The sequence below is a fragment of the Pectobacterium atrosepticum genome (assembly GCF_000740965.1).
In the GTDB taxonomy this organism is placed as follows: domain Bacteria; phylum Pseudomonadota; class Gammaproteobacteria; order Enterobacterales; family Enterobacteriaceae; genus Pectobacterium; species Pectobacterium atrosepticum.
Genome location: NZ_CP009125.1, coordinates 3,861,837 through 3,919,507 on the forward strand (window position 1 = coordinate 3,861,837; position 57,671 = coordinate 3,919,507).

The window sequence follows — 57,671 nt, forward strand, 5'->3', positions numbered from 1 at the left end:
GATGGCCTGTTCGTTGAAGAGAAAGATTCTCCGTATGTAAACCTGCTGGTTTCACGCGAAGACAACAAAGACGCTGAAAACGTGAAGAAATTCGTTCAGGCCTACCAGTCTGATGAAGTGAACGACGCAGCAAATAAAATCTTTAACGGCGGCGCGGTGAAAGGCTGGTAATCCTGCCCTAACGCATTTATCTGCAAGACGGGCTAATGCCCGTCTTGTTATTTGTGCAATTGCTTGCTTCAATACTCGCTCTTTGAGAAAAAGCAGAGGAATCCTTAATGCGTGCTGTTCCCTTTATATTGTTGGCAATGTCGCTGACAGGCTGTTCTTTATTTCAGAAGCCACCGGCACCTGCTCCTCAACCTGTTATTGAAACCAAAACCGCAGAACCGGCTCCAAAACCGAAGCCACCGGCTCGCCCAACGCCAGCCGTGTTGTATAAAAGTGCAGAAGAGTTAGTCGGTAAACCGTTCCGTGATATGGGCGAAGTTTCAGGTTCCTCATGTCAGGTCAGCGCTCAGGATGCTCCCCCCAACGCAGCAAATGCGCGTAAAAGAATGCAAAACCGCGCAACCGTAATGAAAGCCAATGCGGTTTTACTGCATGAATGCCAAACCGTCAGTGGCGTAGCGGGTTGCTACAGCCAAGTCGTTTGCCAGGGCACTGCGCTGAAAGTCTCTGCACAATGAGTCAATTTGTTTTCAATCAGATCGGGATTATCCGTTCACCGTATAAAGAAAAATTTGCCATTCCACGGCAACCGGGTCTGATTGAAGATGGAGGCGGGGAACTTCAGCTATTACCGCCGTACAATCAGGCGGAGTGTGTCCGGGGGCTGGAGGATTTCAGCCATATTTGGGTATTGTTCATCTTTCATCAAACGATGGAGGGCGGCTGGCGTCCGACAGTTCGGCCACCGCGTCTGGGAGGAAACACACGCACGGGCGTTTTCGCTACGCGTTCCACCTTCCGTCCCAACCCTATTGGCATGTCATTGGTTGAATTAAAAGGGATCCGTGCAAAAGGCGATACGATTACGCTCGAACTAGGCAGCCTTGATCTAGTTGATGGCACACCGGTAGTCGATATCAAGCCTTATCTACCCTTTGCAGAAAGCCATCCTCAGGCGCAAGCGGGTTTTGCCCAAATGGCACCCGATGCCGCGATGCCGGTATTTTTTTCGCCGAATGCAGAAAATCAGATCGCAGAACACCAAAAGAAATATCCTCAGTTAAAACGCTTTATCTCACAGGTATTGGCACAAGATCCGCGCCCAGCTTACCGCAAAGGGGAAAGTGCCACGCGGGAATATGCCGTTTTACTATTGGAATTCAATGTGCGCTGGCGCGTATGCGGGGAACAAACTGAAGTATTAAGCCTTGACCCGTCCCACACGTGTTAATACACGAACCACAGCAATATATTCTAAAATTGTCCCTGCTCTCTTTTGACACGCCTCCCACGCTGGTAAACTAAGCCACTTTTTATGTGCCTTCGGCTGCGCGGCAGCCCTATGCTATTTCTCGTTCTAACGGAACTAAAACCCCATGCGTACTAGCCAATACATGCTCTCCACTCTCAAGGAGACGCCAGCCGATGCCGAAGTCATCAGCCATCAGTTGATGCTCCGAGCAGGAATGATTCGTAAACTGGCCTCCGGCCTTTACACCTGGTTGCCGACCGGTTTACGTGTTTTGAGAAAAGTTGAAAACATCGTGCGCGAAGAGATGAACAACGCGGGCGCTATTGAAGTGTCCATGCCGGTTGTTCAGCCTGCCGATTTATGGGTGGAAAGTGGCCGTTGGGATCAGTATGGCCCTGAACTACTGCGCTTTGTCGATCGTGGTGAACGCCCATTCGTACTCGGTCCAACACACGAAGAAGTCATTACTGACCTGATTCGTAATGAAGTCAGCTCTTATAAGCAGCTGCCACTAAATTTCTTCCAGATTCAAACCAAATTCCGCGATGAAGTTCGCCCGCGCTTTGGCGTCATGCGCTCGCGTGAGTTTCTGATGAAAGACGCCTACTCTTTCCATACTTCGCAGGAATCGTTGCAGGCCACCTACGACACCATGTACGCCGCTTACAGCAAGATTTTCAGCCGTATGGATCTGGATTTCAGAGCCGTTCAGGCAGATACCGGTTCTATCGGTGGTAATGCATCCCATGAGTTTCAGGTACTGGCGAGCAGCGGTGAAGACGATATCGTTTTCTCAACGGAATCCGACTACGCGGCAAATATTGAATTGGCAGAAGCTGTCGCGCCGAAGCTAGGCCGTGCGGAAGCGAAGGAAGAGCTGCGTCTGATTGATACGCCAAACGCCAAGACCATCGCCGAGCTGGTTGAGCAGTTTAAACTGCCAGTAGAAAAAACGGTGAAGACGCTGCTGGTTAAGGCAACAGAAGAAAGCGGCCATCAACTGGTTGCGTTGCTGGTTCGTGGCGATCACGAACTGAATGAAATCAAGGCGGAGAAAATTGCTCAGGTAGCCAGCCCGCTGACTTTTGCAACGGAAGAAGAAATCCGCGCAATCATTGGTGCAGGCCCAGGTTCACTCGGCCCAGTCAAGTTGGATATTCCCGTCGTTGTTGACCGCACCGTTGCGGCCATGAGCGACTTCAGCGCTGGCGCGAACATTGATGGCAAACACTATTTTGGCATCAACTGGGTGCGTGACGTTGCGCTGCCGCAGGTGGCAGATATCCGTAATGTGGTTGAAGGCGATATCAGTCCAGACGGTAAAGGCACGCTGCAAATTAAACGCGGTATCGAAGTAGGTCATATTTTCCAACTGGGCAGCAAATATTCTGAAGCGCTGAAAGCGACCGTTCAAGGTGAAGACGGACGTAACCAGACGCTGACGATGGGCTGTTACGGTATTGGTGTGACGCGCGTTGTCGCAGCAGCGATTGAGCAAAATAATGACGAACGCGGCATCATCTGGCCAGACGCGATTGCACCTTTCCACGTTGCCATTCTGCCAATGAATATGCACAAATCTTTCCGCGTAAAAGAAGTGGCTGAGGATATCTACCAGCAACTGCGCGCTAAAGGCATTGAAGTTCTGCTTGATGACCGTAAAGAACGCCCGGGCGTGATGTTCGCCGATATGGAATTGATTGGCGTACCGCACACCATCGTTATTGGCGATCGCAATCTGGATAGCGAAGAGATTGAATACAAGAATCGCCGCGTCGGTGAAAAGCAAATGATTAAAACCAGCGAAATCATCGATTTCCTGCTGGCGAATATCATACGCTAATCGCCGTCAGACCGCCTTTTCATACGAAAGGGCAAACGCGAGCATAAAAAAATGGTGGGTTTCCCCACCATTTTTTATTTCAAGACATCAGTAACTCGTTACGAATTATTCACGAAACAGTTCTTCAATGCTCAAACCCTGAACCTGCAAAATTTCCCGCAGGCGGCGTAAGCCTTCAACCTGAATCTGACGAACACGTTCACGCGTTAAGCCGATTTCACGACCCACATCTTCCAGCGTAGCCGCCTCATACCCTAACAGGCCGAAACGACGCGCCAACACTTCACGCTGCTTGGCGTTAAGCTCAAACAACCATTTAACGATATTCTGTTTCATATCGTTATCCTGCGTGGTGTCTTCAGGTCCGTTGTCTTTTTCGTCTGCCAGAATATCCAGCAGCGCTTTCTCCGAATCACCACCCAGCGGGGTATCGACGGAAGTAATACGTTCATTCAAGCGCAGCATGCGGTTGACGTCATCAACAGGTTTATCAAGCTGTTCGGCAATTTCTTCCGCACTCGGCTCGTGGTCCAGTTTATGAGACAACTCGCGCGCGGTGCGCAGGTAAACGTTGAGTTCTTTGACAATGTGAATAGGTAAACGGATGGTGCGGGTTTGATTCATGATCGCCCGCTCTATCGTCTGTCGAATCCACCAGGTAGCGTAGGTTGAAAAACGGAATCCTCTTTCTGGATCGAATTTTTCAACCGCACGGATCAGACCAAGGTTACCTTCTTCAATCAGGTCCAGCAGCGCCAGACCACGATTGTTGTAACGGCGGGCAATTTTCACCACCAGCCGCAGGTTACTCTCGATCATCCGTCGGCGCGATGGGACATCGCCACGCAACGCGCGTCGGGCAAAATAAACTTCTTCTTCTGCGGTTAAAAGCGGCGAATAGCCAATCTCTCCCAAATAGAGCTGTGTTGCGTCCAGGACACGCTGTGGGACCCCTTGCGATAATAGCTCGTCTTCCGCCGAGTCATTATCATTGGTATCTTCCTCTGCCAGCGCTTTATCGTCAAAAACGTCAAGTCCATTTTCTTCGAAATCGGTATCTTCATGTAACTCGTTAACTTTCAGCGTACTTTGGCTCATAAGTGGCTCCTACCCGTGATCCCTTGGCAGAATACCTAAATACTCTGCCCGATTTATCGCTGCGGCAGAAAACGCAGCGGGTTTACGGATTTCCCCTTGTAACGAATTTCAAAGTGCAAGCGAACTGAGCTGGTGCCTGTACTGCCCATCGTAGCGATTTTTTGTCCTGCCGTGACATCTTGTTGCTCACGGACTAGCATCGTATCGTTATGGGCATAGGCACTGAGGTAGTCATCATTATGCTTGATGATTATCAGATTTCCGTAACCACGTAGCGCATTGCCCGCATACACCACACGCCCATTGGCAGTTGCGGTGATCGGTTGCCCACGTGAGCCGGCGATATCAATCCCTTTATTTCCCCCTTCGGAATCGGAGAAACTATCTATGACTTTCCCATCGGTAGGCCAACGCCAACTGCTGACAGCAGCCGTATTGCTGCTAGCAACAGCCGCTGGTGCGGAAACAGGAGCGGTAGTTGTTGCCCCTGCCGTAGGTAACATCTTACCTACATTCTGTTTACCCTGATTACCAGAATACGCATTAGTTGACTGAGAATCAACCGATGTAGTTTGTATTTGAGCACTTGATGGCGGCGTTGGTACTCCACCTCGGGTCGCATCCGTTGTTGCCAACATTCCACCACCGCTCATCATGCCACCGCCAGAAGCGTTGTTGCCAGAGCCGCTGCCTAAACTCAGTGATTGCCCGACATTCAGGCTATACGGCTCAGGAATATTATTGCGCTGCGCCAGATCCCGGTAGTCATTGCCGGTAATCCAGGCGATATAAAACAGGGTATCGCCCCGTTTAACGGTATAGGCATTGCCGCCGCTGTAGCTGCCTTTCGGAATATTACCGTAGCTGCGATTGTAAACAATTCGGCCTTCGGACGTAGCTGCAACACTTTCACCCGCCGTTGAAATGCGTGATGGTGGCGCAGATAACATTCCCCCTCGGCTGCCCGTATTTCCGTCAACGCTGCTGATCGGCGCGGACTTGGAATTATTGTTGGAGCATCCAGCCACCCCTAAGACAATCACCATACACGCAGCAATGTGACGCAAATTCATCATTCGGCTTCCCATGCGCCTTACTCCCCTATACCTATAGCGTTCAAAAAAGTAACTATACCCGCCAGACTTCTAGGCCGCATTATGTTGGCTTTCCTTCACCACCTGCCTGCAACTCGAATTATTTAGGGTATATAACATTCAAAAAACAGTCGTATCCAGAACTCAATCCGGACATGTGTGCCTTGCATCCGCTGTAACTTAACTAATCGTAGCCTAACTGACCGTAGCGTAAATGATTGTAGCGTAAACGATATCCGGTATTTTTTTCGTTAGCTGGAACGAGAAAGATCGCTACTTCACCATCGCTGGCGCATAAGCAAAACGGGAGAGGCACCACGATGATTAGATGCTAACAATATCAACACGTTCGCACCATAAAACAGTTGTATTGAAATTTTAAAGACTTAACAACACATGCATATCGCTGCCAACGGTATCAGGCTAATTCCCCTTTGACCAGAGGAACAAACCGAACTGCTTCAACCGTTTTAATAATAAATTCACCAGCATGGCGCTGAACGACCTGCAGTATTTGCGACTGTTCCCCGACGGGCAACACCATCACTCCGCCCTCATCAAGCTGTTCCAGCAGCGCCTGAGGAATTTCCGGCGGTGCCGCCGTAACGATAATGGCATCAAATGGCCCACGCGACGCCCAGCCCTGCCACCCATCGCCATGGCGGGTAGAAACATTGTGCAAATCAAGCTGCTTTAAGCGACGTTTAGCCTGCCATTGCAGCCCTTTGATGCGTTCAACCGAGCAAACGTGCTGCACCAAATGCGCTAAAATCGCCGTTTGATAACCTGAACCGGTACCAATCTCCAACACGCGGGATTCGGGTGTCAAGTTAAGCAGTTCCGTCATCTTCGCGACCATATAGGGTTGCGAGATAGTCTGACCGGAACCGATAGGCAGAGCGGTGTTTTCATACGCTTTATGCTCGAAAGCTTCGTCAACAAAACGTTCTCTGGGTACGGCTTCTATCGCCGTAAGCAGACGTTCGTCCTCAATGCCCTGCTGGCGCAACTGCGCCAACAACGTTTCTATACGTTTGTTTACCATTCCCCGCCGACCTCAGCTCTGGTTAACCTCGTCACCAATACAGCAATTTTCCCGCACAGGGATAAGCCAGCCACCGCGATTGCACGATTGCCAGCATTAATTCTCTTCTATTCTATTCTCTTCAAAAAAGCGTTGCTGCACATCAGGCGCCGATATCGATATCCTGCTGTGAATGCAGCACTTCACGCACCACGCTGGTTGCAAAACTGCCAGCAGGTAGCCAGAACTTCACTGCCACCGTCACGTCATCCTGCCATTCCCATTGCATCTGCTGCGGATATAGCAGCACAGCACGCCGGGCAGGTTCGACCCGCTCACGCTTGACCAAAGACCACAGCGTTTCTTGCCCGGTCAACGCCTGTTCTTCAAATGCAAGTGCGTCATCCTGCGTGCCCAGTTCATCATCTCCGGGCAGCGGCGCGGTAATCTGGAGCTCGCCAGCGTCAAGGCGCACCTGCAAGGTTTCCAGTTCATCCGCTTTAGCAACAAACCAACTGCCGCGTCCTGTCAGCTGCAATGCATCACCACACAAAACGGTTTTCGCTTGCTGTCCCGCCAGTCGTGCGCTGGCAACCTGATTAAACATCGCACTGCGGCTAGCAGAAAGATAAAAGCTACGCTTACTGCGTTCTTTTACCCGAATATCGTTATTGGCCCAAAGGCGAGCCTGCTCAAGATTATTTCCGTTTCGTCCGAAACGCTGGCTACCGAAATAATTAGGAACACCGCTCGCAGCGATCTGCGCTAAACGGGCGTCGACCTCGTTCCGGTCACTCACCTGACGTAACACCAGAGCAAAATGGTTACCCCGCAGCGTACCGATCCGCAGCTTGCGACGGTGGCGGATAACCTCAAGCACGTCACAACCCTCCAGTTCCAGCGAGGAGAAATCTGGCGTCTCTTTTCCCGGCATGTGCAGGCAAAACCACTGTTCTGTGACGGCATGGCGATCTTTCAGGCCTGCGTAGCTGACGGCACGTAGCGGTAGACGAGCAAATTTCGCCAGCATCTCGGACACAAATTGCGTATTGCAGCCGCGCTTACGTACGCGTACCAAGACCTGCTCACCATCACCATCTGGTTGAAACCCCAGATCTTCCACCACCAGAAAGTCTTCCGCAGTGGATTTTAATGAGCCAGTAGCCTGTGGTTCACCGTGCAGCCAGACGAGTTGTTCGCTATTTTCCATCATTATCCTACAAGGTACATGACCGGATGACGCGCGATCATGACATTGTTTCTTATACTGTTAATTTTCTATTATCGATAAGGTATTGTTGATAATACATTACTTATAAAAAACGGCTTACCACGCGACAATTTCGCCTGTTTCTTTTTTCACGAGTAAGGCAACGGCTTCGCAGGCAATACCTTCACCACGGCCGGTAAAACCCAGCTGTTCTGTCGTGGTCGCTTTCACATTGACGTCGTCCATATGGCACTGCAAATCTTCTGCCAGATTCACACGCATTTGCGGGATATGCGGTGCCATTTTCGGTGCCTGCGCAATAATCGTGACATCCAGATTGCCTAGCTGATAGCCTTTGTCATTGATACGCCGCCAGGCTTCACGCAACAGGCCACGGCTGTCCGCACCTTTAAAAGCAGGATCGGTATCGGGGAACAACTTACCAATATCGCCCAGCGCAGCAGCTCCCAACAGGGCATCGGTCACCGCATGCAGCACCACATCCCCATCGGAATGCGCCAGCAAACCTTGAGTATAAGGAATTCGCACGCCACCGATCACCAGCGGACCTTCTCCACCGAACTTATGGACATCAAAACCGTGACCGATACGCATCGCGCATTCTCCTTATGTATTTAGCGAATAAAATGAGGTTACTGCAAACGGGTTAAATAGAATTCAGCTAATGCCAAATCCTCTGGACGCGTGACTTTTATATTATCTGAACGTCCGCTGATAATTTGCGGGCGATAGCCACAATATTCCAGTGCGGAGGCTTCATCTGTGACGGCAACACCATCCTGAAGCGCACGTTGCAGACACTGTTTCAGCAGTGCCGCAGGAAAAAGCTGCGGCGTCAGCGCATGCCACAAATCGTTACGTTCTACCGTGCGATCGATAAACCCGTCCGTACTGCGCTTCATGGTATCACGAACCGGCGCGGCCAGAATTCCGCCGACATCACTCTGTTCGACAATCGCCAGCAAGCGCGTCAGATCGTCCTGATGCAGGCACGGACGCGCCGCGTCATGCACCAACGCCCACGCGCTATCGGCAACGACAGCCAACCCAGCCAGCACGGAATCCGCACGCAGTTTCCCGCCCGTTACGGCACAAATACGGGGATCGTTGGCAATCGCCAGAGTATGAAAGAATGTGTCATCTGGACTGATAACAACGACGACACGCTGTACTCGTGAATGGCGTAAAAGCGCGTCGATGGTATGTTCAAGAATGGTTTTATGGCCGGTTGCATCATTGCCAATCGTCAGATATTGCTTAGGACGATCGTTTTGCATCCGGCTGCCGTTACCCGCGGCGGGCAAAACAGCAACAATTTCAGGCGGGGAAAGGCTCGATATCTGCATACGTCAACGTTGTGTATTGTTGGATGAAGTATTAGTAGATGAAGGCGTATTCGCGTTACGGTGGTTCGATTCTGGCACCAAACGATAGAAACTTTCGCCGGGTTTGATCATGCCCAGCTCATTGCGTGCGCGCTCTTCAATCGCTTCCTGTCCGCCATTGAGGTCATCAATTTCGGCAAACAGTTGTTCGTTACGGTCTTTTAATTTGGCATTGTTCCCCTGCTGGACAACAACATCATCCTTCACCCGAACATAATCATGAATGCCATTCTTGCCCAGCCACAGTGAGTACTGAAGCCAGCCAAGCAATATCAATAATAACAGCGTAAGCTTTCCCATCCGGCCCCCTGAAAAACCGCCTAATCATCCCATAACTTTTGTTTTGACTCCACTGTGTCCGGCAGTGGGAGGCAATATTCACCCTGCCGCATGCTCAAATGGGGATATTTCGGGCAGAAAACCACACCAAACGCGCTCCCGAGCAGCACTCGCGTCATCTATTCATCCCCTCTTACTTGCTACGACCGCCACCGTTCTTAGAGGACGAAAGCGAGCAGGAGCCCGCAGGGTAAAATCGACATAGGAAAAACGTCAGTTGAACCATTAATGCTATCTGTGTATTTTTATGCATACAAAGTGCATAAAAAAAGAAAATTTTACATTTAAACCAGGAGAAAACCATGTTCAAAAAACTGTTATGCGTTGGTGCGCTCTTCGCAACCGCACTATCCACCACCGTACTATCAATGAGCACCTTCGCCGCTGAACCTACTTACGTTGTCGGCTCTGGCGGAACCTATCGCCCATTTGAGTTTGAAAATGCGCAGAAACAGTTGGAAGGCTTTGATATTGATATTATTAAAGCGATCGCCAAAGCGGAGAATTTTAATATCAAGCTGATCAATACACCGTGGGAAGGCATCTTCGCGACCCTGAACTCCGGTGACCGCGACATTATTATCTCCGGTATCACGATTACCGACAAACGTAAGCAAATGGTCGATTTCTCCGCGCCTTATTTCCCTGCCGAACAGTCCATCGTGATTCCTAAAGGGTCGACGATCGACTCAATTGCCGCGCTGAAAGATCACAAAGTGGGTGTCGTAAACTCCAGTACCGCCGATATCGTGGTCTCCGACGTATTAGGCAAAAACAGTACATCGATTAAGCGCTTTGATAACACCCCGTTAATGTTACAAGAGCTGTATGAAGATGGTGTGGGTGCCGCAGTTGGCGATGTGGGCGTGGTGAAGTTTTACATTAAGACTCACCCTGAAAAACAGTTCAACCTGGTTTCTGATGCCAAATTCGAACGTCAGTATTTCGGGATCGCCGTAGCGAAAGGCAACGATAAACTGCGCGAGAAGATTAACGCCGGTCTGAAAAAAATCGTTGCTGATGGCACCTACGCCAAGATCTATCAAACCTGGTTTGATAACAATGTGCCGACTTTACCCGCAGAATAACGCCTGCAATACGCCGCGTACCTCTCTTGGTCTCAATCGCCTCATGTGAGACGTCGCATCAACCGGACAGCTAGCCTGTCCGGTTTAATTTATAAAAACCATTACGTTAGCCGATTCAAAAAAGGAAACGATCTTGACGGGATTTCGTTGGGAGATCATTCAGGAGTACGCCCCGCTATTTATGGAAGGCACCTGGATGACCATCAAATGCACCATTATTTGTGTCATTCTTGGCACCTGCTGGGGATTAACGCTCGGATTAGGCCGCTTAGCGCAGGCGCCGCACGGGCCGTGGAAATATATACTGCACTACGGCATTCAATGGCCGGTGCGGATCTATATCAGCGCCTTTCGGGGTACGCCACTATTTGTGCAAATCATGGTGGTGCACTTCGCTCTGGTGCCGCTGTTAATCAACCCGCGTGACGGGTTGCTGGTGACCAGCAATATTATGTCGGTCGATTTTGCCCGCACATTACGCTCAGATTACGGCGCGTTCCTCTCTTGCGTAGTGGCCATTACGCTGAATGCGGGTGCCTATGTCTCCGAGATATTCCGCGCCGGTATTCAATCTATCGATCGCGGTCAGATGGAGGCTTCACGCTCTCTCGGCATGAGCTATGGCCGCACCATGCGGAAAGTGATCCTGCCACAGGCTTTTCGCCGTATGCTGCCGCCTCTGGGTAATAACGCCATCGCCATTGTGAAAGATTCATCGCTGGCTTCGGCAATCGGATTGGCGGATCTCGCCTATGCCGCTCGTACGGTATCAGGGGCTTACGCCACGTACTGGGAACCCTACCTGGCGATCTCTATCGTCTACTGGGTTATTACTTTCCTGCTCTCGCTGCTGGTGCGGCACATGGAAATGAGGTTTGGCAAAAGTGATTCACGTTAATAACCTGCAAAAACAGTTTGGTGATACCCATGTCCTGCGTGGTATTTCCTGTGATATCGCGCCTCAGGAAGTACTCTGTCTGATTGGCCCATCCGGCTCAGGAAAAAGTACCTTTCTGCGTTGTATCAACGCACTGGAAACGCTGTCGGCGGGTGAGATTACGGTCAACGGCTTTGCCATTCACGATCAGAAAACCGATATCAACCGTATGCGTGAAAGCGTCGGGATGGTGTTTCAGCGCTTCAATCTGTTCCCACACATGACGGTGTTGGAAAATGTGATTATGGCCCCGATGGGAGTGAAGAAATTATCCCGCACACAAGCCGTTGAACGCGCTAAAGCGTTGCTCAGCAAGGTCGGGTTGCTGGATAAAATCGATGCCTGGCCGAACAGCCTGTCCGGTGGTCAGCAGCAGCGTGTTGCCATTGCCCGCGCGTTAGCAATGGAACCGGCGATCATGCTGTTCGATGAACCCACATCAGCATTAGACCCAGAGCTGGTTGGCGAAGTCCTGGCCGTCATGAAAACGCTGGCGAACGAAGGCATGACGATGGTCATCGTGACCCATGAAATGGCATTTGCCAGAGAAGTGGCGGATAGAGTGATCTTTATCGATCAGGGAATTATTCAGGAACAGGGAACGCCAGAGGCGATCTTTACTCACCCGAGTAACCCCCGCACGCAGGCTTTCTTGAGCAAGATCCTGTAAATAGTTTGAATGCTGTAAAATAACGGGCTGTCAGCCTCTTCCGCGCTGGCAGCCTTTCCCCTTACCGCCTTTCTTTTACCACCCGGTCAGAAAAGAAAACACCATCCAGAATAAACACACCACCGTCAGCCCCGTCGCAAAGAGCGTATAAAAAAGATAGCCTCTCAGCAGAAAGCTAAATCCGACGCCAACCAGCACCGAAAACGGCATCAGCGCCAGAAAGAACGGCCACGTGTAAAGCATGAAGAAAAACGTGGTATTAGAGCCATATACCAGAAAGGGGATACTAAAGGCCAACCAATAAAAGGAGAACCCCGTTACCGCCCCCATAAACAGGTAGGAAACGCCGTCATCCTCTTCTTGCGCTGGCCGAGTCTTGCTAATCGTTAACTGCGTGGCATTTTGCATATTCTTTCCCATTATTCCCCTGCATCACCCAACAGCGCGGTGAAAAAAGCGGGGACATCAGAGCTTGATAATAGCTCGCTTGCCAAGCAGATCTAACAATTGGTCTGTCAAATTTGTTACGAATTGTTCGCCATCCAGATGAGTATCCGGCGCTTCCGGCGCTTCATACGCCGAGTCGATCCCCGTGAAATTACGCAGTTCCCCCGCACGGGCTTTTTTGTACAACCCTTTAGGGTCGCGCGCTTCACAGGTCGCTAACGGCGTATCCACGAAGACTTCGATAAACTGCCCTTCGCCCAGTAAATCCTGCACCATTTTACGCTCGGCACGATGCGGCGAGATAAACGCAGTCAGAACCACCAGACCAGCATCGACCATCAGCTTGGCAACTTCACCCACGCGGCGGATGTTCTCGCGCCGATCGTCGTCGGTGAAGCCCAGATCCCGGCACAGCCCGTGCCGGACGTTGTCGCCATCCAGCAGGTAGGTGCTGACGCCACGCTGGTGCAGCGCTTGCTCCAGCGCCCCCGCCAGCGTGGATTTACCGGATCCAGATAACCCGGTAAACCAGATAACGACGCCCTGATGGCCACGCAGTTTTTCGCGCGACTCACGGGTGACATTGTGCGTATGCCAGACGACGTTATCGTCAGTTGGCGAGTGACGTAAAGACACGTTATTTGCCTCCCAGCAGATCGCGCGCACCCCAATGCGGGAAGTGGCGACGAACCAGTGCATTCAGTTCCAACTCAAACGCGCCATACGCACCCGGCTCTTGATACACCTGTTCGATAGGTTCCCGTACCAGACCAGCGCCTACCGTGACGTTGCTCAGACGATCGATAAAGATCATTCCCCCCGTCACCGCATTATGCTGGTAATTGTCCAGTACCAGCGGTTCATCAAAAACCAGCTCAATCGAACCGATGCCATTCAGAGGCAAGTTTTCCGCTACGCGCTGCGTCAGCGTATTGATCTCAACCTGATACTGAATGTTCTCGACCCGAGCACGCGTTTTCTTACCGCCAATCTTGATGTCGTAGCTTTGTCCCGGCACCAACGGCTGTTCTGCCATCCAGACGACATCCACTAACGCATGCTGCACCGCTTTCAGCGATTCGCTGCTGTCGACCAGCAGGTCACCGCGGCTGATATCAACCTCGTCCGCCAGCACCAGCGTAATCGCTTCACCCGCCTGCGCCTGCGGCAAATCGCCGTCAAAGGTCACAATACGGCTGATGGTAGATTCGACGCCGGACGGCAGCACTTTAACCCGTTGCCCGACGCGGATCATGCCGGATGCCAGCGTGCCAGCGTAGCCGCGGAAATCCAGATTCGGGCGGTTGACGTATTGCACCGAAAAGCGCATTGGCTGTTCCAGCGTGCGCTGCGCCACATTGACCGTTTCCAGCACATCCAGCAACGTTGGTCCGGTATACCAGCCCATCGTCGTGCTTGGCGTCGCGACATTGTCGCCATCCAATGCGGAAATCGGCACAAAGGTAATATTCAGGTCAGCAGGCAGTTGTTGGGCAAAATCCAGATAATCCTGCTTAAACTGCTCAAATACCGTTTGCTGATAATCAACCAAATCCATTTTGTTCACCGCCACCACCAGATCGCGAATGCCCAGCAGGGTCGCAATAAAGCTGTGACGACGGGTTTGATCCAATACGCCTTTACGCGCATCAATCAGCAGAATCGCAAGCTCACACGTCGATGCGCCGGTTGCCATGTTGCGGGTGTATTGCTCGTGTCCCGGCGTATCGGCGATGATGAATTTGCGTTTTTCCGTCGAGAAATAGCGGTAAGCGACGTCAATCGTGATGCCCTGCTCGCGTTCGGCCTGAAGCCCATCGACCAGCAGCGCCAGATCCAGCTTTTCGCCCTGCGTCCCGATACGCTTGCTGTCATTGTGCAGCGTACTGAGCTGATCTTCATAAATCTGGCGCGTATCGTGCAACAAACGGCCGATCAGCGTACTTTTTCCGTCGTCGACGCTGCCACAGGTCAGGAAACGCAACAGCGTTTTATCCTGCTGCGCGTGTAAATACGCTTCTACACCGCCTTGCTCGGCGATCTGCCGTGCAATCGCATCGTTGATGACGACGGCATCTTTCTCAGCCGCATTTTCTGCAACTGTGTCTTTTAAAGAAATTTGGCTCATTCGACGATTCCTCAGAAATACCCTTGACGCTTTTTCAGCTCCATTGAACCGGACTGATCGCGGTCAATTACCCTTCCCTGACGCTCACTGGTCGTGGAAACCAGCATCTCTTCGATGATTTCCGGTAGCGTCTGCGCATGCGATGCCACCGCACCGGTCAGCGGCCAACAGCCCAGCGTACGGAAGCGCACCATACGTTGTTCGATCACTTCGCCCGGTTGCAGATCGATGCGATCGTCATCCACCATCAGCAGCATGCCATCGCGCTCCACCACCGGGCGCGGCGCGGCCAGATACAGCGGGACAATATCGATGTTTTCCAGGTAGATATATTGCCAGATATCCAGCTCGGTCCAGTTGGAGAGCGGGAAAACGCGAATGCTCTCGCCTTTGTTAATCTGACCGTTGTAGTTGTGCCATAGTTCCGGGCGCTGGTTCTTTGGATCCCAACGGTGGAAACGGTCACGGAAAGAGTAAATACGCTCTTTGGCACGCGACTTCTCTTCATCGCGACGCGCCCCGCCAAACGCGGCATCAAAACCGTATTTATCCAGCGCCTGCTTCAGCCCTTCGGTTTTCATGATATCGGTATGCTTGGCGCTACCATGCACGAAGGGGTTAATCCCCAACGCTTCACCCTGTGGGTTGCGGTGCACCAGCAGTTCACAGCCGTAGGCTTTCGCCGTATGGTCACGGAATTCGTACATTTCACGAAATTTCCAACCGGTATCAACATGCAGCAACGGGAAAGGCAGCGATCCTGGATAGAATGCTTTGCGCGCCAGATGCAGCATCACCGAAGAGTCTTTGCCGATGGAGTACATCATCACCGGGTTACCGAACTCGGCCGCCACTTCGCGGATGATGTGAATGCTTTCGGCTTCAAGCTGCCGTAAATGCGTGAGTCGTTTCTCGTCCATACCCTTTCCTTAAGCCAAGTTTACTACCGCTGGGCGGCTGTCTTGCGGCACCGTCGGCGTTGTCTGACCAAACCAGGCAATCTGGTGATGCAAATCCACCACCTCGCCAATCACCAGCAGCGCCGGTGTCGGCGCTTGCCGTGCCAAATGTTCTAACTCTTGCAGCGTACCGATTTGTACCTGCTGATCGTGTCGAGTGCCGCGGCTGATCACCGCGACAGGCGTCAGCGCTGAGCGGCCATGTGCGATAAGCTGCTGTGAAATCTCCGCAGCCTTCATCGTTCCCATATAAATCGCCAGCGTCTGACGTCCACGCGCCAGCGTTGACCAGTCCAGCGAATCTCCATCAGGGCGACAGTGTCCGGTAATAAAAATCACGCTCTGTGCATAGTCACGGTGCGTCAATGGGATCCCTGCATACGCTGTGACGCCCGCTGCGGCCGTCACGCCGGGCACCACCTGAAACGTGATCCCTGCCTGTGCCACCGCCTGCAACTCTTCGCCGCCGCGGCCAAAAATGAAAGGATCGCCGCCTTTCAGACGCACGACCCGTTTGCCTTCCTGCGCCAGCTTCACCAATAGCTGATTAATCTCATCCTGCGGCAGCGAGTGTGTGCTGGCGCGTTTCCCGACGCAGATGCGTTCGGCATCGCGGCGCACCAAATCCAGCACGTCGGCGCTAACCAGATGGTCATACAGCACCACATCCGCCTGCTGCATCACCTGCAATCCGCGCAGCGTAAGCAGCCCAGCATCACCGGGGCCTGCACCAACCAGTGCCACTTCGCCTCGTGCTGCCGCGGGCAGTTGTTGTTCATCTTGCTGATTAACCAGCTGCTGTTGCAGTTCTACTTCGGCCTGCGCCAATTGTCCGGCAGAAACCAGCGACGCAAAGCGTCCGACAAACAGCCGTTCCCAAAAACGGCGGCGTGCTGGCATCGAATGCAACCGGGTTTTAATTCTGTCGCGCCAGCTTCCGGCGATTTGCGCCATCGTCCCCAAGCTGGCAGGCAGTAGTGATTCCAGTTTTTCACGCAGTAACCGTGCTAACACCGGTGCCTGTCCCCCTGAGGAAATCGCTACTACCAGCGGAGAGCGATCCACAATCGAGGGAAAAATAAACGTACACTTCGGCTGATCGTCCACCACGTTGACCAGCAAATGGCGCTGATTCGCCGCCTCAAACACCGCCGCATTCAGCTCGGCGTCATCCGTTGCGGCAATCACCAGAAACACGCCAGATAACAGTTCCGGTGTAAAAGATTGCGCCAGCCATTCAACCTGCCCGGCCTGATGCTGTGCAGCCAACGGTTCCGCCAGCGCTAACGCGACAATTTTCACCTCCGCACCCGCGCGTTGCAGCAGATCGATTTTGCGCGTAGCAACTTCACCACCGCCAACGACCAGTACTGGACGCTGACGAAGATCGGCAAATATAGGGAGATAGTTCACAATCGCCTTAACTAAGCAAAAAAGTAGATAATGCGACTATACGGTGTGGACAGAACACTTATGAAATGCCGAATTGGAATGACAAGTTCCGTAATGGAATAACACCACGTTTACAACTGTGATTGGGGCGAGGCTCTCCCCTAAAAAAGACTATTTCTTATACACAAATCCACAGGCTTCGCAGATTTTGCTATTCCCCGGCGTAAAAAATTATGCTGAGGAGGTAGCTGGCTTAGGATGAGCCGCAGGACGCGGCGAAAGCTTGCGCCACGTCGGGAACGTGTCGCAAGCGGTCCGTTAAGCCAGATATCGACGAAGGCATCGCGTTAGCGGCATAATTTACGCCGAAAGCCTAGGGGTCACGGGGCGAGTGGCGTTTGAGCCGCCCCGTGTCGGGCGTGTGCGACGAAGTAGCATGGAATGGCAATATTGTGGCGCACGAAACCGTCTCCTCATCTGCATAAAAATATGGCTAAGAGACAAACGACAATGTGTCAGATGCCTTTACCCTTCGTGCAACCCGCACTCGCGCTTTAAGCCGAAGAAGCGGGTTTCTTCTTCGCTCATGCCCGGTTCCCATTTGCGGGTGGTGTGCGTATCGCCGACTGACAAATAGCCCTGATCCCACAGCGGATGGTAGCTCAGGCCGTTTTCTTTCAGATATTGATACACCGTCCGGTTATCCCAATCGATAATCGGCAGGAATTTGAAGACGCCGCGCTGAATCGCCAGCACTGGCAATTCCCCCCGACTGCCGGACTGTTCACGGCGCAGGCCAGCAAACCACGTCCCAGCGTTTAGCTCGCTCAACGCCCGATTCATCGGCTCGACTTTATTCAGCAGGTTGTAGCGCTCAATACCTTCCACGCCCTGATCCCACAGCTTGCCATAACGAGACTCTTGCCATGCTGGAGACTCTGCGGCGCGATACACGTGCAGATTCAGATTCAGCTGTTCCGTCAGTGCATCAATAAACTGATAGGTTTCAGGAAACAGATAGCCGGTATCCGTAAGGATGACCGGAATATCCGGCCGCTGTTGCGTCACCAGATGTAGCGATATCGCAGCCTGAATGCCGAAACTGGACGACAAAACGAAATCGCCCGGTAAATTCTCCAGCGCCCAGCTCACCCTTTCCTGCGCGGACAGCTGTTCAAGCTGGCCATTCACAGCCGCCAGCGCGGCCACCTGTTCCTCTTTCGGTAACGCGTTGAGCGCCTTAAGGTTAAATTCGGCCATCAGGATCTCCTATCAGTCATAAAAATCGCGGGCGGGATCCAGCACCGGTCTAATGATTTTGGTACGAATAACGAAATCGCCGAAGCCTTCATTCTGAAGACGATCTTGCGCCCATAGCCCGACAAGCCTGTCGATTTCGGCGAGGATCTCGGTTTCATTAATGTTTTCGCGATACATACGGGGAATGCGAGTCCCCTCGCGATTCCCGCCAAGGTGCAGGTTATAGCGTCCCATCGCTTTGCCCACCAGACCGATTTCCGCCAGCATCGAGCGGCCACAGCCGTTTGGACAGCCCGTAACGCGCAGGACAATGTGCTCATCACCGACGCCGTGCTGCTGCATAATACCTTCCACCTTCGTGACAAATTCCGGCAGGAAACGCTCAGCTTCTGCCATTGCCAACGGGCAGGTCGGGAACGATACGCAGGCCATCGAATTCTTGCGTTGCTCACTGACGCTGTCATCAATCAGTCCATGTTCACGCGCCAGCGCATCAATCTTCGCTTTGCTCCGTGCAGGAACACCCGCCACGATCAAATTCTGATTCGCCGTTAAGCGGAAATCCCCTTTATGGATCTTGGCGATTTCCGCCAGACCGGTTTTCAGCGGACGACCCGGATAATCCAGAATACGACCGTTTTCGATAAACAACGTCAGGTGCCATTTATTGTCGATGCCTTTTACCCAGCCGATGCGATCGCCACGTTCGGTGAATTCATACGGGCGTACCGCTTCAAATTTCACACCGGCGCGAGCTTCCACTTCCTGCTTGAAGTTGTCTACACCCACACGCTCCAGCGTGTATTTGGTTTTGGCATTTTTACGATTGGTACGGTTGCCCCAGTCACGCTGCGTGGTCACCACCGCTTCCGCGATGGCCAGCGTATGCTCAATAGAAATATAGCCCAGCTCACTGGCAGTACGCGGATAGGTTTCTTTGTCGCCGTGCGCGATAGAAAGCCCACCGCCCACCAGCACGTTAAAGCCCACCAGACGGCCATTATCGGCAATCGCCACGAAGTTAAGATCGTTCGCATGCAGATCCACATCATTCTGCGGCGGAACCACGACGGTAGTTTTAAACTTACGCGGCAGATACGTTGAACCCAGAATCGGCTCTTCATCCGTCGTCGCCACTTTTTCCTGATCCATCCAGATCTCAGCATAGGCACGCGTGCGCGGCAGCAGATGCTCAGAGATCGTCTTCGCCCACTCATACGCCTGCTGATGCAGTTCGGACTCTCTCGGGTTAGACGTACACAGCACATTACGGTTCATGTCGTTCGCCGTCGCCAGCGCATCCAGACCGATGCTATTCAGCATCTGGTGTACCGGTTTCACGTTCGATTTGAGAATACCGTGGTACTGGAACGTCTGACGGTTGGTGATACGAATGCTGCCATAAATCGTGTTCTCGCCAGCAAATTTGTCGATCCGTAACCACTGCTGCGGCGTCATCACCCCACCAGGCAAACGGCAACGCAGCAGCATCGCATGGCGCGGTTCCAGCTTCTGTTCGGCACGCTCGGCACGAATATCGCGATCATCCTGCTGATACATGCCGTGGAAACGGATCAGCAGAAAGTTATCGCCCTTAAAGCCGCCGGTCAGACCATCGTTCAGGTCTTCAGCAATCGTGCCACGCAGAAAGTTACTTTCTGTCTTCATGCGCTCTGCATCAGTGAGTTTCCCTTCTACCACCAAGGGGCCAGGGTGTTTTTCACTGAAAACGTATTTTTCGCTCATTAGTACACATCTCGCTGATAACGGCGCTCAAGGCGCAGATCGCTTAAAAACTCGTCGGCTTGTTCACTGTCCATGCCGCCATGCTCAACTATCACATCCAGCAGTGCTCGCTCGACGTCTTTCGCCATACGGTTAGCATCGCCACACACGTACAAGTGCGCACCGTCCTGAATCCAGCGCCAGACTTCCGCGCCTTTTTCCCGCAGTTTGTCCTGTACATAGATTTTGTGTGCTTGATCGCGCGACCACGCCAGATCGATGTGCGTCAACAGCCCTTCTTTCACGTAGCGCTGCCATTCAACCTGATACAGAAAGTCTTCCATAAAGTGTGGATTACCGAAGAACAGCCAGTTCTTTCCTTCCGCCACTTCGGCATCGCGCTGTTGCATAAAGGCGCGGAACGGCGCAATCCCGGTTCCCGGCCCAATCATGATGACAGGAGTTTCCGAATTGGCAGGCAGGCGGAAGTTATCGTTATGCTCGATAAAGACGCGGATTTCATCGTCTTCACTCAGCCTGTCGGCCAGATAGCTGGAGGCACCACCGGCACGTGCACGGCCTTCATATTCATAGCGCACCACACCAACGGTGATATGCACTTCGCTTTCGGCTTCTGCCTGTGATGAAGCAATGGAGTAAAGACGTGGCGTCAACGGACGCAGCAGGCCAAGCAACTGTTCCGCCGTCAGTTCTACTGGCGCTTGTCGCACCATATCAACCAGCGGCGTCCGCTGCGCAAACTGCTGAAGCGCAGGCTTATCAGCCAGCAGCGACAACAGCGTCTCATTGCGCGACAACGCAGCATATTTCTCGACGATCGGCGCAGTATTTTGCGTCAGCTCAAAGTGGCTTTTCAGCGCCTGCGACAGTGGCAGCGTCTTGCTGTCAACGCTGACGGATTCATCGCCTTTCAGCCACAGCAGCTCCAGCAATTCCTGTACCAGCTCAGGATCATTATCGAACCAGACACCCAGCGCGTCACCCGGCTGATAACGTAAACCGGAATCCCCCAGATCAATCTCGATATGGCGCACGTCTTTTTCTGAACCACGTCCGGTCACTTTCTGATTCACGGCAAACGTGGCCTGCAACGGCGAGGATTTGCTGTACGGGCTGCTGGTAATTTCATCCAGTGCGCCCTGAGCGGCAAGCTGTGCCACCGCGTTGCCCTGAACCGGCACCCGCGCCTGCAAAATGTCAACCACCTGACGTCGCCATTGTGCGGCAAGCGCCTGATAATCCACATCGGCATCAACGCGATCCAGCAAGCGTTCCGCGCCTAACTCAGCCAGACGACCATCGAAATCTTTACCCGCCTTGCTGAAGAATTCATAAGAGGTATCACCCAGCCCAAACACCGCAAACGCGGTGTCTTTCAGCTCCGGCGCTTTTTTGGAAAGCAGAAACTTATGCAGTGCCACCGCCTCTTCCGCTGGCTCCCCTTCACCCTGCGTCGACGCCACGATCAGCAGCAGTTTTTCTTGCCCGATTTGCTTGAATTTGTAATCACCCGCATTGACCAGATTGACGGACAGCTTGGCCGCCAGCAGGTCGTCACGCAATTGTTCCGCGACCCGACGCGCATTGCCGGTCTGCGAGGCGGAAATAAGCGTGATAGTTTGTACCGGCACCGTTACCGCAGAAGCGGTGGTCGCCGCGTCGATCGTTGCACCAGGTTGCACGTTCCCAGGCTGTTGTATCAGCCCCCAGAAATAGCCGGATAGCCAGGCCAGCTGCGTCGATGAGAAATCACCGGTTGCCGCCTGTAAACGCGTTAATTGCTCCGCACTCAGCGGAAGCAACGAAGTGGGGGAAACCGGAGTAGTCATTGTGATTTCTGTTTCCTTGTGCCTGTGCAGTTAGCCAACGGCGCTAATACAAAAACATGCAATAAAAAGATGGATGGAGGATAAGGGTAACGATCTGCATCTTAACAATTAAAGAAATGATGGAAATATTAAATAACCAAAATGACTAAATGGTTTTTCTGATAGTCCTTATTGCTTAAAGTGTTATAGCCGATGGGGTGCGCGTTTCATGGCGGTATAGGTAGGAACTCATGAGGAAAGTGGGGCTGCCGCGCAGCCCCATACAAACAGGATGTGGGCTAAATTTTTAGGACTTTCATGCCGAAATCGTCAGGATTGACGATATTTTCGAGCTTACCGACCTGCAATAAGTCGCCATTAGAAACGACACTGCTGATATTGGTATCAGGAAAGCGAAGGTTCTTGATGAGATGCACCACGATAGGCTTGCCCTTTTTATCAATATCCATCACCCACCCAAGAAAGCCTCCCGAGTATTTCGCCAGACTGCCTATTGGGTAGAGGCCGTAAATTTGCACGTATTTGACCAACACGGCCTTATCATAGGCACCGCTCGCCTCATAGACTTTGCGGTAGGTAGCCAATGGCGTGCGAGGAGAAATGCCATTACGCGCATACCTCAGCTTATTAATTGCCTTAATCACGGACACTAATCGGATTAACTCCGATAGCCGATCGGCGCGTTTACCTTGCGGATAGCCGCTACCGTCCAAACGCTCGTTAGCATTTTCTATCACATCGCAACACGTGGGGCTGAGCACCCAGCCTAATTCATGAAGTTTCGCACACAGCACGCCTACATGACCGCTAAGGATCGCCTTCTGCGCCGGGTTCATATTCACTTTCAGCGACGGAAGACGGGCGTTTACTAGCAGCGGCTTGCCCATCGTGTGGAGTAACGCGCCTAACACCGCCTCACGCACCTGAGGATTATGTGGGTCGGAAATTAACAGCATATCAGCCAGCTTCCCCGCGACCTGCACCGCATGTCTGACCCAATCCGCCTCATCGCGCAGGAACGACAGCGCGTACAAAAAGGCTTTTCTCTCTTTTTTAACCATATAGAGCAAGGTGTCAACGCAGTCGTAAAAGATATCAATAGGCAGTTGATTGCGCGTTTTCATGTACATCAGCCCAATCTGAAGCCGATGAGCAACCTCCATCACTCCTCGTTCCATGGACGTCTGACGAGTACGTTTCTCTCGCTCCTGACTTTCTCGCAGCAATATGTTTTTCTCCTTGGTGCCCGGAATGAACAACGGGGACGAATACACCATGCTGCCAGTGACGCCGGTTCGGTATGCCGCCTCTCTTTCAGACTCATTCGTGTAGTGAAGCAAGGCTTCCGACTGGGATGAAGACAAATTGATAAATTGGATGCCGACGGCTGCATAGCCATTATTCCCAAAGGGCCGTATATGGCGAATTTTCCCCTCGGCATAAAAACTTTCTCCGTTAGGGAATTCAAGCGTGATTCCGGGAATATCTTGACCCACTTCAATCGCGATACTCTCAACCAGATCGATTTCAACCATACATCCACCGGTCGATAAATTACGCACCATCCCGGGCACATTAAGCGCATGTAGATAAACTTCAATGCGAGCACGGGCCTGCATACCAAGAATAAAGGGAATACGAATCGCCCCCCTGTTTTCCGTGACAAACACAGACTCTGGCAAGCGACATTCCAGACGATAAAACATACTGTCCGTCTTGAATAATTGGGTAGGGATATTACAAAGACTGTAGGTTTCTCGTTCTATGCTCTCCGTGCCTTTGAGTGCCTCCAGATCAAAATTCAAGCCACCATCGACAAGATACTTATCGATATCCGAGCCAGAATATTCAACATCTAATACCATACGACCTTTATTCAGGTTCAGTTCCGCAACATCTGCTTTCAATGCATATAGCATATCTTTGGCATAGACAGACATCACATAGGTATGTTGCAGCAATGCGCTAATCACTTTAGCGGGAGGAGGAGAAAAGTGTTCCACGATAAAATCCACCTATTAATGCGATGGTGATATACCCAAAAACCCAAAAAAGGATTTCTATTTTTTTAAAAAACGAATTATCACGTGGGATTAAAGTCTTTAGAAAATGTATATTATTACTAAGTGTAAATGTCACTCAGGAACAATTCCGAGTTGCTTCTCACCCCGATATCATTATGAAACAACGATCTTAACATCGCTTATCATCCTAACAAGGATGACATGAAGTCACAACGATCGCACGCCCCATCAAATTGATCAAAATACAAACAAAATAATCATAAAAACCAAACAAACGAGAATTATTAATAATAAATTCCATTAAAAATATCATTAATGGAATAAAAAACAAACATCAATATAGATTTAAACGATCATTAGTTTTTTGTTGATAGCCAAAAACTATCAAACGGGAATTATTGATCATTTAAAACAATTTCCAAATATTCCAAATTATTGTGTAGAATCCAAACGAGCCATGTTATGGAATTCCTATTTCTATGGAGAGGGTGAGTAATCAGTAAAATGAATACAACAACATTGAATATCGATGGAGAAATTCTTAGGCTAACAGCAGAATTTCAGCCTATTATCCATCTCCCTAAAAATAAAATATTCCGCTATGAAGCCCTCGCCAGGTTTTATAACTCGGAAGGGATACTCACACCAACTCAGCAAACAATAGATAAAATTGAGAAGTGTCAAGCAATCGATAAAGTAACAGATTTTATGTTTGATGTTGTTTGTCAGGTAATAAAAAACAAAAACAGCATGACAATATCATTCAACCTGTCGCACTTACTTTTTAATAACACTCTCTATCTGGAAAGCTTATATCAGAAATGCTTAAGCAATAATGTTAGCCCACAGAATATAGAAATAGAGATCAGTGAAAAAACGACCCGACAGCAGTTAATTGATGGAATACCTTTTTTAAACCAAGCCAAAAAATATGGCTTTATGATTTCATTAGATGATTTTGGCGCAGGAAATCTACAGATAGACAGCTTGAGTTTGTTTAACTTCGATACGATAAAAATCGATCGCTCCATTATAGATGGCATTGGTAAAGAAGAAACAAAATCACAAAAACTAAAAGTCTTATTGAATAAACTTATTCCTCTTGGGGTAAATATTATCTGTGAGGGTGTTGAAAAAGCCACCGATTTAAATCGATTAAATAAATACCATCCCATTGGTATTCAAGGATATATTTTCTATCGTCCATTAACGTTCAGCCAATTAAGGCTACTGGAAGGTTTTTAGCTTGTAGCTTGCACCCCAGCTTCTGCTGCCCTGTTCCTCGCAGGTTAGCGCGTCATAATCGGTCTGCGATATTCACTCCCACGATAAATCCCCCGCCAACAACGCCTTAGGCGATCGACATTAGCGAACACGCTCACATTTCTGGCGTTCTCCCCAGGAATTTATCCTTTGCGCTAGCGCATCAATGCGATACTCACGCCAGTGGCAACGGGAGAAAAATGATGTGGCAACGACGCGCGCTGGAACTCAATACGCAGGATATATGGCACTGGCAACAGGCCATCTCGATCGTCGATTACGCCTGTGAACACGGCTTCAATACGCTGGTGCTGGGTGCGGCAGATTTACTGGATAAACTCGTGACGCCGGAAGCCTACAATAACGCGCGTTTTGACGATCGCATCAGCAGCCAGCAGCGTTCCCGCTGCGTTTACCTGAATCAGATTGCGGCGCACTGCCGCGAACAGGGACTGTCGCTGTATCTGCAATGCAAAGAGCTGTCGTTTCCCACGGATCTACTGCTTCATCACCCAGAATTACTCGGCGACAAACATAGCCTCCGCATGGATACCGATTTTTGGTGCGACTACCTTGCTGCCAAAGTCGAACTGCTGATACAGCAAATACCACGTCTGAGTGGCCTGCTGCTGGCGATCTCCAACAGCGACAGTCTGCTGCGCTTTTCTGCCCCTTCCGGCGATGAGATCAACGGCGTCGTTCCTGTCACCACCCACTGGCCGACCAACGCCGACAGCGAGCAGATCTACCACCGGTTATTCTCCGCCGTCGCCCGCGTCATGCACTATCACCAGCGCCATCTGGTGTTGCGCGCGTTTCCCGCCAGCCATCAGGATATCGGTAACGTTCTGAACGCCATTCGTACACTGCCGGAATCCGTCTCCGTCGCTATCAAAGTCACGCCAGAGCGCTTCTGGCCTGAATTTCCCAATAATCCAGCACTGCTGGACATTAGCGGGCGCGAAGTCTGGGTTGAGCTGGATCTGGCTGGCGAAGAGGTCGGCTGGGGCAATCTGCCCTTCCTACGCTACACCGAGGTACAAGGGCGGTTGCTGTGGTGCAGGGAGAAAAATCCCGCGATTGTCAGCGCACTGTGCCGTATCAGTTGGGAGGGCGTCGATAATCACAGCGTGATCGGCACGCTAAGCGAGTTCACCCTGTTCGCCTGCTCCCGATTACTCACTAACCAGACTGCATCAGCAAACGAAAGTACGCTGTTTGCACAGTGGTTAATGACGCGCTATCAGTGGCAGCCGGACGATAGCGTACTGCACACCATGCAGACCTTATTAGATCAGGCGCATCAGGCCGTTTCTCTGTCGCTATATACGCGTCACCACGTTTTTCATCGCCACAGCCTGCTGCCGACCAGCTTTGGTCAGGCAATCTGGAGTCTGTACGGTCAGCTCAACCGTAACCACTGGCTGCCGGGTTCTGGGCAAGATATTACGTTCGACCCGCAGCATGCCGAGCTGGCATCGCAAAACCTCTATCATATCGCGAAAGAGAAAGATGTCGCGTGGCAATTGGCGGAACAGTGCCAGCAGGCCGCACTGCAATTTTCCCGTGAACACACAATGCCAGAGGCGCTCAGACAGCGCTGGCAGCAGGAATGGCGTGGGCTGACGCTGTATTGCCGCGCATTTGTTCACGCACAGAAAGCCTTCTTTACGCTGCACTACTGCAAACAGGTGGAGAACAACTGGACGCTGCGTGAAATCGCCAAAACCAATATTCAGGCGTTATACGGCATTGGACATGAGATGGAAGATTTCTGCCTGCAACACCGGGATTACCCGGTGAGCATGCATGTGATGTTTGATGCCGGGCGTCCGCGCGCGTTAGCCGATAGCCTGCAACAGCAGTTGGCTGAACTCGCGTAACGCACCGGCCAGTAATATACCTTAATCAGTAAAACACCTTAGTCAGCAACTATCTTAGCCAGTCATTCGCTTAGCGAATGACTCGTTTCAGAATTCGCTCCCCAGAATTGCTGAAGTTTTTCGCCGACTCTTCGACGCTCTTTTTACTATAATCGAGCTGTTCGATGGTTTGCAGGATCAGGCTGGCAAGCTGGGGATCTTCAAGATAGGAAGAAACAGATGTTTGCATCGGCTTTTGCAACGCAAGCGATAATCCGGCAACCGACAGATCGTTGGTGTCCAGCTTCTGCTTTTCTTCTAGCGTATGTCTGGCAATGCGGCTGAGCGGAATACCGCGCTCGGTCCCCATCAGTAGCGCCCCTTCAGGATCGTTCATCAGGAAATTCAGCAACAGCGCTGCTTCTTTCGGGTGTTTGGTGTTTTTGCTGATGGCAAACAGCATCGACGGTTTGAAGAACTGTCCTGAATTATCCGAACCTGGCGTCATGATATATGGCCCTAATTCAAGCTTGCCGGGTGCCGCCAGCGGATCGGCGTATTTCTTCACGACCGAAATCCACAGATGCGCACCACCGTATTCACCGTTAATCCAAGGGCGCGTTTCATACATACCCACTTTGCCAAACGCGTTGTAATACTTCGAAGACGGCATTACGTGTTCGTCGATCAAACGCTTGTAAAAGCGGAACGCCTCGATCCATTGTGCCTCGCTGTAGTTAAAGCGTTTGTTCTTCTCATCGATCATGCCGATCTGATATTTCTGTGTCATGTAATAGTTGATCAACTCCAGCATGCCTTCACCGCTGTCCTGCGCAGGCGAAGCAATCGGGAAATAGTTATCACCCAGTTTTTCTTTAAATACCTTGCCCGCATGGAACAGCTCATCCCAATTGGTGGGGTACGGCAGCCCAGCCTTCTTCCAGGTTTCCGTGTTGTAGTACATCACCAACGCATTCAGCGAGGTGGAAATCGCGTTCACCTTACCGTCGATGGTTGCTGGCTTCAGCGCATCTTCGGGGAAATCCTGCAATTTCAGTGTATCGGTCAGCTTATTCAGGTCATAAAACCCAGTGCCAGTCTTGGAAAAAATCGGCAGCCAATTCCAGTTCACCTGGAGTACATCCGGCTCCTCACCGCTGGCAATTTGCGTCGTCAGACGAGATAAGTGCCCGTCCCAACCGGTATATTCTGGTTTTACGCTGATATATGGATATTGTTTCTGAAAAGCTTCCAGCGCACTCAACGTCGCCTGATGACGGCTGTTTCCTCCCCACCAGGAGAGGCGTAATTCCACTGGTTCAGCAGCCTGCGCGAGCGAACAGAGCGCAGAGAAGGCGATGACAATCAGTCCAAGTAATCTCATTTTTCCCCCAACGACATTATTATTGTGGTGTGTCTGGTGTGGCGTATAGATGAGAACAGGTAGGGTATTCTCGACCCTGACAAGATAGGCAGAACCTTTTTTATCGCGCCAGTCACCACGGCGGGAAAACGCGTGATTTGCGGGACGGATGGAAGAAATGTTGATGACAGCGTCGCGTTGGCAGGCATTTCAACCACGCAGCATGAGTCCTATCTGACGCGGTAGGGAGGCGCCTCACATCATTAACCGACGCACCACACCAAAAAGAGATTTAATTCACAAATAAGAAACACAAAAACAACAAAATCACTCCACGTACCCGGCAAAAGAGAGAAAGCAGCCTAAAAGCGTGATGAAACACACACTGCATGAAGCACCGTGTCGCCCTCTTCGTTATGCCTTTCACATTCTCTTAAGCGGTATGCCCTGCGCTGTGAAGCCAGTTCCAAGCTCCGCAGATTTCATCGTGGCAGACCTGCCGAACACCCCAAAACATGCTGCAATGCGATCATGAAAGACAAAATTGGATCTCATCATGAAACACTCTATTCAGTCATACTCCCCCGCCGCTGATGGCGTCACACCGGATACTGCCATTTTTCAGCAGGCTATCGATCAGATTGCGACACAGGGCGGCGGCACGCTGACGGTGGAACCGGGACGTTATCTGTTAGGGGGATTATTGCTGCCTTCCAATTTTTGTCTGCAACTGGAGGCCGGAGCTGAGCTCATCGTCAGCGGCGACTATGAACAATTTGCGCAGGCCACGACGATCAGCATGGCCGAACTGTCGCACCGTGCGTTTCTTTATGCCTATCAACAGCGCAATATCACGATCTGCGGTCAGGGTAAGATCATGGGGAATGCCGATGCGTATTTTTCTGCGGAACCAGACGATCAAGGCTACCGTCTGCCTGCACAACATCGCCCACGTATTGTGGTCTTCGAGGATTGCGAACACGTTCGCCTGTGCGATTTTACGATTGAGCACGCCCCAATGTGGACCGTGCATCTGGTCAGCTGTCGCCAGATCATCGTCGAACGTTTGACGATTGATAACGATCTGAGCATGGCGAATACCGATGCGTTGGATCTCGACAGCTGTCAGCAGGTGCAAATCAGTAACTGTTCATTGAGCGCTGCCGACGATGCGCTGTGCATCAAAACCACCCATAAGCCGCCCCATCTGCAACGTAAGGTGCAGCAGGTTGTTATCAGTAACTGCCTGCTGCGTTCCAAGAGCTGCGCGCTGAAAATCGGCACCGAAACCTTTGCCGATATCGAAGATATCTCCGTCAGCAACTGCGCTATTTACGATACCAACCGCGCAATCGGCCTGATCTCTCGTGATGGTGGCGCATTCCGACGCCTGCAATTCAGCAACATCACGTTCCAGTGCGTTGCCGCACATCCGTGCCACTGGGGCAAGGCCGATCCGATCTTTATCTCCGTACGCTATCGCGATCCCGCCATCGAGCCGGGCCGGATCGAAGCGGTACAATTTTCTCAGATCGCTGGGATCAGCGAGGGGGCGATTAACCTGCACAGCACACCCGCAGGCTACATTCGCGATATCCACTTCCACGCGGTGCATCTCGAACAGCGGCAGAGCGATTCACCGGAACAGGGCATGTACGATGTGCGCCCACCCTGCAACCCAGAACGCCCAACAGGAATGGGGCTGGACAATGCATATCGGGTCGATCCTGTAACGGGCCGCGCCTTCGGCGTTGAGCATTATCCAGACGGCATGCCTGCACTCTTTGCCCGTGGCGTCCTGAACCTGACCACCAGCCACATGACGATCCACCGCCCCGATCCGCTGCCATCCGGCTGGCATCACGCCGCGATCGTGCAGTTGGAAGAATAAGCACTTTCGGGTAGTATGCGACGGCTTTTTGCATACTATGTTCTGGAAGCCCCTTTTTCAGAACGGAACCGGGAACATCGCTATGGTCACTACACTATTTAAAGATTTTCAGTTTGAAGCCGCACATCATTTGCCTCACGTGCCAGAAGGCCACAAATGCGGGAGACTGCATGGGCACTCTTTCATGGTGAGACTGGAAATTACCGGTGAAGTCGATCCGTATACCGGCTGGGTGATGGATTTCTCTGAACTGAAAGCCGCGTTCAAGGCGACATGGGAACGGTTGGATCATCACTATCTGAATGAGATCCCCGGTCTGGAAAACCCAACCAGCGAAGTGCTGGCACACTGGATCTGGCAACAGCTGAAGCCAACACTACCGCTGCTCAGCGCCGTGATGGTGAAAGAAACCTGTACCGCAGGCTGCGTCTATAAAGGCGAGTAACGAGGAAGTGGTAAGAAGTGGTATGTAGTCTGGCGTGAAGATCCCTCTCTCACGCCTCCTGATATCAGGCGATATTCAGGTACTTATGGGTCTGCATGGAAAGGCGCCAGTTGCGGGCAATACAGGTTGCGATGCACAGTTTGGTCGCGTCGTCTTTCTGACTGATCGGCTGTAACGCTACGATGCGCGGCTTATCATCATCAAGCCGCGCCAACAGTGCATCTAACGCTTCGATGTCACGTTCACGCGCCACCGGATGTTTGATCTCATCTGCCCGTTGCAGCGCCTGATCGAGCACCTTCATGCCGCCACGCATGTTCACCTTTGGCGATACTGTCACCCAGGTTTTGGGCGAACAGCGCACGTCGTGCGTGCCGCTGGTTTCGATCTGGCAGCTGAAGCCCTGCTTTTCCAACTGTAGCGTCAGCGGTGCCAAATCATGAATGCAGGGCTCGCCACCGGTGATCACAATATGGCGTGCGGTGTAACCCTGCTGCGCCATCAGTGCCAGAATATCCTCCGCACTCGCCGCGCCCCAGGCGTCGCTTTCTTCCGTTTTTACCAGCACCTGATCCAATGAGGTTTCCCGCTCTGCCAGTTTGTCCCAGGTATGTTTGGTATCGCACCAGCTACAGCCTACCGGGCAACCTTGCAGGCGCACAAACACCGCCGGAACACCGGTAAAATAGCCTTCGCCCTGTAACGTCTGGAACATTTCATTAATCGGGTACTGCATGTTTTTCACTGTCTCGCTGACTTAAAAAAACACATTATACCCTAAATCATTCGCGTTGCAGGGCGGCAGCTGCTCAGCAACCTATTCGTCAGCAACACGCCAAGCCGAGGACAGTTGAGTAATTCGACGAGTGCGTCAATAATCAATCTGTTGTTACGATTTCACCTGCTTTCATGTTTCATTATTAACAAGGACAAAAATAAATGAAGTTATTGAAACCATTAGCCCTATTACTCGCCTCTTGTGCATTTGTGCCTGCGTTTACGCAGGCACAGGATATCGCCCAGGTTAAAACGCAGCCAGGCTATTACCGCATGATGCTCGGACAGTTTGAAATCACCGCCCTGTCTGACGGCACCAACACCATGTCCATGGACAAACTGTTGCAGCGCACCCCGCCAGAAAAAATCACCGAACTGTTGGCAGAAAAATCGCTAACGCCACAGGTGGAAACATCGATCAACGCCTATTTGGTCAATACCGGGAAACACCTGATTCTGATCGATACCGGCAACGGTAAACAAAGTAACCCTACGGTAGGGAAAGTGCTGCCGAATCTGATTGCGGCGGGTTATAAGCCTGAACAGGTCGATACCGTATTGATGACCCACCTACACGGTGACCACTTTGGCGGTTTGGTGCAGGACAATAAGCTGAACTACCCGAATGCCACCGTGTATGTCAGTCAACCAGAAACCGACTTCTGGCTCAGCCCAGAAAATCTGAAGAATGCGCCAGAAGGTAGAAAGGCGGCGTTCCAACGCGTGCAAAATATTTTTGATGCTATTAAGAAAGATAACAAGCTGAAAACCTTCCCAGCCCCGCAGACGGTACTTCTGCCCGGAATCACCGCGATTCCAAGCCCAGGGCATACGCCGGGACACACCTCGTTTATGGTTGAAAGCGAGGGGAAAAAGTTGCTGGTATGGGGAGACATCGTTCATGCGGAAGCAGTACAGATGAGCTTACCAGCCACCACCATCAGCTTTGACTCAAATATGGATCAGGCGACGGAATCTCGTAATAAAGCACTGGCCGACGCCGCTAGTCAGGGTTATTGGGTCGCGGGTGCTCACCTGCCCTTCCCCGGCATCGGCCACGTAGGTACACGCCTGGAACGCAACGGCACCACCAACGGTTACCGCTGGCTTCCGGCGAATTACAGCATAGCTGGGCTGTCACAGTAATCCCCTCGCCGTCACTCAAGCAGGGGGCGAATTCGCCTCCTGCTCCTCCACCACCTCCGCAATTTGCTCATACAGCCACTTGATCGCCGGATTACTGTCCTGCCTTGCATGCCAGAGCGCCGAGAGCGTATATCTCGGTAAATCAAGCGGAACCGGGCTGTCGACCAGGCCGTAATGCTGACACCACAGCGTCGCCAGCTTTTCCGGTACGGTAGCGACTGACGGCGTTTGCTGCAATATTCCCAGCAGAGCGGAGAAATGCGGCGTGGTGTAATGAATCGTCCGCGTCATTTCCTGTTTTTCCAGCATGTCGTCCACAACACCACGTGCACGTTCACGGTAAGTCACCAGTAAATGGCGCTGCTGGCTGTATAGAGCCAGAGGAAGAGGATATGGCAACGTGAGCTGCTGTGGATGCCAAAGCACTCGGAACCCTGACGATAGCAACGCGCGCTGCTTCAACCAGTTAGCCTGCGAGCTGGCAACGGAGATCACCAGATCGACGCTGTCATTTTCCAGCCGATCCACATCTAAAAACGGATCGGTGGCAACAAGGTTGATGCGCAAATTAGGCGCAGTCGCGTTGAGCCGTTTCAGCAACAACGGCATCAGCCATATTTCTACCCAATCGGTCATTCCCAGCGTGATCACACGTGAATCTGTCCGCGGATCAAATCTCTCGGGATCGCCCAAAACCGACTGCAACTGTTCAAAAGTAGGTGACAGTTGGGTCGCCAGATAATCCGCGCGCGCCGTTGGGCGCATCACCTGCCCCGTGCGGATAAACAGCGGATCGTCAAACAGTGTACGCAAACGCGCCAGCGCACCACTTACGGCGGGCTGCCCCAAATGCAGCTTATCCGCCGCAGCGGAGACGCTTTTTTCGCGATACAACACCAGAAATGTCACCAGCAGATTTAAATCCACGCCTCGAAAATCATTTTCCATGATAGTTAGTATCAAGTTAATCAATTTGAACAATAGTAGCGTCAGCAGAATAATCGTTCCAGTCCCTGACGAGCAGGGTCACCTTCCTGGAATGCATAATGAAAATGAATCTTCTGAAACAGACGTTATTACCCGTGGTTTTGCTGGCGGGAACGCCCCTTATCGCCGAAGCAGAATCGGTGCCTCAACTGAGAACACAGGCACCGGGTTATTACCGGATGATGCTAGGCCAGTTTGAAATTACTGCCCTTTCTGACGGTACGGTCACTATCCCACTGGATAAGCTGCTCACCCACATTCCCCACGAAGACATACTGCACCTGCTGGCGCAAAAGAATCTCCAGCCGCAGGTCGAAACCTCAATTAACGCGTATCTCATTAATACGGGTAAACGGCTGATACTGGTAGACACTGGGGCCGGGCCACTATTCGGCAAACAGGGGGGGAAATTACCCGACAACCTGCGCGCCGCTGGCTATCCACCGGAGAAGATTGATACCGTTTTGCTGACCCATATTCATGCCGATCATTCTGGCGGCGTCTCGCGTGACGGCAAGCTGGTTTTCCCTAACGCCACCGTTTACGTTAATCAGAAAGATGTGGATTTCTGGCTCAATCCGTCTAACAGCAACCATGTTCGGGATAGCGAGAAACACACGTTCGGGCAGTCGGAGGACTCATTGCAGCCCGTCGTTGCGGCCAAACGGCTGAAAACCTTCTCCGGCAAGCAGCCGCTTTTTCCGGGCATTACCGCTGTTCCAGCGCCGGGGCATACGCCAGGTCATAGCCTTTATCAGATCGAAAGTGACGGTCAAAAACTGACACTATGGGGCGATACGATCCATGCCGAAGCGGTACAATTTCCTCGCCCTATGACTACGATCGATTTCGATCGCAATATGGATGAAGCCGCAGACGCGCGTTTACAGGTTCTGGCAGAAGCAGCGCAGAATAATGAATGGATTGGTGCGGCACACATTTCCTTCCCCGGTTTAGGTCAGGTCAAAGCCGTGTATGATTCAAGCGGTAAACCAAACGGCTATCGCTGGATCCCTGCGAATTACAGTATGGCGGGGCTAAAAAACTAAGGGGCAGAATGGAATTCATTACGTTAATTACTGGCGGTTCGCGCGGCATCGGTCGCGCAACCGCGCGCTATCTGGCAGGAAAAGGCCACAAGATTTGTATCGGCTACCGCACCCAGCAGGATAGTGCGAATAGCGTCCTCGAAGAGAGATACGCGCGAGCGGCGGAACTGCCATCGCCGTTCAGGTCGATATCGCCGATGAAGAGCAGGTTATCGAACTCTTTAAGCAAACCGATAAAATGCTTGGGCGTCTGACAGGCCTAGTGAATAACGCCGCGATACTCAAACCTCAGGCCACTATTGAACAGCTTGATGCCACACGGCTTAACGATATTTTTGCCACCAACACCGTGGGCAGTTTTCTTTGTGCTCGGGAAGCGGTCAAACGCATGGCATTTCGGCATGGCGGAAAAGGCGGAGCCATCGTCAACGTGTCATCCGCAGCCGCTCGGCTGGGTTCGCCACACGAATATATCGACTATGCGGCATCAAAGGGCGCGCTCGATACCTTAACTATTGGTTTATCTCTGGAAGTCGCCGATCAGGGCATTCGGGTTAACGCCGTGCGGCCCGGTTTTATTTATACCGATATGCATGCTGACGGTGGAGAACCGGCAAGGGTCGATCGCGTCAAGCATTCGCTGCCTATGAAACGGGGTGGTCACCCGATGGAAGTCGCGCAGGCGATAGGCTGGTTGTTATCGGACGAGGCGTCCTATGTAACAGGGAATTTTATCGATCTGGCAGGCGGGAAATAATCCCCCCCTCACCCCTCCTCTTAATCACATTTGTTATGCAGGCTAAGAGAGAGTTTCGTGCGCCATACTGCCGCCATTCATATGTAACATATACACGCGCCCGACGCAGGGCGCTCAGTCGCCGCCGCCCTGCGAACCCAGGCTTCCAGCTAAATTATGCCGCTACGCGGTTCCATCGGTGCCCATGCCCGCTTTTCGAGCCGCCAGTGACGCGTTCCCGACGCGGCACTGGCTTTCGCGACGTCCTGTCGCTCACTCGGCGGTCAAGCGCACCGCTGCATAATTTTCACGCCGGATAACGGCCAAACCATAAAAATTCGCAGCATTTGCATATAAGAGTAGCGATGACCTCTTACAGATAGACCCGCAGATATTCCGCCAGACAGAGGATCGCCATTGCCTGACCGTAAGGCATGGAGGTCAGCGCTATGTTGCGGTAGAAATCCAGATCGGTGCCCATCGCGGTGCCGAATGATACCTGCGTCAGTTCACCGTCCTTATTGACGTGATTAATCACGCCGCGAATCGCTTTCTCCGCAACCTCAGCGTAGCTCGGATCAACATAGCGCTTGCGCACCGCTTTCAAAATACCGTAGGCAAAACCGGCGGTTGCTGAGCTTTCTAAGTACGAGTTGGGATCGTCGATCAGCGTGTGCCACAGGCCGCTGTCATCCTGATATTTTGCCAATGCTTCAATCTGGCTTTCCAATACTTGCAGCAGGAAACGGCGCGTCGCGTTGTGCTCCGGCAGATCCAGCAGTTCGATAAATTCAGGGATAACGATGGTCAGCCAGCTGTTACCACGCGCCCAGCGCGCTTTGGCGTAGTTGTGCTGTCCTTCAAACGTCCAACCGTGGAACCACAGGCCGCTTTCACGATCCATCAGGTATTGCACGTGCAGCATGAACTGATATGTCGCTTCTTCTACAAACTCCGGCCGATTTAACAGCTTGCCGATTTTCGCTAACGGCAGCACGCTCATCATCAGCGTGTCATCCCACAGCTGCTGATGGTTTTCATTGTTATAAACAATGTGCTGCAAGCCCTGCTTGTCCGTGCGCGGCATTTCATACATCACCCACTCCGCCCAGCGCTCCAGATACGGCAGCCAGCGGGCATCGCCCGTCTCTTCATAGCGATAAGCCAACGTCAGGAACGGGCACACGGTGTTCACGTTCTTCGTCGGTGTGCCTTCCGCCAGACGTTCAGTAAACCAGTCGTCAATGATGGCGCGCATCTGCTCGTCACCCGTCTGCTGATAATACTGATAAATCCCGTACAGCCCGATGCCGTGCGTCCACTCCCACCCTGCCCAGCCTTTGGTATCAATCACCCGACCATCGTCCAGCCGTAACAAGAACTCACCGGTTTTATCCTCAATATTCACCAGATTGTCGGTGATACGGCAAATCAGCGCCTTCAGATCCTCACGGGAGATGAAGCGTTCCGGCTGACGTAAAAGCGGGCTATGTTTTACACTGAATACGGTCATAGTCATTCATCCAATTGAGTTATCAGTTAACAGTTCAATACAGTTACGGCTGTGTAGCGTGCGTTACCGGCTTGTCGCCGTTATGACGGTTCAAATAGCCGATATTGTTGTTGCCCCACAGCGATTCATACGGCATACCAGCCAACATTTCGACTGTCGCCCGCGCCTGCGGCGTAATCTTCTCCGGCACAGGACGCCCGGCTTCACGCATTTTCAACGTCTCTTCCCGCAGCACGCTGTGCGTTTGCAGGTTGAGCTTAAAGCGTAGAGAAACCAGGAAGCCCAGCGCCAGCACGCACACAGTGCCGAAGCTTAAAATCATCAGAATCGTGTGGCTGACGCTCGGCGCTTGTACGCTCTGCCCGGATACAAAACCGGACAGCTGCAACACAATCCCCACCAGCATCACCGCACCGGCCTGAGAGGCTTTACGAGTCAGCGTCATAATCCCAGCGAAGATGCCTTCACGACGCTGTGCGGTGATCACTTCATCTACATCCGCGATGTAAGTGTAGGTGTTCCACGGTACGTAGTTGATCCCGCCGCGTCCGATACCCGCCAGCGCAGAGATCAGCAGCAATAGAGAGAAGGTGTCATGCAGGCCGCTGTACCACAGGACAGCGTAGGAGAGCGCACTCAGGCCAAACAGGCACACAACAAAGCGGTAAGAGGGGGCTGGCCCAAAGCGGATACACAGCGGAATCATGCCAATCACCGCAATAAATTGCAGAATCGCCATCGTTCCCATCAGGTTAGAGGCCATCGTCGGGCTTTGCATCAGCACAAAGACTACGTAGTAGGTAAACACGGCGTTGAACACATCCTGCGCGATATACCCGCCCAGATACATACCGAGATGCTGGCGGAAAATACGAATACGCAGCGTGGAAACCAGTTCAACGTTCAGCCGTTTCAGGCTTTGGCTCAGCGTCAGGGACTGGCGCTCTTTTTCCGCCCGTAGCGACGCTTCCGACATCTGATCGCGTGGCCGCTCCCAGGTAAAGAAATAGACCAACGTCAGCACCAGGGCGCAGATAATCGAGAACACCAGACTCGAATAGAAGAAGGACACGGCATTGTCTTTACCGAAGTAGCCCAGCAGAATGCCCGGCAAGAAAGCAGCTAAAATCGCGGAAAGCTGCGCAAGCGCGATACGTGCGCCGGAGAACTTGGTTTTCTGTTTGAAATCGTCGGTCATTTCCGGCACCAGCGTTTCATACGGCACCAGCACCATCGTATAGACGATATCGAACAGCAGGTACGTCAGCAGATAGTACCAATAGCTCATATCCCCGACCCACATGAAGCTGTAGCTGAACACGAAGGGAATACCGAGCAGAATAAAGAACTTACGACGGCCGAAGCGCTTGCCCAGCCAGGTTGAGCCGAAGTTATCGGTCAGGAAGCCCATCAGCGGGCTGACAACAGCATCGAGCACGCGCGCCATCGCAAAAATAAAGGTTGCTTCAATCGGCGTTAAGCCGCAGAACGTGGTGTAAAAATAGAGTAACCAAGCGGCCGTCAGCGCGGTTGTACCCGCACCAAGAAAGTCCCCTGAACCGTAGGCTAAATAGTTAGCCAAACCGATCTTACGTGTTTTCATCGCCATCCTTCCCCGAGCATTTCTAGTTATGAGGGTGTCACGCTGTTACGTTAGCGCTCGGCGATCGTGAAAACCTTTGCGCTTTTGCCATCACGTCCCCTACGCTGGCAGCACAGGGAAGATTGGTGCGATCCGCTTCAAAGATTTTATAAAAAGCCATTTTAACTGAACAAAACTCGCAGTTCGTTTATGGCGATCACAGGATAGGAAGTGAGGAACAAGCAAGAAGGAAGGCGGAGCTGGCAGCAGGCTACGCCTCATTATGTCTTGAAAAACGGCATTTTTTTAATCGAGGACGAGATTATTCCGCGTGCTGTAAGCGCCACAGAAAAGTTTGCCGCGCATGGGCTAAACGTGGCTGGCGCAGCGCGCCCGGCACCCAGACCAGATAGTAATCAAGCTGCGTGGTGCCGACAGGCGGCGGGATAATGACAAGTTCCCCCGAATCCAACAGATCCTGACATAAATATATCGGCATCACCGTCCAGCCAAACCCGCTGGTCAGCACACGACGCAGCGCACGCAGATCTTGGCTCACCACGGCGGGCACCAGTCCCTTATCCTGTATGCGGTTTTTCTTCAACCAGTGATCAATCAGAGGAAGCTCCAGGTCATACGCCAGCATCGGCTCCCGTGCCAGCGCCTGCGGCAGATCGTCTGCCTGTACCAACCGTTCGACAATCGCGGGCGCCGCCACGGCCTGTAGCGTCGCACTCTTTAACAGATCGCTTTTCAGCCGCTTATCCGTCACGGGATGCGCCGTTATGCCCAGATCGCAATGCCCTTCCAGCAGCATCTGTTTAATCAAGTCGCCGTCACCGGTATGCATATGCACCCGGACACCCGCCTCAAGCAGCGGAAACAGCTGTTCTGATACCACTTCAGCCATGAAATCCGCATGACCAATGATATGCAGCGTCCCCGCGACATCCATTGACCTCGCACGGGCGGAGGCCAACGCCGCTTCGGCTTCATCCAGTTTATCCCCGAGATCCGCCGCTAAGTCATCTGCTGCCGACGTTGGCGTCACACCGTTTGCCTGACGCTCAAAGAGACGACGCCCCACCGCGACCTCCAGCCCGGCAATGTGCTGCGACACCGCAGGCTGAGTCAGATTGAGCGCGCGCGCCGCCCCGCTAATTGAGCGCTGTCGATAGACTTCCACAAACGTACGTAGACGAAGGAGTGACATGAGATACCTATAGAGCCTGAGATATAAAATTATTTATACCCCTAGAATAATAATCTTGTTGGCGGACGGATCAACCCCTGCCGTATCCTTTATCCCATCTTGAGTGACCCGGAACCCCGGCTAACTTTCTGTTTTCTCTGGTACTCGACGACTAAAAGGGGACAAAACATGTCGACACAACAATCCAAAAAGGATTTACAAGCCATCCTGAAGACGATGAAGCGTGCTCACATTGCATCTGGCCCCGCCGATGCCGCGCTACGTAAAGATCGCTTACAGCGCAGCATCAATCTGCTCCGTGAAAACCATGCGGCGCTCGCGCAGGCCATGAGTGATGATTTCGGCCATCGCAGCCTGTATCACTCGTTCGCTGCCGACATCGGCATCACGCTAAAGATGCTACAGAACGCCATCGATAACGTTGAACGTTGGATGCAGCCAGAACCGGTTGATGAACCCGCTCCCGGTATGCAGGCATGGATTCAACATCAGCCTCTGGGTGTGATCGGCGTGATCAGCCCGTGGAACTTCCCGGTAAACCTGTCATTCGGCCCGCTGGCTGACATTTTTGCCGCAGGTAATACCGCGATTCTGAAACCGTCAGAACTGACGCCACACACGTCTGAACTGCTGGCGGAATTGATTGCCCACTATTTTGACCCGCTGGAATTGGCCGTCGTGTTGGGCGATGCGGAAATCGGTCAGGCATTCAGCGAACTGCCGTTCGATCATTTGGTCTTCACCGGCAGCACCGCCGTGGGGAAACATGTGATGCGCGCGGCGGCGGCGAATCTGGTGCCGGTCACGCTGGAGTTGGGTGGCAAATCACCCGTCGTCATTGATAGCAGTGCAGATATCACAGAAGCTGCTGAACGCACGCTGACGGTAAAAACTTTCAACGCGGGGCAAATCTGCCTGTCGCCGGACTATGTGCTGCTGCCTGAAGGTCAGGAACAGGCTTTCCGCGATGCTGCCAAAGCCTTTATGCAGAAAAGCTTCCCGACACTACAGGCGAACCCAGATTACACGTCTATCATTGCTGATAGGCATTACGATCGCCTGATTCGACTCCTGAAAGAGGCTGAACAGCAAGGCGCGACCGTCGTTAGTCTGGCACCGGAAGGCGAAGCGTCCTACGATGCCAAAAGCCGCAAAATTGCCCCACATCTGGTGTTCGGCGTACGCGATGATATGACGATCATGCAGGAAGAAATTTTCGGCCCGCTGCTGCCCGTCAAAACGTATCAAACGGCAGAGGAACCGATTAACTACATCAATGCGCATCCACGTCCGCTGGCGGCCTATCTGTTCAGCCATGATGAAGCCATGCAGCAACGCTTCGCCGGCAGAACAACGTCAGGCGCGTTGGTTATCAATGATGTGATGACGCACGTCTCCATCGACACACTCCCGTTTGGCGGCGTTGGCGCATCCGGCATCGGCGCATATCACGGTGTCCACGGATTTCGCCGTTTCAGCCACGCCAAACCGATCGTCATACAAAGTGAAGATGGCGCGTCTAACCTGACACTGCGTGCGCCTTACCATGAGAAACAAAATGCGATTGTCGCAGTTCTCAAAGGCTAAATGGCCTCTATTCACCCGAATATCCTGCAGCTATAGAGAGAAAAATGATGAAAATTTTAATGGTCCTGACTTCTCACGACAAACTGGGCAACACCGGTAATAAAACCGGCTTCTGGCTGGAAGAATTTGCGGCACCTTATTACACCTTTAAAGATGCGGGTGCCGAGATCGTTCTCGCTTCCCCTGCTGGCGGCAAACCGCCCCTCGACCCGAAAAGCGATCTGGCTGATTTTCAAACCGAGCTGACGCATCGCTTTAAAGCAGACCCTGCTGCGCAGCAGGAACTGGCTAATACGGTAAAACTGGATACCGTCATCGAACAGGATTTCGATGCGGTCTTCTATCCCGGCGGCCACGGTCCGCTGTGGGATCTGGCTGAATCGCCCGTCTCTATCGCGCTCATCGAGGCCTTTGTACGTGCCAACAAGCCAACCGGTTTTGTCTGCCACGCGCCGGGCGTGCTGATTCATGTGAAAACAGAAGACGGCGATGCCCTGATTAAAGGCCGCAAAGTGACAGGCTTCACCAACGGTGAAGAAGAGGCGGTTCAGTTGACGGACGTGGTGCCTTTCCTGATTGAAGATGAATTCAAGAAACTCGGCGGCCTGTACGAAAAAGGCCCAGACTGGGCACCGTACCTTGTTGAAGACGGCAAGCTGATCACCGGTCAAAATCCGGCAAGCTCAGAAGTGGTCGCCAAAGCGATTCTCAAGCAGTTGGCTTAATCCGCGTTATACCTCATTTTTCTGTGTCTAAAAACAGGGCCGCATCGCAACGCTGATGCGGCCCTGTCATCAAGTGAAGTCCCCTATATTTCAGGGGGGAGACAAAATTGAATCGACCTGCTGCGCGGTTAAATCGAAACCGTAAAAACGCTGATAAAAATCATGCGTCTCTTTTGCCATATCGATGTGCTGCATCTGCTGCGGATACAGCGTTTTTGCCAACCAAAGAAATTGCAGCGCCTGCTCCGAGGTTTCCCGACACCACCAGAACATGCCCAGCGGATTGGCATAAACACGCCCCTGTTTTACCGCACGTAGCTGCTGCCACTGTGCATCCTGACGAATCGCTCTCGCATCCGCAGCCCGCATCGTAATAATCACATCAGGGTCGGCCTGAAAAATCTGCTCAAGCGAAACGGGTGCGGTTGTCACACCTGAACGGCTAAACCACGGTTCTGCCACATTGATCGCACCGCCCAGATCCATCCAGTCCTGATTCAGTGAAGGACGTCCCGACGTCGTTAACGGATCGCCAACCGCATGGTAGACCTTCACTCTCTGCTGTGACGGAATGTTCTGGATCACTTCCGTCACGCGTCTGACATTGTCCTGATAATAAGCGGCAAAATCCTGTGCCCGACGCGACGCTTCCGGCCCCAGAATCTCACCGGTGATCAACGTGCGTTCCACCATCGCCGCCAGCGAGTTGTAGCGCAGCGGTACGATGGCAATTCCGGCCTTATTCAACGCTTCGGCTTCAGCAACCGGCACGCTGTCCGACACGAAAAAGACCTGAGCACGGCGCGCAATCAACGCTTCGGTATTAATTCCCATGTTTCCGCTCTGGGAAACCAGCGAAGCCTGCGTAATGGACGGCATAAACTGGCGGAACAGCGGCATATCGCGCACGAGTTTCGTCGTCCCGACAATACGATCGCCATAGCCCAGCATAGCCAGTATCGAGTTTTGCGCATTCCATGAGGTCGCTATCCGCTCAACCGTCGCGGGCACCGTCACTGCACGGTCGCCGTAATAGTGAATCGTCCGCGGCGCGGACTCAGGCGTTTCTGCCTGAACCAAATGCACACCGGAGAAACTCACCGCCAACAGCATTAGCGCATTAAGCAGAAGCTCACCGTATCGCGCGGCAAAATAACGTTTCAGCATCGCACTCACCAATCAACGGTCAGAGAAGCGCGGATTTCACGCGGGTCACCAACGAAAGCGTTAGCGCCGCCGTTAATGCCGTCCGTGCTGCCGGGGAAAATAGAAGCCCAGTAACGTTCATTGGTGACATTATTGAGCGCCACACGAAACGCTGCTGGCTTGTCGTACAGCTTGAAGCCGTAGCGTGTTCCCAGATCCAGCGTCACATAGCTATCCGCCCAGGATGTGTTGGTGTCATTGGCCGCACGTTTACCGGTGTAGTGGAGATTGGCTATATAGACCAGATTGGGCGCAGACGGATGGCTATATTCCGTCAGCAAATTAGCCTGAAATTTCGGCACGCCGACCACTCGCTTATCACGCGTCGCGGCTAATGCGGTGTCTTTCAGCTTGGGATCCAATAGCGTCATGCTGCCGTAAAGGTGCAAACCGGAAAGCACTTCACCATCCGCCATCAGCTCCAGACCCGTGTTGACCTGATTGCCCTGCTCTTTGAACACGTTATCTGCTGCAACATACGCGAAGGGACGTTCCAAACGGAAAATAGCCGCATTCAGATTCAACCCATCCCACTGGGATTTCACCCCCGCCTCGTATTGAGTACTGCGATAAGGTTTCAGCGTCTGCCCTTTATTCACCACATAGTCATCCGTTGGCGCAGTACCGCCCTGCTCCAGCGAATCGGCATAGGCGACATAGGTCATCACGTTAGACAAGGGTTTGTACATCAGTGACACCGTCGGGCTGGTGCCTGTATCGCGAGTCACCCCACCATCAGAGCCAAAACTGCGTGAAGTGATCCAACTTTGGCTCACTACGCCCATGGCTGACCAACGATCGTTGAACGTGATGGTATCGCCAGCGGTGATAGCCTGCTGGCTGGTGCGGCTGGATTTATAGCGGCCCGATCCCAGATAGAAACGCCCATCGCTGGGATCGGTATAATGACGCGGTGAATCAATGGTGCTGTTTCCCAGCGGAAAGCGCCTGCTATTCCCTAGCCCGTTATAGATTGTCCACTGGTATCCCGTAGTACTGAATACCACGTCATGCGAAGGCCCATTCGTATCGATATGGCCGTTCAGTTGCAGCGTATTGCTCAATACCTTAAAACGTCCGGCGGAATAAGGCTGCGTCAGAGAGGTACTCACTGTGCCTTGATTGTTAGTAATAGCATTCGACAGCGAGCGCATACCGCGATCGGCAGTTTGATAGCCCACGCCACCCGAGGCGTACCAGTTATTGTTGAAGTAGTGCTTCAGGCGCGTGCTGGTCGTTTTCGTTACCAGATCGAGACCCGCAAAGCTCTGCCCGTATCCCTGTTTTGTCACATCCGGTGCGCTGGGTAACTGAATTGTCGGCCCATAGGAAAAACCACCGGCATAACCCATTTTTCGGAAACGATACTCGCTGGCGTTCACTTCCAGCACCGTGTCGGGGGAAAGATTCCAGTCAAACGCGACACTGGCTAATTGCCGTCTCAATGTGCTGTTGCTGATACTTCCTTCACCTTCATCGTGTAGCAGATTAATACGGTAGCCGAACTGGTTTTCATCCCCCGCATGCCCGCCTAGATCGGCATAGCCCACCGCGGCACCTTTACCGGAATAGCCAACGGTAAAGCGGTTTAACGTCTGCGCTGTCGGCCTTTTCTGCGTGAAGTTAAACTGCCCGGCTGGGCTAGCAGGACCATACAGTGCGCCAGTGAGGCTGTTAATCACGTCCAGCCGCTCCAGCATTTCCACCGGAAACGCTGTGGTAGAAATAATGTTCAGCCCATCCAATCGGCTGTTCGCCAACACGTCACCTTGCATACCACGGCTTTGTGGGCGACCTACGTCAATGCCACCCCGCGCCTGCATCTGGCTGGAGGCGCTGTATTTTAGGAGATCGTTAACGTTCTTCGCCTGCTGATTGGCAATCATGGCTTCCGTTACGGTCGTGGTCGAATACGGCGTATCCAGCCTTGCGCGTTTACCCAGCGGCCCGATCTCCACCTCATCGGTCGTCATACCTGCGCCAGCCAGATTCACATTCACCTCGCTGCGATCGGCTTTAACGACCATAACGTCAGCCGCCTTTGCCTTTTCGCTGTTATTGATCGTTGCCGGTTCGGCGCTCAATACGGGTGGAACAACCACCATTAATACTGGCAATAACCACTGTGCTTTTTTTCTATTATTTTTTCGGGCTTTCATCCGCTATATCCCTGTTGGTCAATATTATGTCAATAATCGATATATAACTCTTTATATATCGATACGTACTATACAGACATGACAGGAAGAAAATAAGGAGAGCGATAGAGGGATTTATTTTATAAAACTTTGAATTTTAAAAATTAAAATATAAAAATGAGGTGTATGAATGATACTCAAAAATGAGCATCAGCCATACCCACTGAAGGACGTGTTGAGCGGTAAGAATGTGGCGCAGCAACGGCCCGAAGGGTGACAGACAGGGTTTCCGCCATAAAAAAACGTCAGGAACATTTTTCAACGTTGCGCAGCAACGGCCCGAAGGGTGGCGGACAGGGATGTCTGCCATAAAAAAATCCAGAAACGCTTTCACGCTTCTGGATTTTTATAGCTAATCACGTTGGGCGCGTATCAGGCCACCTTCTCGGCTACCCGATTACGCCGGAGACGCAATTACTGGCCTTTAACTTCTTTCAGGCCGTTGAACGGCGCAGAGTCACCCAGCGCTTCTTCGATACGAATCAGCTGGTTGTATTTAGCAACACGGTCAGAACGGCTCATAGAACCGGTTTTGATCTGGCCCGCAGCTGTACCTACTGCGAGGTCAGCGATGGTTGCATCTTCAGTTTCGCCTGAACGGTGAGAGATAACAGCGGTGTAGCCTGCATCTTTCGCCATTTTAATTGCAGCCAGTGTTTCGGTCAGAGAACCGATCTGGTTGAATTTGATCAGGATAGAGTTAGCGATGCCTTTATCGATGCCTTCTTTCAGGATCTTGGTGTTGGTTACGAACAGATCGTCACCAACCAGCTGGATTTTGTCGCCCAGAACCTTAGTCTGGTAAGCGAAGCCAGCCCAATCAGATTCGTCCAGACCGTCTTCGATAGACACGATCGGGTACTGTTTGGTCAGATCTTCCAGGAAGTGGGTGAATTCTTCAGAGGTGAACGATTTGTTGCCTTCGCCAGCCAGAACGTATTTACCGTCTTTGTAGAATTCAGACGCTGCGCAGTCCATCGCCAGCGTGATGTCTTTGCCCAGCTCGTAGCCTGCTGCTTTTACCGCTTCTGCGATAACGGCCAGCGCTTCGGCGTTGGAACCCAGGTTTGGCGCATAGCCACCTTCGTCACCAACAGCAGTGCCCATACCTTTGGATTTCAGAACTTTAGCCAGGGTGTGGAACACTTCAGAACCCATACGGACGGCTTCTTTCAGAGTTTTAGCGCCAACAGGCTGAATCATGAACTCTTGGATATCAACGTTGTTATCCGCGTGCTCGCCGCCGTTGATGATGTTCATCATTGGCAGTGGCATAGAATATTTACCTGGAGTGCCGTTCAGCTCAGCGATGTGAGCGTACAGCGGCAGGCCTTTTGACGCAGCGGCTGCTTTAGCGGCTGCCAGAGAAACGGCCAGAATGGCGTTAGCACCGAACTGAGATTTGTTTTCAGTACCATCCAGGTCGATCATGATCTTGTCGATGTTCGCCTGATCTTTCGCGTCTTTACCCAGTACAGCCTGAGCAATCGGGCCGTTAACAGCAGCAACGGCTTTCGTTACGCCTTTGCCCAGAAAACGGGATTTGTCACCGTCACGCAGTTCCAGCGCTTCGCGAGAGCCAGTAGAAGCTCCTGATGGCGCAGCAGCCAGACCTACAAAACCACCTTCCAGATGAACTTCAGCTTCAACAGTTGGGTTTCCGCGTGAGTCGATGATTTCACGGCCGATGACTTTAACAATTTTGGACATTAGATTTTCCTCAGTACAAGTTAAACTAAAACTTTAGATAGAACTAAAACCCTAGACGAGCAACGCGCGATAACAATCGCGCGTTGCTGATATAACTCTTACTTCACCTGACGCTTCTGATACGCGCCAGCGGCTTTGACAAAGCCAGCAAACAGGGGGTGTCCATCTCGCGGCGTTGATGTGAATTCCGGGTGGAATTGACAGGCAACGAACCAAGGATGATCGGGTAACTCGACAATCTCCACCAGTTTGCGGTCGGCGGAAAGGCCAGCAACCCGTAATCCCGCCGCTTCAATCTGTTTCAACAGCATGTTGTTAACTTCATAACGATGACGGTGACGTTCGATAATCGTCTGTTCACCGTACATCTGACGCACCAGACTGCCTTCGGTCAGATGGCATTGCTGCCCGCCAACGCGCATAGTGCCGCCCAGATCGCTTGCTTCATCACGGACTTCAACATCGCCGTTCTCATCACGCCATTCCGTGATCAACGCAACCACTGGGTACTTACAGTCTGGCACAAACTCCGTTGAGTTTGCCCCTTCCATCCCGGCAACGTTACGGGCAAATTCCATTAATGCGACCTGCATCCCCAGGCAAATGCCCAGATAAGGGATATTGTTCTCACGGGCGTAATTCGCCGACATGATTTTCCCTTCGACGCCACGATAGCCAAAACCGCCCGGAATCAGGATAGCGTCTAAATCTTTCAATACTTCGACACCACGGGTTTCAACATCCTGTGAGTCGATCAGCTTAATATTTACCGTCAGACGGTTCTTCAACCCGCCGTGCTTAAGCGCTTCAATAACGGATTTGTAGGCATCGGGCAGCGCAACATATTTGCCGACCATACCGATAGTCACTTCGCCGCCCGGATTGGCTTCTTCATACACAACCTGTTCCCATTCTGACAGGTTTGCTTCGGGGCAGTTCAAGCTGAATCGTTTACAAATATAATCGTCCAGACCTTGTGATTTCAATAGTGCTGGAATTTTATAAATCGAATCAATGTCTTTAAGGGATATTACTGCTTTTTCTGGCACATTACAGAATAAAGCAATTTTTGCACGCTCGTTGGCGGGCACGGTGCGGTCGGAACGACAAATCAGCACGTCAGGCTGAATACCGATAGAAAGCAGTTCTTTAACGGAGTGCTGCGTCGGCTTGGTTTTCACTTCGCCCGCTGCCGCCAGATACGGCACCAGCGTCAGGTGCATAAACAGCGTGTGCTCACGGCCCACTTGTACTGCCATCTGCCGAATCGCTTCAAGGAACGGCAAAGATTCGATATCACCGACAGTACCGCCGATTTCTACCAGAACGACATCGTGGCCTTCGCCACCTTCAATAATGCGCTCTTTAATCGCGTTGGTGATATGTGGGATCACCTGAATGGTCGCGCCCAGATAGTCGCCACGGCGCTCTTTGCGCAGGACATCAGAGTAAATACGGCCAGTGGTGAAGTTGTTGCGGCGCGACATTTTAGTGCGGATGAAACGCTCGTAGTGACCCAAGTCCAGATCGGTTTCGGCACCGTCTTCGGTGACAAACACTTCACCGTGCTGCGTCGGGCTCATCGTGCCCGGATCCACGTTAATATACGGGTCCAGTTTCATGATGGTAACGTTGAGGCCACGGGCTTCAAGAATAGCCGCCAGAGAGGCTGCGGCAATGCCTTTACCCAGAGAGGAAACGACCCCGCCGGTCACAAAAATATAATTAGTTGTCATGCTGAACCTGAGAGTTTAGGTTTAAAGACGATGGAGGTACCAAGACGGGAAAGTAGTATACCTGAACCTGATGAGCGCCACAAATGTTCGTTTTACACAATGTGGCGATCCCAACACGCGCGAAGATGAGGTAAAACTGCGCTTACCACAACCTTCAATTACCTTTAAAAACAATAAAATAAAATCATTAAAACAGATAAAAAACCAGCTTGTAGTTAAAAATCGATTAATGGCTTATTTCTTGTTTTTTTACCTGCTGCCACGCGGCTTCCATTTCATCCAATGTTGCCTGTTCCAGCGTTTTTCCTGATGCTGTAACGATTTGTTCTACCTCACGAAAACGACGAGTGAACTTGCGATTAGCAGCCTGTAACGCGCTCTCTGCCTTGTGCCCAAGGTGACGAGAGAGATTGACTGTGGCGAACAATAAATCACCAATCTCTTCACCTAATTTTTCTTCATCGACAACGGCTTGCCGCGCCTCAAACATCACCTCATCGATCTCTTCATAAACTTTGTCGAGCACCGGGCCCAGACTGTCCCAATCGAAGCCAACTGACGAACAACGTTGCTGAATTTTTTGCGCTTTCATCAACGCAGGCAGCGCATCAGGAATGTCATCCAACGGCGAGTGACGATCTTTTTCCGCACGTTCTTGCGCTTTTGTCTGCTCCCAGTTTGCCAGCACGGCATCGCTGTCCGTCAGCGTCAGCTCGCCAAAAATATGCGGATGACGACGTTCCAGCTTGTCGCTGATGGCGTTACACACGTCGGAGAAATCGAACAGTCCCTTTTCCTGCGCCATTTGTGCGTAAAACACCACCTGAAACAGCAAATCCCCCAACTCACCGCGCAGATCGTCAAAGTCCTGACGGCTGATGGCGTCCAGTACTTCGTAGGTTTCTTCCAGCGTATAAGGCGCGATGGTGTCAAAAGTCTGCTTCTTGTCCCACGGACAACCATTTTCGGGATCGCGGAGGGTTTTCATGATGGCGAGCAGGCGCTCGACGGAGGATAAGTTCGTCAAAGATACAGTCATAATATTCCTGAAAATCAAAAATTATTTTTACGAAGATTGCAGACAAGCTGGAGAGGTTTCGTGCGCGATACATTCCAACGATCATTTCCGCAACTGCGTCGCGCCCGACACGGGGCGTCCAATCGACGCCGCCCCGTGACCCCAGTCTTTTGCGCGGGAATTACGCCGCTTCGCGGTGCCTTCGGAAATACAGTCCTCTGGCGGACCGTCGCTGACGCGTTCCCTACGCGGCAGCGACTTTCGTGGCATCCATGCCACTCATCCTAGATAACTGTGTTTCCTCAGCGTAATTTTTACGCTTGAGGCAAAACACAAAACCATCATTTATGCCCCCTGCTGGCGCCGCGCATCAATCACATCCGGCAGTTGGTTGAGCTTCGCCAGAACGCGGCCCAGCACTTGCAGGTTGTAGATTTCGATATCCATATCAATCGTTGCCAGTTGCTGTTTGGTGTCGCTGCGGCTGGCAACGCCCAGTACGTTGACCTTCTCATTGGCCAGAATCGTGGTGATATCTCGCAGCAGGCCACTACGATCGTTGGCAATTACCCTTACCACCAGCGAATAGCCGCTGGAGTAGCTTTCACCCCATACCGCGTCCACAATGCGCTCCGGCGAACTTGCCCGCAGTTCGTCCAACTGTTCACAGTCAGCGCGGTGAATCGAAATCCCGCGTCCGCGAGTGATAAAACCAGTGATCTCATCACCAGGGATCGGCTGGCAGCAGCGAGCAATGTGATGCATCAGATTGCCAACACCTTCAACCACCACACGACCATTGTCTTTGTTATTGCTGCGCGCTGGCGGCTGATGCGTTTTTTGCGTCAGTTGGCGTAGGGCTTCGCGATCCAGTTCCTCCGCGCTCGGCTGTTTTAACTGCGATTGCAGGAAATTCACCATCTGGTTCAGACGAACGTCACCGCCGCCAATAGCAGCCAGCAATTCATCCAGCGAATTCACGTTGTAGCGCGGCAGCAGCAATTTTTCCGCCGCTTTCAGGCTGACGCCCAAATGCGCCAGTTCGTCATCCAGAATCTGTCGACCCGCCAGAATGTTCTTGTCGCGATCCTGCTTACGGAACCAGTTCTGGATCTTGGAGCGTCCGCGGCTGGTGGTGATGTACCCCAGATTCGGGTTCAGCCAGTCACGGCTTGGGTTCGGCTGCTTCTGGGTGATAATTTCAATCTGATCGCCCATGTGCAACTGGTAGGTAAACGGCACAATACGTCCGCCGATTTTCGCTCCGATGCAACGGTGCCCAATATCGCTGTGGATGTGATAAGCAAAATCCAACGGCGTGGAACCCGCAGGAAGATCCACCACGTCGCCTTTCGGCGTAAAGACATAGACACGATCGTCAAACACCTGGCTGCGAACTTCGTCCAGTACGTCATTCGAATCAGACACTTCTTCCTGCCAGGCGAGCAGTTTACGCAGCCAGGCAATGCGCCCTTCGTAACCGGAACGCCCGCCGACTGCGGTGCCTTCTTTGTATTTCCAGTGCGCCGCAACGCCCAGTTCAGCATCTTCATGCATCTGACGCGTACGAATCTGAATTTCGAGCGTCTTTCCGCTAGGCCCTAACACCACGGTGTGGATGGACTGATAGCCGTTCGGTTTGGGGTTAGCGACGTAATCGTCAAACTCGTCCGGCATATGGCGATAGTGTGTATGCACGATACCGAGCGCCCCGTAGCAATCCTGCAAACGCTCAACGACAATACGTACCGCACGCACATCGAACAGTTCATCGAACGACAGTGCTTTCTTCTGCATCTTGCGCCAGATGCTGTAGATATGCTTGGGACGGCCGTAGATCTCTGCCTGTACGCCCTCTTCTTTCATAGCATCGCGCAGCGTTTTGACAAAATCATCAATGTACTGCGCACGATCGATACGGCGCTCGTGTAGCAGCTTGGCGATTTTTTTATATTCATCAGGATGCAGGTAGCGGAAGCAGAAATCCTCCAGCTCCCACTTCAACTGACCGATGCCCAAGCGGTTAGCCAGCGGTGCATAGATATTGGTACACTCTTTGGCCGCCAATACCCGTTCTTCTTCCGGGGCATCCTTCACTTCACGCAGGTGTGCGATCCGCTCGGCGAGCTTGATCACCACGCAGCGGAAATCCTCTACCATCGCCAGCAACATGCGACGGATGTTATCAACCTGCTCAGACGCGTCCGAATCATTCTGCGTCGCTTTGAGCTGGCGGATTGCATCCATATCGCGCACGCCATGCACCAGATCAACGATGTTTTTCCCAAACGCTGCTTCCAGCGTCGCTTCATCGACTACGTTCGCATCGGCCAGCGGAAAAAGCAGCGCCGCGCGCATGCTGTCATTGTCCATGCTGAGCGTGGACAGGATTTCCACCATTTCGATGCCGCGCCACAGCAGTAACGATGCATCGGGCTGATTTTGCGTTTGCTGCTCACAGTAACGCCAGGTTTCGGCTAAACGTTCACACGATTGCTGACTGGCAATACCCAGTGAAGCAATCCACGCGTCAGGGACGAATTCACCTTCCGTATTCAAATGCGCACTTCTTACCGCAACCATAATTTCTCCCTACGTTACCCTTCACCTTGCAAACGTCGCGACTTTGCTGCTTATTGCGCCTTCCGCGTGCCGGTATCGTGCAAAAACAGTGCCATCGACTCAAGGTGTCCGGTATGTGGAAACATATCCAACATCGCGACATTCGCCAGCCGATAACCGGCTGCGAGTAATACTTTGCTGTCGCGCGCTAGCGTCGTGGCGTTACAGGAAACATACACCACTCGTTTCGGTGCCAGTCTGGTAATCTGCTCCATCACGCCTGCCGCGCCCGCACGTGCCGGATCAAGTAATATCTTATCAAAACCTTGGGCTGCCCACGGCTGCTGTGTGACGTCATCTTCAAGATTTTGGTGAAAAAATGTGACATTGGACAGTGCATTGCGTCGGGCATTCTCACGCCCTTTCTCAACTAACGCGGTAACCCCTTCCACACCAACAACGCTGGCGGCACGCTGTGCCAGCGGCAGCGTGAAGTTGCCCATGCCGCAGAACAGATCCAATATTCTATCCTGTGGTTGCACATCCAGCCACGCCAGTGCCTGCGCAACCATCTGTTGGTTCACCGCATCATTGACCTGAATAAAATCACGCGGGCTAAATGCCAGCGTCAGCCCGGCGACGTGATAAACCGGCTCTTCACCATGCAAACACGTCAGCGATTCAGCATCCGGTGCCAGATAAACCGAGACACCCTGCCGCTGGGCAAAATCACGCAATGCCTGCTCGTCCGCTGGGTGCAGTGGATCAAGGTGCCGCAGCACCAGCAGCGGACCGTTCTCCGCCTGCACCAGTTCCACATGCCCAAGGCGTTTCACCGCGCTTAACTGGCTTAAACAGTCGCGCAGTGGTTGCAGCAGCGCTTCAAGCTCGGGGCGTAACACCGGACAAGCTTTGATATCCACCAGATCGTGAGAATTTGACTGTCGATAACCCATCAACAGCCGCTGCTCTTTTGCCTGAAAGTATAACGCAAGCCGCGCGCGCCTCCGATAGGCATAAGGTGTGCCAGCAATAAGCGATGCGGCTGACAGCTCAATACCCGTTTCCCGCGTCATCATGCGCATCAACGCCGCCGTTTTGCTGCTCTGTTGCAGCGTAATGTCTGCATGCTGCTGCTGACAGCCGCCACAGCGGGTAAAATGAGGGCACGGCGGCTCAACGCGCTGCGGGCTTGGCGTCAACAGGCGTTTAAGCTTTGCATGTGAAAACTGACGCTTCTCTTCCGTCAGTTGCACCTCGGCCTGCTCTCCCGGCAGCACACCCGTGACAAAAACCGTCTTTCCTTCGTGACGCGCTACACCTTGCCCAAACGGGTCAAGTGATGCGACCGTGACAGTGAGGTTTTTCGCTGGAACCGCTTTCCGGGTCGTCACACGCCGGTTTGGAGAGTAGAATTGCGCCATAATGTACTGTCGATTGATCTCTTGAGTTGAACGGCTGTACTCGAATTATTTAAGGTATAACTAAATTAAATAATAGGGTGCCTAGCATCCTCTAATTCTCCCACATTGGAACCTCATGACCAAATACAGTCTTCGTGCACGGATGTTGATACTGATTTTGGCACCGACGCTCATGATCGGGCTACTGCTCAGCTCGTTCTTCGTCATCCATCGTTACAATCAGTTGCAGGCGCAATTGGCCGATTCAGGCACCAGTATCATTGAACCGCTGGCGACCATCAGCGCTTACGCCATTACCCATCGCCAGATGGACACGATTCCTGCGTTAATCAACACGCTTCATCGCCGCCATTCCGCGATTATTCGCACCATTAGCGTGTTCGATGCCCGTAATCAGCTACTGGCCACCACCAATGTACGCAACAGCGTGACATTACAGCCGATCAGCAGCGATGCGCTTTCATACAATAGGTTGCACCTGCACCACACGAATGATGCGCTGATTCTGCACATGCCGATCGTCAATGACAGCGAGTTCATGCCTGGCGGGGCGACGCCCGTACTGCCCGGTACCGCCACGCCCCTCGGCTATCTGGTGATCGAGCTGGATACCAGCACTATTCGGCTTCAGCAGTATCAGGAAATTTTTATCGCCGCGCTCTTGTTGCTGCTCTCTTTGGGCGCCGCCGTCCTCTTTGCTTATCGTCTGATGCGGGATGTCACTACCCCGATCCGCAATATGGTTGATACCGTCGATCGCATTCGCCGCGGGCAGTTGGATAGCCGGGTGGAAGGCTACATGCTCGGCGAGCTGGATATGCTGAAAAATGGCATTAACTCGATGGCGATGTCGCTGACTGCCTACCACGAAGAGATGCAGCAAAATATCGATCAGGCAACCTACGATCTGCGGGAAACGCTGGAGCAGATGGAGATCCAAAACGTCGAACTGGATCTGGCTAAAAAACGGGCGCAGGAAGCGGCACGCATCAAGTCTGAGTTTCTGGCAAATATGTCACATGAACTGAGAACGCCGCTGAATGGCGTGATCGGTTTCACCCGTCAGACGCTGAAGACCCCGCTGAACACGACGCAGACTGATTATCTGCTCACCATCGAACGATCCGCCAATAACCTGCTGAATATTATTAACGATGTGCTGGATTTCTCGAAGCTGGAGGCTGGGAAGCTCGTGCTGGAAGATATTCCATTCTCCCTGCACAGCACGCTGGACGACGTCGTGATGTTGCTGGCGCATACAGCACATGAAAAAGGGTTGGAGCTAACGCTCAGTATTCAGAATGACGTTCCAGAGCAGTTTGTCGGCGATCCGCTGCGGATACAGCAAATCATCACCAACCTGTTAGGTAACGCGATTAAATTCACTGAACAGGGCAATATTGATATTCGGGTGGAAAAGCGCCGACAGGAACATCATCAGGTTCAGTTGGAAGTGCAGATACGCGATACTGGCATCGGTATCGCCGAATTGCAGCAGTCACAGCTGTTTCAGGCTTTCCGACAGGCAGACACCAGTATTTCACGTCGTCATGGCGGCACAGGACTCGGGTTGGTCATCACCCAGCGTCTGGTCAAAGAGATGGGCGGCGATATCAGTTTCCAAAGTCAGCTCAACAAGGGATCGACCTTCTGGTTCCACATCACGCTGCCGCTCAACCCCCACGCCATGCCGACCGAGCCAGCCTATACGATGCTGCAAGGTAAACATCTGGCCTATGTCGAGTACCATCCAATCGCCGCCCAAGCCACACTGGATATCCTGAGCCAGACGCCGTTGATGGTGAGCTACAGCCCGACGTTTGAGCAATTGCCGGAAGGTGATTTTGATATCCTGCTGCTCGGTATTCCTGTGCAATATCGCAATATGCTGCTCGACTACACGCCCAGACTGCGCGATATCTGCCGCCGTGCGCCTTGCGTGATTCTGGCGCTGCCCAGTCTGGCGCAAATGGATGCCGAGCAGTTGAAAACCTTCGGCGTGCATGCTTGCCTGAGCAAACCGCTCGCCGCATCACGCCTGCTGCCCTTGCTACAGGACAGCACGCTGTTCCAGCTCTCTTTTCTGCCTGACGCCACCACATCGCACCAGAGTGTCGTTCGCCATCCAGCCCGTCTGCCGCTGAGTGTGATGGCGGTGGATGACAACCCAGCCAATCTGAAGCTGATCGGTACACTGCTGGAAGAACAGGTCGATACGATTATCCTGTGCGAAAGCGGAACAGACGCTATTTCACAGGCGAAAATGCATCAAATCGACATTATCCTGATGGATATTCAGATGCCGGGTATGGACGGCATTTGCGCCAGCGAGCTGATCCGCCAGATCCCTCATCATGCCACTACGCCCATTATCGCGGTGACTGCGCAGACCATGACGGGCGAACGTGAGCACCTGTTACGCTCAGGTATGGATGATTATCTGGCTAAACCGATAGACGAGCAGATGCTAAAAAGCGTGCTGACACGCCATGCGCGGAAAGATCCGCTGAAGCGCGACCGGGGAAATATTGCGGGTTTGCTGAACGAGCACGACGATAGCCAACTCTCACTCGACTGGGCGCTGGCGCAGCAACAGGCGGCGAACAAGCCGGAACTGGCACGTGACCTGTTACAAATGCTGTTGGATTTCCTGCCGGAAGTTCGGCAGAAGATAGAAAATGTGCTGAATGGTCAAACGGATGACAACATTATCGAGCTGGTTCATAAACTGCACGGCAGTTGCAGCTACAGCGGCGTCCCGCGTCTGAAACGCATCTGCCGCTATCTGGAACAACAGCTACGTAACGGCGTTCATGCCAGCGATTTGGAACCTGAATGGCTGGAACTACTGGACGAGATCGATAACGTGAACAAAGCCGCCCAGCCGCATATCAAACCTCTGCATTCGTCGTTATGAACGCGTCAGCATGAACACGCAGTAAAGCAGGCGTATTACGAACACCTGCCTTTACTGACGATCGGTACGATTATCAACTCAATATGGCGTTCAGCGCGATATTGACTGCGCCAGTCGGATCGTGGCGGCGATATTACGCGCCGTCATTCGCACATTCTCTGCCGCATTATCCAGCGCTTCTTCTAGTGAGCAGATGTTGTAAAGCACGCTGAATACTGCATCCAGGCCATGTTCATGTACCACAGCGACATCTGCCGTCAGGCTGCCTGCGATACCAATAACCGGTTTATTATACTGTTTGGCGACTCGCGCCACGCCAATCGGCACTTTGCCATGGATCGTCTGGCTGTCGATACGCCCTTCTCCGGTAATCACCAGAGTGGCATCTCGTACCAGTTCATCCAATCCTAGCGCTTCCGTAACAATCTCAATACCCTGGCGAAGCTCAGCGCCGCAAAAGGCCTGTAACGCCGCCCCCATTCCGCCCGCCGCACCAGATCCGGGTACGTGTTCCACGTCCATGTCCAGATCGTGACGGATCACCGCTGCATAATGCTTCAACGCATTATCCAACTGTTCTATCATCTCTGCCGTTGCGCCTTTCTGAGGACCAAAAATAGCCGATGCCCCCAGTTTCCCCGTCAACGGGTTGGTCACATCGCAGGCCACTTCAAAACGGCAGCTTTTAATACGTTCATCCAGCTCGCTGATATCAATGCTGGCAAGCTTGTCGAGTTCACCACCACCAAAACCAATCTGTTCGCCCTGCTTATCCAGCAACTTCGCGCCTAGCGCCTGCACCATGCCTGATCCGCCATCATTGGTTGCGCTCCCGCCAATCCCG

Annotated in this window: 47 protein-coding genes and 1 pseudogene (2 of these 48 cut by a window edge); 17 read left to right on the forward strand and 31 right to left on the reverse strand. The window is 52.3% G+C overall.

What is annotated here, in order from left to right; all coding sequences use genetic code 11:
* From GZ59_RS17090 to proS, 4 genes are all read left to right on the forward strand, one after another.
* A protein-coding gene (locus tag GZ59_RS17090; RefSeq protein ID WP_011095031.1) for a MetQ/NlpA family lipoprotein crosses the window boundary here: on the forward strand, positions 1–171 show its 3' end. Its footprint begins 645 nt before the window's first position; 171 of the gene's 816 nt are visible here — the last part of the coding sequence; its start codon lies off the left edge, out of view; its stop codon occupies positions 169–171.
* Between the two features lie 107 nt (positions 172–278).
* Positions 279–689: an Rcs stress response system protein RcsF gene (gene rcsF / locus GZ59_RS17095; protein WP_011095032.1), complete on the forward strand. Its 411-nt coding sequence runs from the start codon at positions 279–281 to the stop codon at positions 687–689.
* The gene (tsaA, locus tag GZ59_RS17100; RefSeq protein WP_011095033.1) at positions 686–1,402 is read left to right on the forward strand and encodes a tRNA (N6-threonylcarbamoyladenosine(37)-N6)-methyltransferase TrmO; all 717 of its coding nucleotides are present in this window, start codon (positions 686–688) and stop codon (positions 1,400–1,402) included. The genes rcsF and tsaA overlap by 4 nt, the downstream gene beginning before the upstream one ends.
* A gap of 145 nt (positions 1,403–1,547) precedes the next feature.
* The gene (gene proS, locus GZ59_RS17105) at positions 1,548–3,266 is read left to right on the forward strand and encodes a proline--tRNA ligase (RefSeq protein WP_011095034.1); all 1,719 of its coding nucleotides are present in this window, start codon (positions 1,548–1,550) and stop codon (positions 3,264–3,266) included.
* A gap of 105 nt (positions 3,267–3,371) precedes the next feature.
* Here the strand turns inward: proS and rpoS are convergent, their stop codons facing one another.
* The 7 genes from rpoS to ftsB all read right to left on the reverse strand — a co-directional run bounded on the left by rpoS (position 3,372) and on the right by ftsB (position 9,398).
* A complete protein-coding gene (gene rpoS, locus GZ59_RS17110) occupies positions 3,372–4,364 on the reverse strand; it encodes an RNA polymerase sigma factor RpoS (RefSeq protein ID WP_010299820.1) in 993 nt (330 codons plus the stop codon).
* A gap of 53 nt (positions 4,365–4,417) precedes the next feature.
* Positions 4,418–5,440 (reverse strand): murein hydrolase activator NlpD, encoded by a 1,023-nt coding sequence (gene nlpD, locus GZ59_RS17115; protein ID WP_039293347.1) that lies wholly within the window; start codon positions 5,438–5,440, stop codon positions 4,418–4,420.
* A gap of 436 nt (positions 5,441–5,876) precedes the next feature.
* Positions 5,877–6,503, reverse strand: coding sequence for a protein-L-isoaspartate(D-aspartate) O-methyltransferase (locus GZ59_RS17120; protein ID WP_011095036.1), 627 nt, complete (start codon positions 6,501–6,503; stop codon positions 5,877–5,879).
* A 142-nt stretch (positions 6,504–6,645) separates the two neighbouring features.
* Positions 6,646–7,692 (reverse strand): tRNA pseudouridine(13) synthase TruD, encoded by a 1,047-nt coding sequence (gene truD, locus GZ59_RS17125; protein WP_039293350.1) that lies wholly within the window; start codon positions 7,690–7,692, stop codon positions 6,646–6,648.
* Between the two features lie 117 nt (positions 7,693–7,809).
* Positions 7,810–8,307, reverse strand: coding sequence for a 2-C-methyl-D-erythritol 2,4-cyclodiphosphate synthase (gene ispF / locus GZ59_RS17130; protein WP_010299845.1), 498 nt, complete (start codon positions 8,305–8,307; stop codon positions 7,810–7,812).
* Positions 8,308–8,345: 38 nt separating this feature from the next.
* Complete coding sequence (gene ispD, locus GZ59_RS17135; RefSeq protein ID WP_011095038.1) at positions 8,346–9,059, reverse strand: 2-C-methyl-D-erythritol 4-phosphate cytidylyltransferase; 714 nt, start codon at positions 9,057–9,059, stop codon at positions 8,346–8,348.
* Positions 9,060–9,062: 3 nt separating this feature from the next.
* Complete coding sequence (ftsB, locus tag GZ59_RS17140; RefSeq protein ID WP_011095039.1) at positions 9,063–9,398, reverse strand: cell division protein FtsB; 336 nt, start codon at positions 9,396–9,398, stop codon at positions 9,063–9,065.
* Positions 9,399–9,739: 341 nt separating this feature from the next.
* On the opposite strand from ftsB, the gene GZ59_RS17145 reads away from it, so the two are divergent.
* The 3 genes from GZ59_RS17145 (at position 9,740) to GZ59_RS17155 (ending at position 12,132) form a co-directional block, all read left to right on the forward strand.
* On the forward strand, positions 9,740–10,525 hold the full coding sequence (locus GZ59_RS17145; protein WP_039293355.1) for a basic amino acid ABC transporter substrate-binding protein: 786 nt from the start codon (positions 9,740–9,742) through the stop codon (positions 10,523–10,525).
* Between the two features lie 133 nt (positions 10,526–10,658).
* Positions 10,659–11,423, forward strand: a complete 765-nt coding sequence (locus GZ59_RS17150) for an amino acid ABC transporter permease (protein ID WP_011095041.1) — start codon at positions 10,659–10,661, stop codon at positions 11,421–11,423.
* Positions 11,410–12,132, forward strand: coding sequence for an amino acid ABC transporter ATP-binding protein (locus tag GZ59_RS17155; RefSeq protein WP_011095042.1), 723 nt, complete (start codon positions 11,410–11,412; stop codon positions 12,130–12,132). Before GZ59_RS17150 ends, GZ59_RS17155 begins: the two co-directional genes overlap by 14 nt.
* 75 nt (positions 12,133–12,207) lie before the next feature.
* Here GZ59_RS17155 and GZ59_RS17160 read toward each other — a convergent pair whose 3' ends face one another.
* The 9 genes from GZ59_RS17160 to GZ59_RS17200 form a co-directional block, all read right to left on the reverse strand.
* Positions 12,208–12,540: a DUF3561 family protein gene (locus tag GZ59_RS17160; RefSeq protein WP_039295216.1), complete on the reverse strand. Its 333-nt coding sequence runs from the start codon at positions 12,538–12,540 to the stop codon at positions 12,208–12,210.
* 57 nt (positions 12,541–12,597) lie between these two features.
* Positions 12,598–13,278 carry an adenylyl-sulfate kinase gene (cysC, locus tag GZ59_RS17165; RefSeq protein WP_181023462.1) on the reverse strand — a complete coding sequence of 227 codons (681 nt, stop codon included), beginning with the start codon at positions 13,276–13,278 and terminating at the stop codon, positions 12,598–12,600.
* On the reverse strand, positions 13,217–14,707 hold the full coding sequence (cysN, locus tag GZ59_RS17170) for a sulfate adenylyltransferase subunit CysN (protein ID WP_103791631.1): 1,491 nt from the start codon (positions 14,705–14,707) through the stop codon (positions 13,217–13,219). The genes cysC and cysN overlap by 62 nt, the downstream gene beginning before the upstream one ends.
* An 11-nt stretch (positions 14,708–14,718) precedes the next feature.
* The gene (gene cysD / locus GZ59_RS17175) at positions 14,719–15,627 is read right to left on the reverse strand and encodes a sulfate adenylyltransferase subunit CysD (RefSeq protein ID WP_011095046.1); all 909 of its coding nucleotides are present in this window, start codon (positions 15,625–15,627) and stop codon (positions 14,719–14,721) included.
* Positions 15,628–15,636: 9 nt separating this feature from the next.
* Positions 15,637–17,079: a siroheme synthase CysG gene (cysG, locus tag GZ59_RS17180; protein WP_039293360.1), complete on the reverse strand. Its 1,443-nt coding sequence runs from the start codon at positions 17,077–17,079 to the stop codon at positions 15,637–15,639.
* Between the two features lie 504 nt (positions 17,080–17,583).
* Complete coding sequence (locus GZ59_RS17185; protein WP_039293363.1) at positions 17,584–18,318, reverse strand: phosphoadenylyl-sulfate reductase; 735 nt, start codon at positions 18,316–18,318, stop codon at positions 17,584–17,586.
* A 12-nt stretch (positions 18,319–18,330) separates the two neighbouring features.
* The gene (cysI, locus tag GZ59_RS17190; protein WP_039293367.1) at positions 18,331–20,064 is read right to left on the reverse strand and encodes an assimilatory sulfite reductase (NADPH) hemoprotein subunit; all 1,734 of its coding nucleotides are present in this window, start codon (positions 20,062–20,064) and stop codon (positions 18,331–18,333) included.
* Positions 20,064–21,893 carry an NADPH-dependent assimilatory sulfite reductase flavoprotein subunit gene (gene cysJ, locus GZ59_RS17195; protein WP_039293370.1) on the reverse strand — a complete coding sequence of 610 codons (1,830 nt, stop codon included), beginning with the start codon at positions 21,891–21,893 and terminating at the stop codon, positions 20,064–20,066. Before cysJ ends, cysI begins: the two co-directional genes overlap by 1 nt.
* Before the next feature lie 278 nt (positions 21,894–22,171).
* Entirely contained in the window at positions 22,172–23,896 is a 1,725-nt protein-coding gene (locus GZ59_RS17200) for a PilZ domain-containing protein (RefSeq protein ID WP_039293374.1), read from the reverse strand.
* Between the two features lie 525 nt (positions 23,897–24,421).
* Here GZ59_RS17200 and GZ59_RS17205 point away from each other — a divergent pair.
* Positions 24,422–25,162, forward strand: coding sequence for an EAL domain-containing protein (locus tag GZ59_RS17205; protein ID WP_039293376.1), 741 nt, complete (start codon positions 24,422–24,424; stop codon positions 25,160–25,162).
* A 221-nt stretch (positions 25,163–25,383) separates the two neighbouring features.
* Positions 25,384–27,063: a hypothetical protein gene (locus GZ59_RS17210; RefSeq protein WP_039295221.1), complete on the forward strand. Its 1,680-nt coding sequence runs from the start codon at positions 25,384–25,386 to the stop codon at positions 27,061–27,063.
* 70 nt (positions 27,064–27,133) lie between these two features.
* Here the strand turns inward: GZ59_RS17210 and GZ59_RS17215 are convergent, their stop codons facing one another.
* Positions 27,134–28,426 carry an ABC transporter substrate-binding protein gene (locus tag GZ59_RS17215; RefSeq protein ID WP_039293378.1) on the reverse strand — a complete coding sequence of 431 codons (1,293 nt, stop codon included), beginning with the start codon at positions 28,424–28,426 and terminating at the stop codon, positions 27,134–27,136.
* 535 nt (positions 28,427–28,961) lie between these two features.
* Here GZ59_RS17215 and GZ59_RS17220 point away from each other — a divergent pair.
* Together GZ59_RS17220 and queD are read left to right on the forward strand one after the other, a co-directional pair.
* Positions 28,962–30,296: a glycoside hydrolase family 28 protein gene (locus tag GZ59_RS17220; RefSeq protein ID WP_039293380.1), complete on the forward strand. Its 1,335-nt coding sequence runs from the start codon at positions 28,962–28,964 to the stop codon at positions 30,294–30,296.
* Positions 30,297–30,378: 82 nt separating this feature from the next.
* Entirely contained in the window at positions 30,379–30,741 is a 363-nt protein-coding gene (queD, locus tag GZ59_RS17225; protein ID WP_039293382.1) for a 6-carboxytetrahydropterin synthase QueD, read from the forward strand.
* A 64-nt stretch (positions 30,742–30,805) separates the two neighbouring features.
* Here the strand turns inward: queD and queE are convergent, their stop codons facing one another.
* Positions 30,806–31,477: a 7-carboxy-7-deazaguanine synthase QueE gene (gene queE, locus GZ59_RS17230; RefSeq protein WP_039293384.1), complete on the reverse strand. Its 672-nt coding sequence runs from the start codon at positions 31,475–31,477 to the stop codon at positions 30,806–30,808.
* Between the two features lie 203 nt (positions 31,478–31,680).
* Here queE and GZ59_RS17235 point away from each other — a divergent pair, with 203 nt between their 5' ends.
* A complete protein-coding gene (locus GZ59_RS17235; RefSeq protein WP_039293386.1) occupies positions 31,681–32,664 on the forward strand; it encodes an MBL fold metallo-hydrolase in 984 nt (327 codons plus the stop codon).
* 15 nt (positions 32,665–32,679) lie between these two features.
* Here GZ59_RS17235 and GZ59_RS17240 read toward each other — a convergent pair whose 3' ends face one another.
* A complete protein-coding gene (locus GZ59_RS17240; protein ID WP_039293388.1) occupies positions 32,680–33,612 on the reverse strand; it encodes a LysR family transcriptional regulator in 933 nt (310 codons plus the stop codon).
* Positions 33,613–33,716: 104 nt separating this feature from the next.
* On the opposite strand from GZ59_RS17240, the gene GZ59_RS17245 reads away from it, so the two are divergent.
* Together GZ59_RS17245 and GZ59_RS17250 are read left to right on the forward strand one after the other, a co-directional pair.
* Positions 33,717–34,700, forward strand: a complete 984-nt coding sequence (locus GZ59_RS17245) for an MBL fold metallo-hydrolase (protein ID WP_039295225.1) — start codon at positions 33,717–33,719, stop codon at positions 34,698–34,700.
* A gap of 8 nt (positions 34,701–34,708) precedes the next feature.
* Positions 34,709–35,457 (forward strand): annotated as a pseudogene (locus GZ59_RS17250) (SDR family oxidoreductase).
* Between the two features lie 352 nt (positions 35,458–35,809).
* Here the strand turns inward: GZ59_RS17250 and bglB are convergent.
* From bglB to GZ59_RS17265, 3 genes are all read right to left on the reverse strand, one after another.
* Positions 35,810–36,949: a beta-galactosidase BglB gene (gene bglB, locus GZ59_RS17255; RefSeq protein WP_039293390.1), complete on the reverse strand. Its 1,140-nt coding sequence runs from the start codon at positions 36,947–36,949 to the stop codon at positions 35,810–35,812.
* A 43-nt stretch (positions 36,950–36,992) separates the two neighbouring features.
* Positions 36,993–38,552, reverse strand: coding sequence for an MFS transporter (locus GZ59_RS17260; protein ID WP_039293391.1), 1,560 nt, complete (start codon positions 38,550–38,552; stop codon positions 36,993–36,995).
* A 301-nt stretch (positions 38,553–38,853) separates the two neighbouring features.
* A complete protein-coding gene (locus GZ59_RS17265) occupies positions 38,854–39,744 on the reverse strand; it encodes a LysR family transcriptional regulator (RefSeq protein ID WP_039293393.1) in 891 nt (296 codons plus the stop codon).
* 168 nt (positions 39,745–39,912) lie between these two features.
* Here GZ59_RS17265 and GZ59_RS17270 point away from each other — a divergent pair, with 168 nt between their 5' ends.
* A complete protein-coding gene (locus GZ59_RS17270) occupies positions 39,913–41,331 on the forward strand; it encodes a coniferyl aldehyde dehydrogenase (protein WP_039293401.1) in 1,419 nt (472 codons plus the stop codon).
* A gap of 47 nt (positions 41,332–41,378) precedes the next feature.
* Positions 41,379–42,056, forward strand: a complete 678-nt coding sequence (locus tag GZ59_RS17275) for a type 1 glutamine amidotransferase domain-containing protein (RefSeq protein ID WP_039295227.1) — start codon at positions 41,379–41,381, stop codon at positions 42,054–42,056.
* A gap of 90 nt (positions 42,057–42,146) precedes the next feature.
* Here the strand turns inward: GZ59_RS17275 and GZ59_RS17280 are convergent, their stop codons facing one another.
* The 8 genes from GZ59_RS17280 to rlmD form a co-directional block, all read right to left on the reverse strand.
* Positions 42,147–43,223, reverse strand: a complete 1,077-nt coding sequence (locus GZ59_RS17280) for an ABC transporter substrate-binding protein (RefSeq protein WP_039293404.1) — start codon at positions 43,221–43,223, stop codon at positions 42,147–42,149.
* A gap of 5 nt (positions 43,224–43,228) precedes the next feature.
* Positions 43,229–45,421: a TonB-dependent receptor gene (locus GZ59_RS17285; RefSeq protein WP_039293405.1), complete on the reverse strand. Its 2,193-nt coding sequence runs from the start codon at positions 45,419–45,421 to the stop codon at positions 43,229–43,231.
* Between the two features lie 453 nt (positions 45,422–45,874).
* Positions 45,875–47,170: a phosphopyruvate hydratase gene (gene eno, locus GZ59_RS17290; RefSeq protein ID WP_039293407.1), complete on the reverse strand. Its 1,296-nt coding sequence runs from the start codon at positions 47,168–47,170 to the stop codon at positions 45,875–45,877.
* A gap of 98 nt (positions 47,171–47,268) precedes the next feature.
* The gene (pyrG, locus tag GZ59_RS17295; protein ID WP_011095070.1) at positions 47,269–48,906 is read right to left on the reverse strand and encodes a glutamine hydrolyzing CTP synthase; all 1,638 of its coding nucleotides are present in this window, start codon (positions 48,904–48,906) and stop codon (positions 47,269–47,271) included.
* A gap of 226 nt (positions 48,907–49,132) precedes the next feature.
* Complete coding sequence (gene mazG, locus GZ59_RS17300; RefSeq protein ID WP_039293414.1) at positions 49,133–49,945, reverse strand: nucleoside triphosphate pyrophosphohydrolase; 813 nt, start codon at positions 49,943–49,945, stop codon at positions 49,133–49,135.
* 81 nt (positions 49,946–50,026) lie between these two features.
* Positions 50,027–50,194: a hypothetical protein gene (locus GZ59_RS23690; protein WP_155242711.1), complete on the reverse strand. Its 168-nt coding sequence runs from the start codon at positions 50,192–50,194 to the stop codon at positions 50,027–50,029.
* A 75-nt stretch (positions 50,195–50,269) separates the two neighbouring features.
* Positions 50,270–52,507, reverse strand: a complete 2,238-nt coding sequence (relA, locus tag GZ59_RS17305) for a GTP diphosphokinase (protein ID WP_011095072.1) — start codon at positions 52,505–52,507, stop codon at positions 50,270–50,272.
* A gap of 50 nt (positions 52,508–52,557) precedes the next feature.
* On the reverse strand, positions 52,558–53,910 hold the full coding sequence (rlmD, locus tag GZ59_RS17310) for a 23S rRNA (uracil(1939)-C(5))-methyltransferase RlmD (protein WP_039293416.1): 1,353 nt from the start codon (positions 53,908–53,910) through the stop codon (positions 52,558–52,560).
* Between the two features lie 115 nt (positions 53,911–54,025).
* Here rlmD and barA point away from each other — a divergent pair, with 115 nt between their 5' ends.
* Complete coding sequence (gene barA, locus GZ59_RS17315) at positions 54,026–56,827, forward strand: two-component sensor histidine kinase BarA (protein ID WP_011095074.1); 2,802 nt, start codon at positions 54,026–54,028, stop codon at positions 56,825–56,827.
* Between the two features lie 90 nt (positions 56,828–56,917).
* Here barA and GZ59_RS17320 read toward each other — a convergent pair whose 3' ends face one another.
* Positions 56,918–57,671: the 3' portion of a glycerate kinase gene (locus tag GZ59_RS17320; RefSeq protein ID WP_011095075.1), read on the reverse strand. 392 nt of this gene lie beyond the right edge of the window; only the last 754 of its 1,146 coding nucleotides appear in the window; its start codon lies beyond the right edge, outside the window; it ends in the stop codon at positions 56,918–56,920.

Bases quoted from the DNA above. Each gene is read 5' to 3' on its own strand.
- GZ59_RS17205 (WP_039293376.1), top strand. From the start codon at position 24,422: ATGAATACAACAACATTGAATATCGATGGAGAAATTCTTAGGCTAACA.
- eno (WP_039293407.1), bottom strand. From the start codon at position 47,170: ATGTCCAAAATTGTTAAAGTCATCGGCCGTGAAATCATCGACTCACGC.
- GZ59_RS17235 (WP_039293386.1), top strand. From the start codon at position 31,681: ATGAAGTTATTGAAACCATTAGCCCTATTACTCGCCTCTTGTGCATTT.
- cysC (WP_181023462.1), bottom strand. From the start codon at position 13,278: ATGCACTGGTTCGTCGCCACTTCCCGCATTGGGGTGCGCGCGATCTGC.
- proS (WP_011095034.1), top strand. From the start codon at position 1,548: ATGCGTACTAGCCAATACATGCTCTCCACTCTCAAGGAGACGCCAGCC.
- rlmD (WP_039293416.1), bottom strand. From the start codon at position 53,910: ATGGCGCAATTCTACTCTCCAAACCGGCGTGTGACGACCCGGAAAGCG.
- GZ59_RS17275 (WP_039295227.1), top strand. From the start codon at position 41,379: ATGAAAATTTTAATGGTCCTGACTTCTCACGACAAACTGGGCAACACC.
- GZ59_RS23690 (WP_155242711.1), bottom strand. From the start codon at position 50,194: ATGCCACGAAAGTCGCTGCCGCGTAGGGAACGCGTCAGCGACGGTCCG.
- GZ59_RS17220 (WP_039293380.1), top strand. From the start codon at position 28,962: ATGAAACACTCTATTCAGTCATACTCCCCCGCCGCTGATGGCGTCACA.
- GZ59_RS17240 (WP_039293388.1), bottom strand. From the start codon at position 33,612: ATGGAAAATGATTTTCGAGGCGTGGATTTAAATCTGCTGGTGACATTT.
- rpoS (WP_010299820.1), bottom strand. From the start codon at position 4,364: ATGAGCCAAAGTACGCTGAAAGTTAACGAGTTACATGAAGATACCGAT.
- cysI (WP_039293367.1), bottom strand. From the start codon at position 20,064: ATGAGCGAAAAATACGTTTTCAGTGAAAAACACCCTGGCCCCTTGGTG.
- GZ59_RS17265 (WP_039293393.1), bottom strand. From the start codon at position 39,744: ATGTCACTCCTTCGTCTACGTACGTTTGTGGAAGTCTATCGACAGCGC.
- tsaA (WP_011095033.1), top strand. From the start codon at position 686: ATGAGTCAATTTGTTTTCAATCAGATCGGGATTATCCGTTCACCGTAT.
- GZ59_RS17285 (WP_039293405.1), bottom strand. From the start codon at position 45,421: ATGAAAGCCCGAAAAAATAATAGAAAAAAAGCACAGTGGTTATTGCCA.
- GZ59_RS17120 (WP_011095036.1), bottom strand. From the start codon at position 6,503: ATGGTAAACAAACGTATAGAAACGTTGTTGGCGCAGTTGCGCCAGCAG.
- cysD (WP_011095046.1), bottom strand. From the start codon at position 15,627: ATGGACGAGAAACGACTCACGCATTTACGGCAGCTTGAAGCCGAAAGC.
- relA (WP_011095072.1), bottom strand. From the start codon at position 52,507: ATGGTTGCGGTAAGAAGTGCGCATTTGAATACGGAAGGTGAATTCGTC.
- truD (WP_039293350.1), bottom strand. From the start codon at position 7,692: ATGGAAAATAGCGAACAACTCGTCTGGCTGCACGGTGAACCACAGGCT.
- GZ59_RS17280 (WP_039293404.1), bottom strand. From the start codon at position 43,223: ATGCTGAAACGTTATTTTGCCGCGCGATACGGTGAGCTTCTGCTTAAT.
- ftsB (WP_011095039.1), bottom strand. From the start codon at position 9,398: ATGGGAAAGCTTACGCTGTTATTATTGATATTGCTTGGCTGGCTTCAG.
- bglB (WP_039293390.1), bottom strand. From the start codon at position 36,949: ATGACCGTATTCAGTGTAAAACATAGCCCGCTTTTACGTCAGCCGGAA.
- mazG (WP_039293414.1), bottom strand. From the start codon at position 49,945: ATGACTGTATCTTTGACGAACTTATCCTCCGTCGAGCGCCTGCTCGCC.
- cysJ (WP_039293370.1), bottom strand. From the start codon at position 21,893: ATGACTACTCCGGTTTCCCCCACTTCGTTGCTTCCGCTGAGTGCGGAG.
- barA (WP_011095074.1), top strand. From the start codon at position 54,026: ATGACCAAATACAGTCTTCGTGCACGGATGTTGATACTGATTTTGGCA.
- GZ59_RS17215 (WP_039293378.1), bottom strand. From the start codon at position 28,426: ATGAGATTACTTGGACTGATTGTCATCGCCTTCTCTGCGCTCTGTTCG.
- nlpD (WP_039293347.1), bottom strand. From the start codon at position 5,440: ATGATGAATTTGCGTCACATTGCTGCGTGTATGGTGATTGTCTTAGGG.
- GZ59_RS17270 (WP_039293401.1), top strand. From the start codon at position 39,913: ATGTCGACACAACAATCCAAAAAGGATTTACAAGCCATCCTGAAGACG.
- pyrG (WP_011095070.1), bottom strand. From the start codon at position 48,906: ATGACAACTAATTATATTTTTGTGACCGGCGGGGTCGTTTCCTCTCTG.
- rcsF (WP_011095032.1), top strand. From the start codon at position 279: ATGCGTGCTGTTCCCTTTATATTGTTGGCAATGTCGCTGACAGGCTGT.
- ispD (WP_011095038.1), bottom strand. From the start codon at position 9,059: ATGCAGATATCGAGCCTTTCCCCGCCTGAAATTGTTGCTGTTTTGCCC.
- GZ59_RS17145 (WP_039293355.1), top strand. From the start codon at position 9,740: ATGTTCAAAAAACTGTTATGCGTTGGTGCGCTCTTCGCAACCGCACTA.
- GZ59_RS17160 (WP_039295216.1), bottom strand. From the start codon at position 12,540: ATGCAAAATGCCACGCAGTTAACGATTAGCAAGACTCGGCCAGCGCAA.
- GZ59_RS17245 (WP_039295225.1), top strand. From the start codon at position 33,717: ATGAATCTTCTGAAACAGACGTTATTACCCGTGGTTTTGCTGGCGGGA.
- ispF (WP_010299845.1), bottom strand. From the start codon at position 8,307: ATGCGTATCGGTCACGGTTTTGATGTCCATAAGTTCGGTGGAGAAGGT.
- queD (WP_039293382.1), top strand. From the start codon at position 30,379: ATGGTCACTACACTATTTAAAGATTTTCAGTTTGAAGCCGCACATCAT.
- GZ59_RS17185 (WP_039293363.1), bottom strand. From the start codon at position 18,318: ATGGCCGAATTTAACCTTAAGGCGCTCAACGCGTTACCGAAAGAGGAA.
- queE (WP_039293384.1), bottom strand. From the start codon at position 31,477: ATGCAGTACCCGATTAATGAAATGTTCCAGACGTTACAGGGCGAAGGC.
- GZ59_RS17260 (WP_039293391.1), bottom strand. From the start codon at position 38,552: ATGAAAACACGTAAGATCGGTTTGGCTAACTATTTAGCCTACGGTTCA.
- cysN (WP_103791631.1), bottom strand. From the start codon at position 14,707: ATGAGCCAAATTTCTTTAAAAGACACAGTTGCAGAAAATGCGGCTGAG.
- GZ59_RS17210 (WP_039295221.1), top strand. From the start codon at position 25,384: ATGTGGCAACGACGCGCGCTGGAACTCAATACGCAGGATATATGGCAC.